Origin of the sequence: Streptomyces sp. NPDC053750 (genome assembly GCF_044544295.1) — a bacterium.
Lineage (GTDB): Bacteria > Actinomycetota > Actinomycetes > Streptomycetales > Streptomycetaceae > Streptomyces.
Map to the genome: position 1 here is coordinate 57,672 of NZ_JBITXB010000009.1, position 57,671 is coordinate 115,342.

A 57,671-nucleotide genomic window follows, 5' to 3' on the forward strand; every position below is an offset into this window, starting at 1 on the left:
GTCAGTTCCACCGTGTCGCCGCGCCGCCAGCGGCGCTCGATCGTGAGGTACCGGCCCGGGCGGGCCGGCGATCCGGTCGCGCGGCCGTTGACCCGGACCGTGGCCCGGTGTCCGCCGGCGGCGAGCCAGGCGGGGACGCGGATCTTCAGGGCGAAGCGTGCGTCGCCGGCGGTGACGGTGAGTCGGGTGCGGTCGGTCTCCGGATGGCCGGTCTCCTGGCGCAGGGACACGCCCGTCTGCTGCCACGTCACCTCGGAGGGGATGAACAGGTTCACGTACAGCGCCTTCGCCCCCTGACCGGCGGAGCGGAAGTAGATGCTGTCGGCGAACTTGGTGTGCGTCTCCATGCCGGTGCCGTGGTCGCAGGAGAAGTTGTCGTAGTCGCTGCTGTAACTGCCGGGCGCGGCACCGAGTCCGCCCTTGGGTTGGCGCCGCGAACCGGCCCACAGGCCGGTGTAATAGGTGACGAAGCCGTGGTCGGAGTCGGGGTCCTGCTCGCCGAGCATCTGGTTGTAGAGGGTCCACTCGTAGTGGTCCATGTACGCGGCGGTCGCGGGGTCGAGCAGGAAGAGCTGCCGGCCGAGCTTGAGCATGTTGTAGCTGTTGCAGTTCTCGCAGGTGTCCTCGGAGAGCCTGCTGACGATTTCCCCGGGTGGCCCGAAGAACTCCTGGTTGGAGTTGCCGCCGATGGCGTACGTGTGGTCCCGGACGACGGTCTTCCAGAAGTGGGTGGCGATGTCCAGGTAGCGCCGCTCCCCCGTCGCCCGGTAACTGCGCGCCGCGCCCACGATCTTGGGGATCTCGGTGTTGGCGTGCCGTCCCGCGAGCTCGTCGCGGCCGGCGGCCAGCGGCTCGTAGAGCTCCTCGTGGTCGAAGCGCCGGGCGGTACGCAGATGCGCGGGGTCGCCGGTTTCGAGGTACAGGTTCGTCAGCACCTCGTTCATGCCGCCGAACTCGACGCGGAGCAGGGCCTGCATGCGGTCGTGGGTGAGGGGCGCCGTACGGGAGTCCACCCAGGCCGCCATGGCGGTCAGTACGTTCAGGGCCTGCTCGTTGCCGCTGAGCCTGTGCTGGTCGAGGAGGCCGGCCATGATCTTGTGGAGCGTGTAGTAGGGCGCCCAGGGCTTGCCGCCCGCTTCGAGCTGGTCGAAGACGTCCTCCGGGAAGGCGGAGAGGTAGCCCTGCCGGTAGCCGGCGGCCGGTGCGTGCGCCTGGCATTCGGCGAGGGCCGCGACCAGGAGGCGGGCCTTGTCGGCGTAGGCGTCGTCGCCCGTGTTGGCATGGGCCTGGGCGAGGGCGGACAGCAGGTGGCCGGTGCTGTGGCCGCGCAGCAGGACGTCCGGGGCCTCCCAGCCGCCGCACGGCTCCGCGGCCGAGGGCAGCCCCACGTTGAGCCGGAAGGTGTGCAGCAGCCGGTCCGGGTCGACGTACAGCAAGTAGGCGCAGGTGCGGCGCATGTTGGCGAGGAAGGGGCTCTCCAGGAGCCGGACCGCGGACAGCGGGAACGGGCGCAGCGCCGGTCTGACGGCCTCCGTGGCCGGTCCGGCATCGGCCGACGGGTCGGTGCCTGCGGGATCGTCTGCCCGGGCGGCCGCCACGGGTATCGCCGCCGCCGCGGTGGTGGCGGCCGAGACGGTCAGGACGCGGCGTCGGCTGGGGCTGGGCGTTGGGGGTCGCACGGACAAGAGCCAGGCTCCTTCGGGGAGGGAGAACCACTCGGAGTGCGTTGAATCGTTTTTGTCAGCCGTCCGGCAAAGTAGGCGGGGCCTCGAGGGGAGTCAAGGCTTCCGACATCGCGACCCTGGTCCGGACGTTGACACCACCCGACCGAGTTTCCCAGGCACTTGCTGGTGGACGGCGCTACCGACGGCAGAAGAGCCCGGCTGGAAGATCCGTCTCCGCCCAACCCTTGCGGCCGCCCAGTCGGCTGCGTAAGTTCCGGCCAGGTCATTAAAACGTTCAAACGGAGCCGCTATGAGACACACACCTGGGCAGGAAGTCGACGGAGAACACAGCAGCCTGCGGCGGCGGGCGGTGCTCAAGATGGCGGCGGCGGCCGGGGCCGTGACGGCCCTCTCGGCGGGTACCGCCACCGCGGCAACGGCGACTTCGCCGACGACGGCAGACGGGACGTCGGCGAGGCCGGGCGGAGCGTTCGCCCGGTCGTTCGCCTCCCCCGCCGCGTCGGTACGTCCCAAGTTCCGGTGGTGGTGGCCGGACGCGTTGGTGGACCCGGACGAGATCCGACGGGAGATCGACCAGATCGCGGACGCCGGATTCGGCGGCGTGGAGATCGCGGCGGTCACGCACAGCGTCTCCGAGCCGATCGACCCGGCCCGTCACGGATGGGGCACGCCCGCATGGGTCGGCGCCGTCGAGGCGGCCCTCGGCCAGGCGAAGAAGCGCGACGTCGTGGTCGACCTCACGATCGGACCGGCCTGGCCCGCCGCGGTCCCCGGCATCACGCCCGACAGCGGCGCCGCGATCAAGGAGCTGGCGCACGGCGTCGCCGTCGTCCCGGGCGGCACCGACGTCGCGGGCCCGCTCCCCGACCCCGTGACCGCCCCCGATTCCGATGCGAAAGCCCGCACGCTGCGATCCGTGCAGGCCGCCCGCGTCGCCGCCGGCACCTCGCCCACCGCCTTCCCCGTCCGGCTGGAGAAGGAATCGGTCGTCGACCTCACCTCGCACGTACAGGACGAACGGCTGGAGTGGACCGCGCCGGACGACGGCGACTGGCTCGTCATCGCCTGTTATGAACGCGGCTCCGGCCAGCGCCCCGAGGGCCCCGCGCACACCGCCCCGCTCAGCTACGTCGTCGACCACTTCAGCGAGGCCGGGACGCGGGCCGTCATCGACTTCTGGGAGCGGCGCATCCTCACCCCGCGCATCCGCGCGCTGCTGCGGGACACCGGGGGCGCACTGTTCGAGGACTCCCTCGAGATCGAGACGGACGCGACGCTGTGGACGCCCGGCATCATGGCCGAGTTCGAACGCCGCATCGGCTACTCGCTCGCGCCGTACCTGCCCGCGCTCCTCCAGACGAAGGAGAAGTACGCCTTCGCCTTCGACGACGCCACCAACAAGGCCGTCCGCCGCGACTACATGGAAGTGGTCACCGAGCTGTACGTCGAGAACCACCTGCTCCCGGTGCAGAAGTGGGCGCACGGTCTCGGTCTGCAACTCCGCGTCCAGCCGTACGGCCTGCAGACCGACGCGATGTACAAGGCGGCGCTGCTGGACCAGCCGGAGGGCGAGTCCCTCGGGTTCAAGAACCTCGACGACTTCCGCTGCCTGGCCGGGGGCCGGGACATGGGCGGCAAGCTGGTGCTGTCCAACGAGGCGGGCGGCACCGCGGGCGGCGCCTATGCGACGACGTGGGACGCCACCCTCAGGAAGCTCGTGACCCAGTACGCGGCCGGCGTGAACCAGGCCGTGTTCCACGGTTTCGCGTACGCCGAGGCGCCGGGCGCGGTCTGGCCCGGCTTCGCCGCCTTCTCGCCGTACCACGGCGGGGCCGGCTACGGCGAGGCCTGGGGCCCCCGCCAGCCCACCTGGGGTCATGTGCCGGACATCGCCGGGTACTTGAGCCGCGTCCAACTGGTCCTGCAGACCGGCGTCAACAAGGCCGACATCGGCGTGCTGTGGCAGAAGGGCTACGCCGGTTCGGGGCTCGGCGCGTCCTGGTTCAGCGGCGACGGCGTACCGGTCGGCTGGACGCACCTCTTCCTCAGCCCGCGCCTGCTCTCGCTGCCCGGTGCGGTGGTGCGCGACGGCCGTTTCGCCCCCGACGGCCCGGCGTTCAAGGCACTCCTCGTCGACGGGGACGTCATGATCGGCCGTGAGCACACGCTCCAACTGGACGTCGCCGAAAAGCTCGTCGGCCACGCCAGGAAGGGCCTGCCGATCATCGTCATCGGCGACTGGAAGGACGGGCACGTACCCGGACTGCCTGCGTCCGGCGAGAACGAGCGCCTCCTGGCACTGATCTCCGAACTCCTGGCGCAGCCCGGCGTGTTCAACGTCCCCGACCGCCCCGACGTCCCGCAGGCCATCGCCGCGCTCGGCCTCGGGCGCGACGTCGAGTACGCACAGTCCTCGATGCTCCTGCACGCCCACCGGGCCGACACGGAGGCCGACTACTACTTCTTCGCCAACGACTCGGTCAGCAAGAAGGGTTCGACCGGCACGCGCATCAGCCACGACGTCACACTCACCACCCGCAGACCCGACGTCGTCCCCTACGTGCTGGACGCCTGGACCGGCACCATCGAACCGCTCGCCGCCTACGCACGGCTCGACGACGGACGTATCCGGCTCCGCATCACGCTGGATCCGGGAGCCACGACGATCATCGCGACGGCCCGCCCCGGAAGGTGGCTGCCCGGCCCCGCGCCCCGCTGGACCGCCACGTCCAGCCAGGCGTCCGAGGTCCGACGGGCGAAGGACGGCCGGCTGGAGATCCGCGACACACGGCCCGGCACCTACACCACCACGCTCCAGAGCGGGGCCACCGTCAGCGCCACCATCGAGGAGGTCGCCGAGCCGGTCGCGCTCACCCGTTGGACCCTGACCGCCGAGGACTGGACACCGGGCGCCACCGCCTCGACCACCACCAGGACCCGGCGCACCGTCGAACTCGACGGGCTCAGGCCCTGGCCCGACATCCCGGAACTGGCCGACGCGTCGGGCGTGGGCCGCTATCGCACGACGGTGAAGCTGGGTGCCGCCTGGACCGGCGGGCACGGCGCCCGGCTGGAGCTGGGCGAGGTGTTCGACACCTACCGGGTCACGGTCAACGGACGGGCCCTGCCACCCGCGGACCAGCTGACGCCGGTCGTGGACGTCGGTCCCTACCTGCGCCGCGGCACCAACACCATCGAGGTCGAGGTCGCCACCTCGCTGCTCAACCGGTTGCGGGTCTCCAACGCGCCGGTGTTCGGGATCGCCAAGCGGCAGAGCTACGGGCTCGTCGGTCCGGTGCGACTCGTGCCGTACGGACGGGCCGTGGTGAAGGCCTGACTTCGCGCCCGATATGTACAAGGTGTGAATTCGCCTGGGCGTCATGGGGAACGCGGTTCGTCTCCCTAAACGCTTTGGGCGCACGTGAGTTGACACGCGTGGGAATCCAGGGATCAGCCGTTCGGGTGGGGGTAGTGTGTTCAAGGGTCGAACGACCTCCTTGTGACCTCCGGTGGCGGCTGCGACGGCAGGTCGTCCGTCCAGCCGCCTGCACGCGACCGCTGAAAGTGGAGTTGATGGACGTGTCGACCAGCGGCAGACGGCTGCGGAGCGGAGCCACCACAGCAGCCCTCGTCTGCGCGATCGCCCTGATATCCGGCCCGAGTTATGCCGACCCTGGCGAACCCGGTCCGCAGAACGACAAGTCGATCGAGGACATCCGTGCCGAGCTGGACGGCCTCTACCGCGAGGCGGAGGTGGCCACCGAGGCGTACAACGCCGCGCAGGTGAAGGCCACCGAGCAGGAGAAGCGGCTGAAGACGCTCCGCGAGGAGCTGGCCCGCACGCAGGGCCGGGTCGACGATCTCCAGGACCTCGCCGGCGCGGCCGCGCGGACCCAGTACCGGGGAGGCCACCTCGCCGCCACGGGAATCCAGTTACTGCTCGGCGACCACCCCGACCAGGCCCTGGACGAAGCGTCCCAGGCCCGCCAGGCCATGCGGAACCTGGTGAACGTCTCCGAGGCCCAGAAGACCGCCCGCACGAAGCTGAGCGGGCAGACCGAGGCCGCCGAGAAGGAGTTGCAGAAGCTCCGCAGCAGCCGCGCGGAAAAGGCCGAGGCGAAACAGAAGATCGAGAAGAGGATAACCCAGGCCGAGCGCATCGAGGACGGCCTCGAGGAGGAACAGGCCCGTAGACTCGCCGCGTTGGAACGGCAACGGACGGAGGAGGCCGAGGCCAGGTGGACGGGTTCCGATTCCGGTGGCGGCGGCACCTCGACCGGGGCCGGCTCGGGCGGCGGCCAGAAGGCGAGCGGAGCGGCCGGCAGGGCCGTCGACTTCGCGATGGCGCAGAGAGGCAAACCGTACGTGTGGGGCGCCGTGGGCCCCTCGTCGTACGACTGCTCGGGACTCACCTCGGCGGCATGGGCGGCGGCCGGACGCCCGATCCCCCGTACCTCGCAGGCACAGTGGCAGGGGTTGACCCGGGTCGGTCTGGCCTCCGCGCAGCCCGGGGACCTGATCATCTACTACAACGACGCCACGCACGTGGGCATGTACATCGGGGGCGGGCAGATCGTCCACGCCCCGCGGCCCGGGCGCAACATCACGACCGCACCGGCAGCCTCCATGCCCATCCTCGGTGTCGTCCGACCCGGAGTCTGAGCGAATGACCCACTCACTGACGCCCCGTGACGCGGGGAACCTGCCCGCGCTCAGCGCACCACCGCTGATCCGTCTCGACGCCTACGTGGCCGAGGACGGGTCGACGGTGGTCAACGGGCACCTGCTGGAGATGGGCGGCACGCGGCCGCCCAACGAGGCCATCCTCGACGCCATCGCCATGTTCGCCCGCACGCTGGGGGCCCCGGTGGCGGCCACCGTCATCGACCGCACCGTGCAGCAGGTGGCCCGCCTGCGCGTGCACCCCGACGGTTCGAGCCGGACCATCGCCGACGAGGACGACCTGCCGCCGGGGCGCGAGCGGACCGCCGCGGAGGAGGAGGCGTTTCCTCCGCTCGCCCGCGTCGAGCGCATCATCCAGCACGCGCAGCGCGAGGAACTGCACGCCGCCTTCGTCCTCGCCGGCGCGCTGCGGGAGCACCTCTCGCTGCGCAGGGGCGCGGAGGACGAACTCGCGCTGGAGGCGAGGGCGATCGAGGCGTACCTCGCGTATCTGCGCGGCGACTACATGCACTCCACCGTCCTCGCGCTGACCGTCGCACGCATCCGCTGCCGCACCGATCTGAACCGGGCTGCGCCCGAGGTGGCCCGCGCCACCGCGGCGTGGCAGCGCTTGTGGGACGAGGGACAGGTGGCCGCCCGGGGACAGGAGCTGTTGCACATGTGGGAGCGGCTGTCCGCGGAGGGCCTGCTGCTGGAGCCGTCCCACCAGGCCATGGCCCAGGCGGTCCGCGCCCGGCTCGAACGGGGCAGCCTTACCGGCAGCCATCCCGTATCGGCCCCGACCCCGGCGGCGGCCCCGGCAGCGGCACTGACCGCGGGCCAGGGCCCGGTCGCCCCCGAGGACAAGCCCCTCAAGCCCACCCGACGGGGGCTGCGGCGCTTCACCCGGCGGCCGGGCCGGTCCGCCGAGTCGTAGCCCTGACTCCGTCGGTGGTCAGCCGGTCGTCCCTGTCTCCGGCGCCGACGGCGGTGCTTCGACGACGAAGAACAGGAAGCAGGGCTTGGTCGACAGGTCGCGGAAGCCGTCGGGGAACAGGTCACGGGCGGCAGGGTCGGGCCCCGGCTCGCTGACGACGGACAGGCGGAAGCCGGCGGTGGTGAAGGCAGTGATCATCGCGTGCAACGGCTTGCGCCAGAACCGCATCGGGACGCGCTGCCCGTCGAACACCCAGTCGAAGGTGTAGCTGGTGGTGGCGAAGTAGTCGGGCCGAGGGTCCTGCAAGGTGTAGGCCACGACGGGGTGGTCCACCGACGCGATGAGCCGCCCGCCGGGCCTGAGCACGCGCCGCATCTCGGCCAGCGTCGGCCCCCAGTCCTCCAGGTAGTGCAGGACCAGCGACGCGACCACGTCGTCGAACGCGCCGTCGGCGAACGGCAGTGGTTCGCCCAGGTCGAGCCTGTGCAGGGGCACCTCGTCACCGAGCCGCTGCCTGGCCAGTGCCAGCATCCCGGCGCTCGCGTCGACACCGGTGACGAGGGCGCCCCGGTCACGCAGCGCAGCGGACAGGGGCCCGGCACCGCATCCGGCGTCCAGGATCCGGCGACCGGACACGTCACCGGCCAGCTCCAGCATCGCGGGCCGCGCGTAGTACGCGTTCACCAGGTTGCTCTCGGTCTCCGCCGCGTACGCCTCGGCGAACCTGTCGTAGTCGTTCGCCCGGGCCGCATCGGCCGGCGGGGCGAGGCTCGCGGGCACGTCGGTCACACGTTCCATCGGCGCAGCCTATCCCCCACGACTCGGCCTGTTCGGCGATCTGTTGGCGCCAGGTCGTAGTCGGCCCGGTTCCCGCCGGCCGTCGGCGCAAGCCGGTGCGCATCACCGAGGAGGTCAGGGCTCCGGCCGGAGGCTGCGGTGTGCGCCCGGCTCGGCGGGGGCCGGACGGACGGACGTGAGGAGTTCCCGGCAGTGGGCCAGGAAGCCCGCCAGCGTGAGGTCGAAGGCCCGGTCGGCCCGGGAGGGACCGGTGGCCGCCTGCGCCAGTGCCAGTCGCGGGGCCTGCGCCTCCTCCCCCACCACCCACATCACCTCGGGGGCCGACATGTCCAGCGCCGAACCGAGAACGAGGTTGTCCAGGCCGGTGACGATCGGCATGACCGCCTCCGGAGCGAACCCCGCGTCCAGCAGGAGGCCGGCCACCCGCTCGTACTGCTCGATCACCCGGGAGGCGCGCACCGGCGAGGTCATCAGCATGGGGATCGCCCGGGGGTGGGCCGCGAACGCGGCGCGGTAGGAGCGGGCCCATGCGTCGAGGGCGATGTCCCAGGGGCGCCCGTCGAGGGTCCCGGCGTCGAGGTCGTCGACCACCTGCTCCCTCAGCAGTTCGATCACCCCGGCCCGGCCGTCCACATGGTGATACACCGACGCCGTCTGCACCCCGAGCCTGCGCGCCACCTCGGGAACGGTGAAGTCGCCGGTCTCGTCGACGAGTTCCAGCGCGGTCCGGCCGATGCGCGCCCGATCGAGCAGCGCCTTCCGCGGACGCCCCATGGTTCGTTCTCCTGACGTGAGGTCTTCCCGAATCCTACGTCGGCCGTCTAGATTACCTAAACCGAAATGGTTTAGGTTTCGCTGCGGCCTTGCCGACCTCCCCCACCCCTCGGAAGTCCCGGGCCGCCGCCCACCCCTTTTCCTCCGTAGAAGAAGGGCCGAGCGTCATGGCCGTTGAGTCCGCATCCCGCGAGGGAGCACCCGAAGGCGCCGAGTCGCCACGCGAGCGCACCGCCGAGCACGACCCGTCCCCCGGGCTGCGCCGGGCCGGCCTCGGCGTGGCCGACATCGCGTTCTTCGTCGTCTCCGCCGCGGCACCGCTGACGGTGATGGCCGGTGTGGCGCCCCTCGCCATCGGGGTGGGCGGCGTCGGCGCTCCCGTCGGCTATCTGCTCGCCGGTGCCGCGCTCGCCCTGTTCGCCGTCGGCTTCACCGCGATGACCAGGCATGTCCGCAGCAGCGGCGGCTTCTACGCCTTCATCACCCGCGGGCTCGGCCGACCCGCCGGATTCGGCGCCGCCACGGTCGCCCTCCTCGCGTACAACGGCATGCAGATCGGCGTGTACGGGCTGCTCGCCACCGGCACCCAGGACGCACTCGAGGCCCTGTGGGGCGTCCATGTGCCCTGGCCCGCCATCGCGTTCGCGGGTGTCGTCGTGATCTGGTTCCTCGGCTACCGCAGCATCGAGTTCGGCGCGAAGGTCCTCGGCGTCCTCCTGGTCGCCGAGACCGGCATCCTCGTGCTGCTCGCCGGTGGTGTACTGCTCGACGGCGGAGCCGAAGGTCTCGCCCTGGACTCCTTCGCGCCGGACAACGTGCTGGTGCCCGGTACCGGCGCGGTACTCACCTTCGCGTTCGCCGCCTTCACCGGCTTCGAATCCACCGCCATCTACCGCCGCGAGGCCCGCGACCCCGCCCGCACCATCCCGCGGGCCACCTACATCGCCGTCGGCTTCCTCGGCCTCTTCTACGCCTTCAGCGTCTGGATCGTCATCCAGGCCTTCGGCAGCGCGCACATCATGCAGGCCGTCACCACCGACCCCATGGGCCTGTTCTTCACCGCGACCACCCAGTACGTCGGCGGCTGGGCGGCCGACCTCATGCACATCTTCATCGTCACCAGCATCATCGCCTCGCAGCTGGCCTTCCACAACGCGATCAACCGCTACGGACTCTCGCTCGCCCAGGAGGGCGTCCTGCCCAAGGCGCTCGGCAAGGTCCACCCCAAGCACCGTTCGCCCTACGTGGCGGGCATCGCGCAGAGCGTCCTCGCCTCCCTGGTGGTCGCGGGCTTCGCCCTGGCCGGTGCCGACCCGTACCAGCAACTCCTGCTGTGGGTGAACACGCCCGGCGCCCTCGGCCTCCTGGGCCTCCAGGCCGTCACCGCCGTGGCCGTGCTCTGCTACTTCCGGCGCATCCGGCACGCGGCGGAGGGCCGCTGGCGTTCCCTGATCGCGCCGCTGGCCGCCGCCGTGCTGATGTCCGGCGCGATGTGGCTGGTCGTCAGCAAGATCGGCCTGATGACCGGGGCGTCGTCCACCACGAATGCCGTCCTCGTCCTGTTGGTCCCCACCGCCTTCGTGCTCGGCGTGCTCGTCTCACTGCGCATCCGCCGCAGCAGGCCCGAGGTCTACGCCCACTTCGCGGACGAGCAGGACGACGACGACTAGACCCGGCCGGCCTTCCGTACAACGCCACCCGTACGACGCCACCGTACGACGGACTTTCCACCCCCTACCCGCACAAGGAAGAACACCCGTGTCACACCCCGCATCACCTCTCTCCGCCGTCGCCGACACCCTCCTGACCGGCGCTCAGGTCCGTACCCTCGACCCCGACCGGCCGTCGGCGAGCGTCGTCGCGGTCAAGGACGGTTTCATCACCGCGGTCGGTGACGAGACCGATGTCCGGGACTGGCGAGGCGCGCACACCGAGATCGTCGACCTGAGCGGCTCCACCCTCGTACCCGGCCTGGTCGACGGCCACAGCCATCCCCATCTGGGTGTCAAGATGGCCCAGGGAGTCGACCTCTCGGGCTGCCGGGATCTGGACGCCCTGCGCGCCGCGCTGTCCGCGGCGGCCCGCGACGCGGGCACCGGGGCATGGGTCCTCGCCCACGGACTGGACCACAACGTCTTCGGCGGCCGGCCCGTCCACCACGACCTGATCGACCCGGCGCTCGGCGGTGTGCCGGCCTTCATCCGGCTCTACGACGGCCATTCCGCCCTGGTCAGCGGTCCGGCCCTGTCGGCCGCCGGCATCGACGGACCGCGCCGCTTCGAGCAGCGGGCCCAGGTCGTCTGCGGCTCGGACGGACGGCCCACCGGACACCTCGTCGAGTTCGACGCCATGAGCCTGATGGACGCCGTCCTGCCTCGTGAGACCGCGGCCGTGCGCCGGGAACGGCTCCTCACCCTGCTGCGGGACATGGCCGCGACCGGGCTCACGGGCACCCATGTCATGGACCTCGAGGAACCCGAGTTCCTCGAGGTCCTGGCGGGTATCGAAGACGACGGCGAGCTGCCGGTACGTCTGCGGATCTTCCCCTGGTGCATGCCCGGTACGGACCGGGAGGGCCTCGACCACCTCATCTCACTGCAGGGCTCGCACGGGCGGCGCTGGCGCGTGGGCGGCGTGAAGTTCTTCATGGACGGCACCGTCGAGGGCGGCACCGCCTGGCTGGAGCACGCCGACTGCCACGGTCAGGGCACCGAGGCCTTCTGGCCGGACCCCGCTGCGTACACGCAGGCCGTCCACCGTCTCGCCCGCGCCGGAGTGCGCACCACCACCCACGCCATCGGCGACGCGGCCGTACGGCACGTCCTCGACACGGTGGAACTCCTCGACGACCCCGGACAGCGCTCCCTGCACCGGATCGAGCACATCGAGACCGTGCCGGACAGCCAGCTGCCCCGCTTCGCCCGCCTCGGCGTGGCCGCGTCGATGCAGCCCACCCACCTCGCGTACACCCGCGCCGACCACTCCGACGAGTGGTCGCAGCGCATCGGCAGGGAACGCGCCGACCGTGCCTGGCGTTGCCGTGATCTGCGGGACGCCGGCGCGATCCTGGTCCTCGGCTCCGACTGGCCGATCGCGCACTACGACCCGCGGGAGGTACTCGCCACCGCCCGCCTGCGCCGGCTGCCCGGGCAGCCCGAGGTCGCACCCGTCACGGCCGACCAGGCCCTGACCGGTCTGATGGCTCTGGAGGGCTACACCTCGCACTCCGCGCTGGCGGTCGGTGAGCAGGACGTGGCGGGACGCGTCGCGCCGGGCTTCCGAGCCGATCTCACGGCTCTGGCCGTCGACCCCGTCACCGCGCCCGCCGACGAACTGGGCACGGCACCCGTCACGCTCACCGTGACGGGCGGGACGGTCGTGCACAGGGCCTGACACGGCGCGAGCGGGTACGCCGTCGGGCGTCGCCGCACGGACCGGGCCGCGCGGCGGAGGTCAGCGGCCCGCGCGGCGTCCGGGACGGTCGAGGTCGAGGGCGAGGGTCACGATCCGCCGCCAGTCCAGCGGCGGGTCGACCGGCGCTGCGCCCGGCCGGTCCCGGGGAACCAGGACGCGCAGGGCACGCGGTCGGACGGTGCACACCACGGGCGTGGGCAGCGTCAGCGCCTCGCCGTCGACGGCCACCGGAATGCTGGCGGCGCCGGCGGTGACCTCGACCCTGCGGGACGTCAGAACGGTCAGTGCCGGAGAGAGGGAGCCCCGCAGCGCCAGGTCGGCCGCCTGTACGGCACCGTCCACGCGGACACCGAGCACCCCGAGTTCGCCGCCGTCCAGCCGGGGCCTGCGCCCGACGTCGAGCGGGTCGGCCGAGGAGTAGGGGTTGTTGCTGACGAGCAGCGCCTGCTGCCCCTCGACCGCCTGGTCGTCGACGAGGGCGTCGAGGCGCTCCCCGGCACCGCCCGCCAGCAGGTCCGGCATCGCGTCGAGCGCCGTACCGGCCTTGGCGTCGCGGTACTCGGGGCGCTGCACGATCGCCGCGTACACGCCGAACGACACCGTGTTGACGAAGGTCCGCCCCGCCACCTCGCCCAGGTCCACCCTGAGCTCCTCCCCGCCGGTGAGGGCGTCCAGGCACCGGGACGGGTCGGCGCGGTCCAGGCCGAGGTCCATGGCGAAGTGGTTGCGGGTGCCGGCGGAGATCACCAGGAACGGCAGGTCGTGCTCGGCGGCGACCGCGGCGACCAACGCCTGGGTGCCGTCCCCGCCCGCGACGCCGAGCAGGTCGGCACCCTCGGCGACGGCGTTCCGGGCGAGTTCCCCGACGTCCGTGCGGATGCCCGGCTTCAGGAGGAGCACCCGGGCGCCCAGGGCCTCGGCCCGCTGGACGAGGCCGAACCGTTCGACCTTGCCGCCGCCCGAAGCCGGGTTCATGATGAGGACCGGGTGCCGGGGCGGACGGTGCGGCCGGACGGTCGCCGGCGTCGGGTCCGGCCGGCGCTCCGCCCGCAGGGCGCCGCGGGCGCAGGCCAGGGCCACGGCCCACAGCAGGACGGCGGCCGACGCCGTGAACCACATGCCGCCGCTCACGAAGAGCACGAGTACGGCCACCGGAGCCGCCACGGCGAGTCCCGCCCCCAGCGCCCGCAGCGCCCCCCGGTGGGCCAGGAACCACCAGGCGCCGACCGCGCACACCGCCAGCCCCGCGAGTCCGCCGAGGATGATCAGGGCACCACCGCCGCCGAGCGACAGCAGGACGACGAGGACCGCCACCGCGGCCGCGAGCAGCGCGCAACGGGCCGACAATCGGGCCCTGTCCAACGGTTCGTCCTTGATCACCTGTGCGCTCCCCCACGTCACCGAGGCTCCGGGCGACGGGGAGCCGCCGGGCAGCCTACGGCCTCGGGGTGGTCCCCGGGCGGCAGTCGGCACGGAAGCCCGTCCTGCCGTAGAGTCCTGGCCCGTGCGTGGACGACGACTTGGTGACCGCTACGAACTGGTCGAACTCATGGGCTCCGGTGGCATGGGGGAGGTCTGGCGGGCCAGGGACGGACAGTTGGGCCGTGAGGTGGCGGTCAAGGTCCTGCTCGCGGAGCGGGACGGCAGCGCCGGCCGTGACGAGTCGCTCGCCCTCTTCCGGCGCGAGGCCCGGGTCAGCGCCGCCCTGGACAGTCCGCACATCGTCGCCGTGCACGACTACGGCACGGACGACGGGCGCCCGTACCTCGTGATGGCACTCGTCGAGGGACGGTCGCTGCAGGAGATCCTGCTGACGGACGTACGGGTGGCCGTCGCCGACGCGCTGCGGTGGACGGCGGAGGTGTGCCGAGGCCTGGACGCCGCGCACACGGCCGGGGTCGTCCACCGCGACATCAAACCCGCCAACATCATGGTCGGCCACGACGGCGTCGCCAAGATCGTCGACTTCGGCATCGCCAGGTTCACCGAGGCCCGCGCCGCCGACCCCCGGTTGACGCAGACCGGACAGCTGCCCTTCGGGAGCGTGCAGTACATGGCGCCCGAGCGCTTCCGCCGGCGCCGGGGGGATGCCCGTACCGACCTCTATGCCGTGGGCTGCGTCCTGTACGAACTCGTCGTGGGCAGGCCGCCGTTCGCCGGTGACCCGGCCGGTGTGATGTACAACCACCTGCACGACGAGCCGGTGCGGCCCAGTCGGGCGCGGCCCGGAGTCACCCCCGCCGTCGACCGGCTGATCCTCGACCTCATGGCCAAGGATCCGGACGACCGGCCCGGTGACGCGAAGGCCGCGCTCGCCCGCATCGAGGCGGCGGCACAGACGCTCGCTCCGGACCCCGCGCCCACGGCGGAGCCGGCCCCGCCACCGACGCCGGAAGCCGTACGGCTGCCGGAACACGAGGATGCCCGGCCGCCCGCGCCGGGGCCCACCCCGCAGGAGGTCTCCAAACACTCCTCGCAGTCATCCCGGTCCTCACAGCCCTCGGCACGATCCGGCCGGGGCCGCCGTCCCCGCCGCACGTCCGTGGTCGCCGCCGTCGCCGCCCTGCTCGCCCTCGGCATACCCGCCGGTATGGCCCTGAGCATGTCGTCCTCGGACAGCGGCGCCGACGAGGACCGGAGTGCGGCACCGGCCCCCGACCGGACCTCCGCGAGCCCGGCATCGTACTCCCTCGGTGTGGCGAACCACTGGGGAGTGGAGGAGGACGGGCAGGATCCCCGCATCCGCACCCGGATCGTCGAGGCCGCCCTGGAGGAGGCCGAGCGCAGGGCGAAGCGGGAGATCCCCGTGAACGTCGTGTCGGTGCAGGACTACGGGCAGACGCCTGCGGAGAAGTTGCTCGAGCAGAACCCGGGGATGATCGCGCTCGTCGGTGCCGTCGACGACTTCGCGGACGTGGAGACCGACTGGTCCGACACCATGGCCGTGGTCGACACCTGCAACGGAGGTCGCCTACCGGATCGTCAGTACGCTGTGGCGGCAACGGAGTTCGACGTGGGGCGGCAGGCCGGTCGCTACCTGGCGGGGGCCTACGGCGTCGGCAGGGTCGTGGAGACGTCGAGCAGCTACTGGGACAGGGACTCCGACGAGGACACCTTCGGGCACGGCCTGCGCGCGGCCGCCCTCGACGCTCTGCCGCTGCCCTCGCACAGGGGCAACGTGGATCTGTCCCCGGCCACGATCACGGCGGACCTGGACAGCTCACGGCCGGACGCCGTGGTGGTTGCCGATCTCCGGGCCGGCGGTGGCGAGGAGACCCTCGTCCCGACCCTGCGCGAGCGCGGCACGCTGATCGCGGTCCACGCGGCCTACGCCTCCGCCTGCGACACCGGCGAGGACTTCGAGATGTTCGCCCGGCAGGACAAGCAGCTTCCCGACGGCAGTCTGCGCTTCCGCTCCTTCAACGACGAGCGGTTCGAGCCCGACTGCGCGCAGTTCCCCCGGCTGTGCGCGGCCCCGGCGGATCTGAAGAAGCTGCTCGCACACCGTGGCGCGGCGGAGCTGTACGACGCCACGCTCGCGCTCGCCGCGGGCATCGACCGCGTACTGGGTGACGGGGAGCGGCCGGACGCCGACCGTGTCCGGCCGCTGCTGCGGGCCACCCTCGAGACCGTCGTGAGCGACGGTCTCCTCGGGCGCCACTCCTTCGAGCGGCACCATGCGCAGGGCCGTCCCGTGTGGGTCGACCGCCTGGTGAACGGCGAGTGGAAGCAGCTGGGGACGGTCCAGCGACTCACCTCTTGACCTCGGTGGGCCCAGCCACTACTTTGCGACAGAAGCAGACCCACATCCATCCAGAAGGAGGCGACCAGCGGATGTACACCTGCTCTGATCTCGGTCGCCTCGCCCGCCTTACGGTCTGGGTTCCTGGTCGGGTCGCGCACGGCTGCTGAGTACGCCGTTCTGATGTGCCCGTTCGTGGCACATTTCGCGTTTCCCATCATTGTTTCGCGGCATTCCGCCGTTGCGTGCCGACGTGCGCCCGCTCTTCTTACGCGGCGCGCCTGAGCTGCGGCGCGTCTGAACAGAGAAAGCTGCCTGAAAATTGGCGATCACGATGAATCGACCTGTCCCGCACCGAAATGAGGGCCCGTCATGGTAGCGGCACGGATCACGGTCAATGGGAAAGAAACACCGATCGCGCCGGCCGCGCCCCACACCACGGTCCTGGATTTCCTGCGCGAGCGCGGCCTCACCGGAACCAAGGAGGGCTGTGCCGAGGGTGAATGCGGCGCCTGTTCGGTCCTGGTGGCCCGTCCCGGGGTGAACAAGCCCACCGACTGGGTGGCGGTCAACGCCTGCCTGGTGCCGGCGGCGGCGCTCGACGGTCAGGAGATCATCACCTCCGAGGGGCTCGCCATCGCCGGCGAGCCCGGTACGCCGCCCGCCCTGCACCCGGTGCAGGAGGAGATGGCGGTCCGCGGCGGCTCCCAGTGCGGTTACTGCACACCGGGATTCGTCTGCAGCATGGCCGCCGAGTACTACCGGCCCGACCGGTGCGCGCATGCGGACACGAACACGGCGGCGGACCCGGCCGACGGCGCCGGCATCGACGCCGAGCACGGTCCGAACGGTTTCGATCTGCACGCGCTGAGCGGAAACCTGTGCCGCTGCACCGGTTACCGCCCGATCCGCGATGCCGCCTACGCCGTAGGTGAGCCGACGGACGAGGACCCGCTGGCGCAGCGGCGCGAGCAGGCCCCGCCCGCACCGGTCGCCACGGAGTACGCCCGGGACGACAGTGCATTCCTGCGCAGGAACACACTGGCCGAGACGCTGGAGCTGCTGCGCGAGCGGCCTGACGCCGTGGTGGTCGCCGGTTCGACCGACTGGGGTGTGGAGGTCAACATCCGTTCCCGCCGGGCGGATTGTGTGGTCGCGATCGACCGGCTGCCCGAACTGCGGGAGCTGCGCGTCGCATCGGACCACATCGAGATCGGGGCGGCGCTGACGCTCACCGAGATCGAACGCCGCCTCGACGGCGAAGTCCCGCTGCTGGCCGAGCTGTTCCCGCAGTTCGCCTCCCGGCTCATCCGCAACGGCGCCACCCTGGGCGGCAATCTGGGTACCGGCTCCCCCATCGGTGACAGTCCGCCGGTGCTGCTCGCGCTGGAGGCGTCGGTGGTGCTCGCCGGCACCGACGGGGAGCGCGAGGTCCCCCTGGCCGACTACTTCACCGGCTACCGGCAGAGCGTGCGCCGCCCCGGTGAGCTGATCCGCGCCGTGCGCGTCCCGCTGCCGCTGTCGCCGGTCACGGCCTTCCACAAGATCGCCAAGCGGCGTTTCGACGACATCTCCAGTGTGGCGGTCGCCTTCGCGCTGGACGTCGAGGACGGGATCGTCCGCAAGGCCCGGATCGGTCTGGGCGGCGTGGCCGCCACCCCGATCCGCGCGCTGGCCACCGAGGCGGCCCTTCAGGGCCTGCCGTGGTCGGCGGAGACGGTCGAGGCCGCGGCCCGGGTGCTGCGGGGCGAGGGCACGCCGATGGACGACCATCGCGCCAGCTCCCTGTACCGTTCCGCGATGCTCGGCCAGAGCCTGCTGAAGCTGTACGCGCAGACCACCGAGGCGGTGTCGTCATGAGTCATCTGTCCGAGCGTCCCGAGAAGCCCGTGGTCGGTGTCTCGATGCCGCACGAGAGTGCCTTCCTGCATGTCACCGGCACGGCGCTCTACACCGACGACCTGGTCCATCGCACCAAGGACGTGCTGCACGCCCACCCGGTCCAGGTCATGAAGGCCCACGGCCGGATCACCGCGCTGCGCACCGAGCCCGCGCTCGCCGTGCCCGGTGTGGTCCGGGTGCTCACCGGTGCCGACGTGCCCGGCGTCAACGACGCCGGGATGAAGCACGACGAGCCACTGTTCCCCGACGAGGTCATGTTCCACGGCCACGCGGTCGCCTGGGTCCTCGGCGAGACGCTGGAGGCGGCCCGGCTCGGTGCGGCGGCCGTCGAGGTGGAACTCGAGGAACTGCCGTCCCTGATCACGCTGCAGGACGCGATGGAGGCGGGCAGCTATCACGGCGCCCAGCCCCTGATGGTGCACGGCGACGTCGACGCCGGCTTCACCGACTCCGCGCACGTGTTCACCGGCGAGTTCCAGTTCGCGGGCCAGGAGCACTTCTACCTCGAGACGCACGCGGCGCTCGCCCAGATCGACGAGAACGGGCAGGTGTTCATCCAGAGCAGCACCCAGCACCCCTCGGAGACCCAGGAGATCGTCTCCCACGTGCTCGGTGTGCCCGCCCACGAGGTGACGGTGCAGTGCCTGCGCATGGGCGGCGGCTTCGGCGGCAAGGAGATGCAGCCGCACGGGTTCGCGGCCGTCGCCGCGCTCGGCGCCAAGCTGACCGGCCGGCCGGTCCGGTTCCGGCTCAACCGGACCCAGGACATGACCATGTCCGGCAAGCGGCACGGGTTCCACGCCAAGTGGAAGATCGGGTTCGACGCCGAGGGCCGTATCCAGGCCCTCGACGCCGCCCTGGTCGCGGACGGCGGCTGGAGCCTGGACCTGTCCGAGCCGGTCCTCGCCCGCGCGCTGTGCCACATCGACAACACGTACTGGATCCCCAACGCGCGTGTCGCGGGCCGCATCGCGAAGACCAACACGGTGTCCAACACGGCCTTCCGGGGCTTCGGCGGACCGCAGGGCATGCTGGTGATCGAGGACATCCTGGGCCGCTGCGCGCCGCAGCTCGGCCTGGACGCCATGGAGCTGCGCGAGCGCAACTTCTACCGGCCGGGCCAGGGGCAGACGACGCCGTACGGGCAGCCGGTCACGCAGGCCGAGCGGATCTCCACCGTCTGGCAGCAGGTGCTGGAGAGCGGTGGAGTCGCCGACCGCAGGCGTGAGATCGCGGCCTTCAACGCCGCGCACCCGCACACCAAGCGGGCGCTTGCGGTCACCGGCATCAAGTTCGGCATCTCGTTCAACCTCACCGCCTTCAACCAGGGCGGCGCGCTGGTGCTGATCTACAAGGACGGCTCCGTCCTGATCAACCACGGTGGCACCGAGATGGGCCAGGGCCTGCACACCAAGATGATGCAGGTGGCCGCGACCACGCTGGGCATTCCGCTGCACAAGGTGCGCCTCGCCCCGACGCGTACCGACAAGGTGCCCAACACCTCGGCCACCGCCGCCAGTTCCGGTGCGGACCTCAACGGTGGGGCGATCAAGAACGCCTGTGAGCAGCTGCGCGAGCGGCTGCTGCAGGTGGCCGCCTCCCAGCTGGGCGCCAACGCCTCGGACGTGGGCATCGTCGAGGGCGTCGCCCGCGCCCTGGGCAGCGACAAGGAGCTGGCCTGGGACGACCTGGTGCACACCGCGTACTTCCAGCGCGTGCAGCTCTCGGCGGCCGGTTTCTACCGGACCGAGGGACTGCACTGGGACGCGAAGAGGTTCCAGGGCACGCCGTTCAAGTACTTCGCCTACGGCGCCGCGGCGAGCGAGGTGGAGGTGGACGGCTTCACCGGCGCGTACCGCATCCGGCGGGTGGACATCGTCCACGACGTCGGCGAGAGCCTCTCCCCGATGATCGACATCGGTCAGGTCGAGGGCGGTTTCGTGCAGGGCGCGGGCTGGCTGACGCTGGAGGACCTGCGCTGGGACGCCGGCGACGGCCCGCACCGCGGCCGGTTCCTGACCCAGGCGGCGAGCACGTACAAGCTGCCGAGCTTCTCGGAGATGCCCGAGGAGTTCCATGTCACGCTGCTGGAGAACGCCACCGAAGAGGGCGCGGTGTACGGGTCCAAGGCGGTGGGTGAGCCGCCGCTGATGCTGGCGTTCTCGGTGCGCGAGGCGTTGCGGCAGGCCGCGGCCGCGTTCGGGCCGGGCGGGGTCGGGGTCGAGTTGGCCTCGCCCGCGACGCCCGAGGCGGTGTACTGGGCGATCCAGGCGGCGCGCCGGGCCGATGGCTCCGGGAACGACGGCGACGCCCGCGACGGCAGGCTCCACGCAGAAGCGCTGAGCGGTGCTTGACATGACATGGGTCGCCGCGGTCGCGCGGTTGCGGGCACGCCGGGAGTCCGGGGTGCTCGTGACCGTCGCGACCGTGCGCGGCCACGCCCCGCGCGACGCCGGCGCGAAGCTCGTGGTGGGGCGGAGCGAGACATGGGGCTCGATCGGAGGCGGCAATGTCGAGGCCGTGGCGATCGACCGGGCCCGGGAGATGATGGCCACGGCCAAGGCGGAGCCGGAACTGATCGATTTCGCCCTGAACGACAAGGTGACCAACCAGCACGGCGTGCAGTGCTGCGGCGGCACGGTCCAGGTGCTGCTCGAACCGCTGCCGGTGGTAAGGGCGGTGGCGGTCTTCGGCGTCGGGCACGTGGGGTTGGAACTGGCGCGCATCCTGGCACGTCAGGACCTCGATCTCCATCTGATCGACAGCCGCGCCGACATGCTCACGAAGGAGCGGCTCGGTGTGGTGGCGGACGCGGTGGCGCAGGTGCATGTGCATCACACGCCGCTGCTGCCGGAGGAGGTGCTGGAGGAACTGCCGCCCGGCACCCACGTCCTGATCATGACCCACGATCACGCCGAGGACGCCGCGCTGTGCGACGCCGCCCTGCGCACGCCACGGCTCGGCTCCGTCGGACTGATCGGGTCGGCGGCCAAGTGGGCACGGTTCCGCAAGCGCCTCGCCACCGAGGGCGGCCACGACGAAGCCACCATCGACCGGATCAAGACGCCGATCGGGCTGGCCGACATCACCGGCAAGGAGCCGGCGACCATCGCCGTGAGCGTGGCGGCCGATCTGCTGCGCACCTTTGCATCCGAGGAGAACCGACTCCCGGATCCCGAGGAGAACTGACTCCCGAATCCGAGGAGAACCACCCCTCCCACCGGACGCCGAAGTGCCCCGCGCTCGTGCGAAGTCGCACACGCGGGGCACTCCGGGGGCTACCGCCGTCAGTAGGCGATGCGGTCGGTCTTGGCGATCCAGGCGTCGAACGGCTGGGTGCGGTGGGACAGGTCGAGGTGCTCGACGGTCATGGGCCACATTTCCTGGGGCCGCTTCTCGAACAGGTCGTAGAACTTGCGGTCGTCGAAGCCGGCCACGGCGGCGTCGTGACGGTCGGCGGAGAAGACGAGCCGGTCGACGCGCGCCCACAGGGCGGAGGACAGGCACATCGGGCACGGCTCGCAGGACGTGACGAGGGTGCAGCCTTCCAGGCTGAAGGTGTCGAGCTTCTTGCAGGCGGCGCGGATGGCGCTGACCTCGGCGTGGGCGGTGGGGTCGAGGCTGGAGGTGACCTGGTTGTTGCCGAGAGCGACGATGTCGCCGTCCTTGGCGATGAGGGCGCCGAAGGGGCCGCCCCCGTTCGCGACGCTGGTGGTGGCGAGCCGGATGGCCTCTTCCATCCAGGCACGCTCGAACTCGCGGATGCCCGTCTCGGTGATGTCGGTGGTCATGCGTGTTCCTTTTCGGTGTAGGGAGGCCCGCGGGTGCGGGGCCGGGTGCCGATGGGCGGCGGGCGCCACGGGCGCCGGGTCGCTGCCGGGCGGCATGAGCGGCCACGCGGCCTCAGTGGTGCGACGGGGCGCCGATGAGCACAGGTCCCGTTGCGACCCTGCGCCCTGTACGAGAAGTAGACAGCCTGCTGATCACCACCGACCAGGGTCCGAAGCCATGAACTACGGGCAGGCTGAGACGGGCGCTTTGTAGACTCCTACAAGAGGTGAGGATCGCCCTCCCGGGCCGGGCCCTGGCTCTTCGTCCGGCCCGGAAGCCAAGATCGATTGTCAGTGGTGGGTGGAAGGATGGAGGCATCGAGTCGGAAAGAGGGGGAGCCTTTCATGTCCGGAAGCCAGAACTACATCAATCACGTCGCCCTTGTGCTGGATGCCAGTTCGTCCATGACGCGCCTGAGCGGCAAGGTCGTGGAAGTCGCCGACCAGCAGATCGCCTATCTGGCCCGCCGATCGAGGGAGCTGGACCAGGAGACCCGCGTCACGGTGTACGTCTTCGCCGACCAGGTGGAGTGCGTCATCTATGACAAGGACGTGCTGCGGATGCCGTCGCTTCGGCAGCTGTACCGGGTCGGTGGCATGACGGCTCTGCTGGCGGCTGCGCTGAAGTCACAGCACGAGCTGGCGCAGACGGCTCAACTGTACGGCGACCACAGCTTCCTGACGTTCATACTCACCGACGGGCAGGAGAACGCCAGTCACCGCTGCCCCGATGCCCCTGCCAGGGACCCGCGCGCACTGGTCGATGCCGTGGCCGAGATGATCACGGCACAGGAGGACAACTGGACCCTGGCCGTCCTTGTGCCGGACCAGATGGGCAAGCGCGAGGCCGTGCAGTGCGGTTTCCCGAAGGACAACGTCGCCATCTGGGATGCCACGAGCACCCAGGGCCTCGAGGAGGCCGGGCAGGTCATCCAGCAGGCCACCGAGAAGTTCATGGTGGGTCGCGCTCAGGGCATCCGGGGATCGCGCGCGGTGTTCTCCACGGGCGCGGATGCGGTCAACGCGGACACCATCAAGGCGGTCGGCCTCACCCCGGTGGACCCGTCCGCGTACCGGCTGATCCCGGTGGCTCGTGACGTGGCGATCCGCGACTGGGTCGTCGAGTCCGGGCACACCTACCGCACCGGCGGTGCGTTCTACCAGTTGAGCAAGTCGGAGAAGATTCAGGCGCGGAAGCAGATCGCGGTGCTGGAGAAGAAGACGGACCGGGTCTACGCGGGGCCCGAGGCCCGAGCCCTGCTCGGCCTGCCGGACGTGGAGGTGCGCGTCAAGCCGGACCACAACGCCGACTTCACCATCTTCGTGCAGAGCACCAGCGTGAACCGCAAGCTGGTGGCCAACACGCGGCTGCTGTTCATGCTCTGAGCCGGGTGTGTTCACGGCGACCACCCCGTCGGCCATTGCGGACCGATCCTGACCGCAAGGGATGTCAGGGTGGGTCCATGGACGCGGACGTACCCGCCCCATACCTTCCCGCCACGAACGGAGCAACCCGATGAGCCGCCACCTTCAGATCACCTTCGACGCCCACGACCCACGGGCGCTGTCGTCCTTCTGGTGCGAGGTGCTGGGCTACCGGCACCCCGGCCCGCCCGGGGTCGATCTGCCCGAGGGCGCCGACCCGCTGGCCGCCTGGGACGACTTCCTCGCACGGATCGGCGTACCGGAGGAGCAGCGCAACTCGAGATCGGCCGTCGAAGACCCCGACGGGGACGGTCCGCGACTGTTCTTCCAGCAGGTGCCGGAGGACAAGACGGCCAAGAATCGGGTCCACCTCGATGTCCGCGCAGCTCCCGGACTGGAGGGAGAGGAACGGATGGCGGCCCTGGAGGCCGAGTGCGACCGGCTCGTCGCGCTGGGAGCGACGCGGGTACGCCGCTTCGAGCCCGCTCCCCCGATGAGTTCCGGCTTCATCGTGATGACCGACCCGGAGGGCAACGAGTTCTGCCTGGACTGACGCGGCGGCCGCCTCGGCATGTGCCAGGATGCGGTGAACGGGCGTTCGGGCACGGGTCCAGCGGGGGACGGCATGGGGCACGGGGAACGGAGGGGGCACCGGGCGGTGCCCGGGACGGTGGTCGCCGCCGGGGTCGTGGGGGCGCTGGCCGTCGTCGCGCTCGTGCTGCGCCCCGCCGAAGAGCTGCTGCACTCCGGCAAGGGGCCGCTCGGCCATTGGGGATTCGTCACCATCGGGTTGTCGATCGCCTGGGCCGTGGGCGTCATGCTCACCACCGAGCGCCTGCGCCCGCGGATCGGCGCCGACCGCACCGCGTTGTCACCGGGCGAGGAGCGGCTGCGGCAGGCCGCCGTGCCGCTGCTGCTCGCCGGTCCGGGCGTCATCGGCGTCCTGGCCCTGGTCCTGCACCGGTTCGACCCCCGCAGCGCACGGCCCACCCCGGAGGTGGGCCTCCCACCGCCGCCCTCCACGCCGCCGGACCTGGACAGGCCGGGGTCCGGAGGGGGTTCGGGACACGATTCGTCCCTGCCGTTGTACCTCCTGCTCGGTCTGCTGGCCGCGGTCGTCCTCGTGTGCGTCGCGGTGGCCCTCGTACGGCGGCTGCGACGGCACGGGCTGAGGGTGCCGCAGCGCCCCCGCCCCGCGGGCACCCCGTCGGAGGACGACGATGCGCGGCTGCTCCTGTCCGCCGTGCGCTCGGGTCGTCGCGCGCTGGCCGACACCGGTGACGCGCGGGCGGCCGTCATCGCCTGTTACGCCGCGATGGAGGACGCCCTCGTCGCCTCCGGTGTGCAGCGGCGCGCCTCCGACAGCCCCGCCGACCTGCTCACCCGTGCCGCCGGCGCGGGACTCGCACCGAGCCCGGCCGCGCCGCGTCTCACCGCGCTGTTCCGCGAGGCCCGTTACTCCTCGCACCCGATGGGCACCCCGCATCGTGATGCCGCGGCCGACGCCCTGGAGGAGATCGCCTCCCTGCTCCAGGACCGGGAGGCCGGGCGGTGAGCCGGGCCGTGGACGGGACACCGGAACGGGACCTGCTCACGCTGCGCCGACTCGGTCTGCTCGGCGGTGCGGTCGCCGGCTCCGGTGTGCTGCTCGTCCTGCTCGTCGACGGTCCCGAGGCGGCCGGTGCCGTCGTGACGGTACTCGTCGTCGCGGCGCTGATCGTCACCCGGTACGTCGCCGGGGCGGGCGCCCTCGACTCCGGGCGGCGGGACGAGGTACGGCTGTTGCGGACGCGGGCGCCGGGCATGGGCGAGTGGCGACGGAACATCCGGACCGCCACGGGACCCGACGGCGCCCTCTACTACCGCGCGGTGCTCCGGCCCGAACTGCGCCGGCTGTACGCCGCCGTGCTCGCCGAGCACCACCATGTCTCGCTCGACCAACAGCCGGAGCGTGTGGCCGAGTTGATCGGGTCCGAGCTGTGGCCGTGGCTGGGGTTCGAGCCGCCCGGCACCGGGCCCGACGGCGACGTTCCCGTCGACGTACTGCGCCGCCTCGTCGACCGGCTCGAAGAACTGGGCACGCCCCACGCTCGTGTCCCCCGCACTCGTACTCCCCGTACTCACAAGGAAGAAGCGACGTGACGAGTCCCTCCACGCCTCAGCCCCGCACCGCCGAGCAGGTCGGCGAACAGGCCGGTGCCGTACTGCGCGAGATCGGCCGTGCCGTCGTCGGCAAGTCGGACGCCCTCGAGCAGGTGATGCTGGCCGTGCTGGCCGGCGGGCACGTCCTGGTCGAGGACCTGCCGGGGCTCGGCAAGACGCTTCTCGCGCGGTCCTTCGCCACCACGCTCGGCCTGGACTTCCGCCGGATCCAGTTCACGCCCGACCTGCTGCCGTCGGACGTCACCGGGGCGCCGCTGTACGACCAGCGGACCGGCGAGATGGTGTTCCGCCCCGGCCCGGTCTTCACTCATCTCCTCCTCGCCGACGAAATCAACCGGACGCCGCCCAAGACACAGGCCGCGCTGCTCGAGGCGATGGCCGAGTCGCAGGTGACCGTGGACGGCGAGACGCGCTGCCTCGCCGATCCGTTCCTGGTCATCGCGACCGCCAACCCGGTGGAGTACGAGGGGACTTACTCTCTGCCGGAGGCCCAGCTGGACCGGTTCCAGTTGCGCGTGCGGATGGGATACCTGGACGCCCGCGAGGAGCTGGCGATGCTGCGGGCCCGGATCGACCGGGCCGCGCCCGAGGCGGTGCTCGACACGCTCGCGGGGCCGGCCGACGTCGTGGCCTGGCGGGCCGTCGTGGAGCGCGTGGAGATCGACGACGACCTGCTCGAGTACGCCGTCGCGCTCGTCGGCGCGACCCGCGAGCACCCTCAGATCAGCATCGGTGCCTCGCCGCGCGGCGGACTCGCCCTGGTCCAACTCGCGCGTGCACGCGCCGTCCTGGACGGCCGGGACTATGTCGTCCCGGAGGACGTCAAGAGCCTCGCGGTTCCCGCGCTGGCCCACCGGGTGTCACTGCGGCCGGAGTTGTGGGTGCGCGAGGTGTCCACGGACGACGTGCTGCGCGAGATCGTCGACCGTGTCGGTACGCCGTCCACGCGGCGTACGGCCGCCGTGCCGTCGTGACCGTGCCCGCCCCCGTGCCCGACCCCCGGCCGAGCGCCGCCGTGGTGCGGGCCCTGGAGGGACGCACCTCCCCGGCGCAGCCGCCGCCCCCGCCGCCCGGCCGGCCACGCCCCAGCGTGCGGACGCTGCGCCTGCTGACCGTCGCCGTCGTCGCGTCGTCGGCCGCCCTGCTCACCGGCCGGGCGTGGCTGCTCGCGCTCGCGGCGGCGCCGCTCGTGCTGCTCGCGCTGGCGCTGCCGCGCTCGTACGCCCGTCGGATCGAGACGTCGGCAACCGTCGAACCGAGCCGCTGCTTCGAGGGCGACACCGTCACCGTCCGCATCACGGTGGCCCACGACGGTGGCGCCGTCCGCCTCGACCCCGGTGTCACGCTCGGCCCGGGCCTGCGGCTCGACGAGGTCGTCGTCGGCCCGTCCACGGTGACGCTGCGCCACACCGCGCTGCGCTGGGGGCGCTGGTCGCTCGGCCCGGTGGACCTCGACGTGTACGACGCCGGGGGCACCGTGCGCCGCACGGTACGGGTGGAGGCCACCGAGCTGTCCGTGTTCCCGAAGGCCACGCAGGCCCGGTTCACGCCGATCCCGGTGCGGCTGCCGCAACGGCTGGGTGAGCACGCCTCGCCGCAGGCCGGAGAAGGCGTCGAGGTCATCGGAGTGGCGCCGTGGGTGCCCGGGGAACGGCAGCGGCGCATCCACTGGCCGTCGACGACCCGGCGCGGGGCCGTACAGCTGCACCGGTTCGCGGCCGAGCGGGCCGCCGACACGGTGATGCTGATCGATGCGTTCGGGGACGTGGTCGACCCGGCGACCGGGGTGTCGTCCCTGGACGAGACGGTGCGGGCCGCAGCCGGGCTCGCCCGGGCGTACTTGCGCACCCACGACCGGGTGGGGGTCGTCTCGACCGGGGGCACCACGCGATGGCTGGCGCCGGGCACGGGGGATGCGGCGTTCTACCGCATCGTCGAAAGCGTCCTCGACGTCCGCAAGGACCAGCGGTTCGACGGGGCCGGGCTCGATCGGCTGCCGCCGCCCGCGCTGCCGGAGGGGGCGCTCGTCTACGTGTTCACTCCGTTGAGCGACGCACGGATGCTGAAGGTGCTGCGGGATCTTCAGGGGCGGGGTCGCCGGCCGGTCGTCGTGGAGATCCCGAGCGGGGACCCGCAGGTCGAACCCGGAGATGTGGCGGGCGAGTTGGGGTTGCGCCTGTGGCATGCGGACCGGGACGCGATGCGGTTCGCCCTGCGGGACAGCGGGGTGCCGGTGCTGCGGCACGTCGTGGGTGAGTCGCTGGACCTGGCGTTGGCGCCGTTGCTGTCGGGGCGGATCGGGGGGCGGGGGCGCGTGCGATGACGACGCTCGAGGTGCGGGTGGATTTCCGGGAGCACGTGCGGTACCTCGTCGGGACCGTGCCGGTGCGGGTGCTCGGTACGGCGGCCGTCGTGATGGCGTGGCGGCCTTGGGTGACGGTGGCCGGGGTGCGGGAGGCGCTGCTGTTCGGTTGCGCGGTCGTCTTCGCCGTATGGGCGGCGCCGGCGGTGGACCGGCGGCCGTCGCTGGAGTCGGCGCACCGGTCCCACCTGCTGCTGCGGCACCGGACGACGGTGCTGGCCGGGGGCGTGGTGGTGATCGCGGCGACCGGTGATCCGGCGTGGTGGGAGGGGGCCGGGGTGGTGGTGCTGTTGGTGGCGTATCTCGTGACGAGTGAGACGTGGCCGTGGAGAGAGGGACGTGGGGCCGCACGGGTGTGGGGCGAGGCGGTCGGGGCCTGTGTGGGGGCCGGGTTGGTGGCGGCTGCCGCGGCGGTTCCGGTGGCCGGGGCGGAGTTCGGGCTGGGGCGGGTGGTTGCGGCCGGGCTGGTGGTGGGGCTCGTGGTGATCGGAGGGCTCGTGGTGATCGGTCGTGGAGTGCCGGGTGCTCGGTGGTGGGGTGGGAGATAGGTGGGCCGGGGGTCCACGGGGCGTTGCGTGAGGGATGCGCGGTCCCGTGTGGCGGGTTTGCCGGTACTCGGTCCCGAGCGCGTGTGTCTCTCACGGTGCGGTGAGATCGGCTGCGTTGTCGAACCGGCGTGGGCTGCCGGCCGCGGGGCTGCGCGTAGGCAAGGGCACGCCTCGCCAACTCGGGCGCAAATACCGGTCTTTCGGGCGCAGCCGACGTCCGGTGGGAGCTCCTCGGCAGGAAGGAAAGGCTTGGTATACCGTTTGCCGATGCTGGATGGACAGACCAACGATGTGCGAGGCCGCCAAGCCGCTTCCGGGTCGGTCTGGCGGGCACCTGGAATGCCTGCCCTGCTCGGCTCCACCGCGCTCGGTTTCGCCGGAGCAGCCCTGCTGATGCCGGTCGCTCCCCTCTGGGTGCTCGACGGCGGGGGCGACGAACTGGGCGCGGGCACGGTCAACGCGGTGATGATGCTCTGCACCGTGGTCGCCCAACTGCTGGTGGGACGGGCGCTCGGACGCCTGGGCTGGCGTTGGACGCTCACGCTCGGGGCGTGCCTGCTCGGAGCTCCCTCGCCGGCGCATCTCCTCACCGACGACGTGTGGGCGGTGACGGCGCTCGCGGCGGTGCGCGGTCTCGGTTTCGGGATCATCACCGTCTGCGGTGCCATGGGCGTCGCCGCGCTCGTCGAGCCCGCGCGACGCGGCCGCGCGGTCGGAGCCTACGGACTGGCCGTCGCGGCCCCGCAGTTCCTGCTCATCCCCGTCGCGCCCTGGCTCGTCGAAGGGGTCGGGTACTGGCTGGTGTTCACCCTCGCCGTCGTTCCGCTGCTCGCGATCCCGCTCGCCCTGCCCTGGACCCGCGCCCTGCGCACCGTGGACCGCCCGTCCGCCGGGCCGGCCGCCCGGGCCGCCGGGCGGCGCGACGCCGCCGGGCTCCGCCGCGCCCTGACGGGGCCGATCGCCGCGCTGCTCGTGATCACCTCGGCCGGCGGCGCCGTGCTCACCTTCACCCCGAGCCTGTCCCCCGACCCGACCACGGTGTACCTGGCGCTCCTGGTGTTCACCGGAACCTCGGCCCTGTGCCGCTGGGCCTTCGGTGGCTTCGCGGACCGGAGGGGCGCCGCCCCGGCGATCGCACCGCTCCTCTTCGCCGGCGCCGCCGGACTCGCCGCCATCGGCTTGGGGACCGCGAGCGGTACCGACACGACCAGGATGGTCCTTCTGATCGTCGGCATGCTCGTCCTGGGCGTCTCCTACGGCGGTCTGCAGAACCTGACCCTGGTCCACGCCTTCACCGCCGCGGGCGAGGAGGCGCGGTCGTCCGCCGGCACGGCGTGGAACGTCGGCTTCGACGCGGGCACGGGGCTCGGCGCCCTGGCGGCCGGAGCTCTCGCCTCCGCTGCCTCGTACACCGTCTCGTACGCCGTTCTCGCAGTCGTCACCGCGCTCGTGGGTGTGGGGTGGCTGGGCTCCCGGTGGCGCGGGGAGCGGGCGCCGGCCTGATCACAGGCCCTGCCCGGTCCACCGCTTGCTAGGCGGGCGGTACGACCATGTCCGAGGCGTGGAGCAGCAGCTGGGCCACGGCGATGCCGGCCACTGCGATCGCCGCCCGAAACGGCCATCGGCTGCCGGCCTCCGCCCGCACGGCCGTACCCGCGACCGCGACGAGTACGGCCGCCGCTGCCACGGCCCATCCCGTGACTCCGACCGTCCCGGGCGGTCCCGCGACGAGTACGCCCACGGCCGTGAGCATGACGGCGGGCGCCAGCCATCGGCAGGCCGGGCGGCCCAGCCGCTGGGGCAGCCCGCGCACACCGGTCGCGAGATCGTCCTCGATGTCCGGCAGCACGTTCGACAGGTGGGCTCCCACACCCAGCAGGGCCCCGGCGGTCACCGCCCACCAGGGAGGCCAGGCCGGCGAGGGTGAACCGAGCGTGACGAAGGCCGGCAGCGAGCCGAAACCCGCGGCATAAGGAAGCGGTGACAGGACCGTGTGCTTCAGCCGCAGGTTGTACGTCCAGCCGGCGGTCACGCCCACCAGGTGGGCCGCCCCCGCGGCGGCCCCGCTCAGCAGCGACAGCGGTACGCACACCACCAGGGCCGTGCCGGCCGCGGCGGCCGCCACCCGGCACGGGAGTTCGCCGGTGCCCACCGGCTTGTCGCCGCGCCCACAGGTCATGTCGCGCTGCGCGTCGGCCGCGTCGTTGCACCAGCCGATCGAGAGCTGACCGGCCAGCACGGCCATGGCCACGGCCACCGACCCGGCCGCCCCGCGACCCGCCACCACGGCCAGGACCGTCACGAACGTGGTCACGGCGACCGTCGGCTCCGGATGACAGGAACGCAGCAGCGCAGGGACACGGTGGTGCGTGCGGGGGACAACCCCAGACGGGTGGAGAGACACGTGCGCACGGTAATCGGATTCCCTGCCGAGGAAGGGATGGACGACATGCGTGTCCCCGTGATCGTCGATCAGGCTCCCGCCCCGCCCGAGGTGCTGCCCGGCACAGCCGTGCCCGCCACGTCGACCGCCGTCGCCGCCGTCCGCACCGCGCTGCCACCGCACCGTTACACCCAGAAGGAACTAACCGAGCGGATCGGCGACCTGTGCCTGCTCCCGGGGGCTGACCGCTCCCTGCTGCGCCGCCTGCACGCGTCCGCCGGGGTGGGTACGCGTCATCTCGCCCTGCCGATCGAGAAGTACGCCGCTCTCGGCGACTTCGGGCACAGCAACGACGCATGGATCGCGGCGGGTCTCGAACTGGGCGAGGAGGCGCTCACCGGCGCCCTGCACGAGGCGGGGCTCGGAGCGGCCGATGTCGACCTGCTGGTGTGCGCCTCCGTCACCGGCGTCGCCGCTCCGTCGCTCGACGCCCGGCTGGCCGGGCGCCTGGGGCTGCGGCCCGACGTCAAGAGACTGCCCGTGTTCGGCCTCGGCTGTGTCGCGGGCGCCGCCGGACTCGCCCGGGTCCACGACTACCTGCGCGGACACCCCCACGACACCGCCGTGCTGCTCACCGTCGAACTGTGCTCGCTGACGCTTCAGCAGGGCGACGACTCCCGCGCCAACCTGGTGGCCGGCGCCCTGTTCGGTGACGGCGCGGCGGCTCTCGTCGCCCGTGGCGGTGGCACCGCCCGGCCGGACGCGTCCGCCGGGCCCTTCGTGGTGGCCACGCGCAGCCGCCTGTATCCGGACACCGAGCAGCTCCTGGGCTGGGACATCGGCGCCGATGGATTCCGCGTCGTGATCGATGCCGGTGTGCCCGGTGTCGTCAGGGACCACTTCGGCCGGCACGTGCGTGCCTTCCTGACTGAACACGGCCTGACCGTCGACGACATCGGGACCTGGGTGTGCCACCCGGGAGGCCCCAGGATCCTCGACGCGGTGAGCGAAAGCCTCGGGCTGCCCGGCGAGGCCCTGGACTCCGCACGGCGCTCGCTCGCGACGGTGGGCAACATGTCGTCCGTATCCGTGCTGCACATCCTGCAGAGCATCCGGGAGTCCCGTCGACCCGCGCAGGGCACGTGGGGTCTGCTGCTGGCGATGGGCCCGGGGTTCTGTTCCGAACTCGTCCTGTTGCGCTGGTGAGGCTGTCATGACGTGGTACGCGCTTCTCGTCCTCGCCGTCGCCGCCGAGCGCGTCGCGGAACTCGTCGTCGCCCGGCGCAACGCCGCATGGACCCTCGCCCGCGCCGGTGTGGAGCACGGCCGCGGCCACTACCCCGTCATGGTCGCTCTGCACACGGGGCTGCTCGTGTGCTGTCTGCTCGAACCCCTGCTCGCCGACCGGCCGTTCCTGCCTGCTCCGGGGTGGTCCATGCTGGCGCTGGTGCTGCTGGCGCAGGCCCTGCGCTGGTGGTGCATCGGCACGCTCGGGCCGTACTGGAACACCCGCGTCATCGTTGTTCCCGGAGCGCGCCTGGTCGGCGCCGGTCCCTATCGCTTCCTGCGCCACCCCAATTACCTCGCGGTCGTCGTGGAGGTCGCCGCCCTGCCGCTGGTGCACTCCGCATGGGTGACCGCCACGGTCTTCACCGTGGCCAACGTGGTGCTGCTCGCGGTCCGTGTCCGCTGCGAGAACGCGGCCCTCACCCGAGCGGTGCCCGCATGAGCGCCGCGCACGATCTGCTGATCGTCGGAGGGGGACCCGCCGGCCTCGCCACCGCCCTGCACGCCGCGCGCGCCGGTCTCGACACCGTCGTCGCCGAGCCGCGCCGGGCGCCGGTCGACAAGGCGTGCGGTGAGGGACTGATGCCGGGCGCCGTGCGCGCCCTCGCCGCCCTCGGTCTGGAGGTTCCCGGCCACCCGATCACCGGCATCCGCTACGTCCAGGGCCCGCGCCAGGTCCAGGCGGCGTTCCGCCGGGGCCCCGGCACGGGTGCGCGCCGCACCGACCTGCACGGCGTGCTGCACCGGGCCGTGCTGGCCGCCGGGGTTCCCGTACTGCCCCTGCGGGTGGCGGACGTACGGCAGGACACCACGGGGGTGACCGTCCCCGGGACGGGGCTGCGCGCCCGGTGGCTGGTCGCCGCGGACGGCCTGCACTCATCCGTGCGCCGCTCCCTCGGCCTGGAAGCGAGGCCCCGGGGCGCTCCCCGCTACGGACTGCGCCGGCACTACGCGGTGCCCCCCTGGTCACCGTATGTCGAGGTGCACTGGGGCCCGCACACGGAGGCGTACGTGACCCCGCTCGGACCCCGGCTCGTCGGCATCGCCCTGCTGACGACCCGGCGAGCGCCCTTCACCACCCACCTCGAGGACTTTCCCGAGCTGGCCGCTCGCCTCCCGTCCGGCGCGGCCGTCACCGCGGTGCGCGGCGCCGGACCGCTGCGCCAGCGGGTCCGCACCCGGGCCCACGGAAGGGTACTGCTCGTGGGTGACGCCGCCGGCTACATCGACGCGCTGACCGGTGAGGGCATCGCCCTCGCCCTCGCCGGCGCCGAGGCCCTGGTCACCAACCTGCGGCGCGGCACACTCGGCCGCTACGAACCCGACTGGAGGCGGGCGACCCGCCGCCACCGGCTCCTGACCGAGTTCCTGGTGCGGGCCCGGCAGCAGCCCGTACTCGCCCCCCACATCATGCCCGCCGCCGCACGCCTGCCCCGCCTGTTCACGGCTGCTGTGAACGCACTGGCCTGAACCAGTGCGTGTGCGGCCGGCCGTCTCGGACCCAGGTGCGAAGTGGTCACCGCGCCGCCGGATCCACGTGGGGCCAGTCGGCGAGCTCTTCCGCGCCGGGAGGCCGGGTGGTGGCCTGCTCGGCGGAGTCGTGGAACGAGTAGACGGGGCGCAGGCCACCGAGGGAGAAGACGCGCAGGAGCCTCTTGTCGGCGCAGGCGATCCGCAGCGACCCGTGGTGGGTCTGGATGCGCTTGGTGACCGCGACGATCATGCCGAGCCCGGTGGAGTCCAGGAAGGGGGCACCGCACAGATCCAGGACGAAATGCCGGTGACCTGCGGCGAGGAGCCGGATCACCGCGGCTCGCACGACGGGCGCGTACGCGATGTCGATCTCGCCGTTGGCCTCGACGACCGTCCAGCCGTTCGTCACGCGGTAACCGACCGTTTCGTGCGGCCTTTCGATGCCCTGGTCACTCACGTCGCTGCTCCCTCATCATTGCGTCCGTTTTGCCCGCCTCATCCAGGAAACGGGCTAGGGCACCGAGGTCACAAGGGGTCGGTTTTCAGATGGTGAGCGAGAGCCTCCGGGACACGCGCTCCGCGGTGGCGACCAGCCTCGACACCGCGTCGTCGAGACAGGCGGTGCGGTTGGCGCGCAGGGAGATACCGAGCGCGCCGATGGTGTCGCCCTGCCGGACAGGCACGGCGACGCACGAGGTGCCGAGGGAGTACTCCTCGATATCGGTGACGGCAGGGCCGTGGGAGCCGGCATCGAGGCGGCGTAGCAGCTCGTCACGGTAGGTGATGGTGCGCGGGGTGAGGTCGTTCAGCACGTGGCGGGAGAGGTATTCGGCGCGGGCATCGCCGTCCAGCTCGCGCAGGATGCACTTGCCGAGCGCCGTGGCGTGCCCCGCGTCCTCGAAACCGACCCACAGATCGACACGGGGGGCCTTCGGTCCGTCCACGATCTCCGCGACCCGGATTTCCCCGTCCTCGTAGAAGGTCAGATAGGCCGCGGCCGACAGGCCGTCCCGCAGCTCCGTGAGCGTCGGACGGACCCTGCTGAGCGCGGCCTGGTCGCGGCTTCCGCCGTGCAGGGCGTCCAGCTTCTCGCCGAGGACGAACGTGCCGTCGTCGAGCTTGCGCACGTAGCCGTCGTGCACCATCGTGCGCAACAGGTGGTAGGTCGTGGCAAGGGCCAGCCCGGTCTCGCGGGCCAGCTGCTTGGCCGGGACGCCACCCTCGTGCGCACCCACCGCCTCCATCAGGCGGAAGGCTCGCTGCACCGACGAGATGAGTGTGGGGCCGTCCTTACCACCCATGCCTCCACCATGCTTCGCCCGACGGGTCCGGGCAAGTCCGCCGGGGCGGTGGCCAGCGCCCTGGGCGTCCGATCAGTCCTTGCGGACGAGAAACAGCTGGTCGGCCGTGCCGGTGCAACGCTCCTCGATCGCTTCGGCCCCCTCGGTGGTGTCGTCGCCGACGATGCCGATGCACCGGCTGGTGTGCGCCGGGCGGAGCCGAAACCCTCCGCCGCTGTCGGTCTCGGCGGGCTCCAGGCGGAACAGGGTGCCCTGGGCACAGTCGTTCCGGGGCTCGAGCATGTCCTTGACCGGGCCGGTGGTCATGACGGTGAGGCACCCTCTCCCCTCCTGGGGGTGGTGCCACTGGACGCGGTACAGGTTCTCCCCGGCGGGTTCCAGGTAGGTGCGCGGCACCGTGGCCCGGGCGCAGGGGAGTTGAACGGCGATGGCATTGTCGTAGGCGCCGCGACGGTCGCGTCCGTCGGTCAAGCAGAGGTCGGGTGTGCGGGCCGGACGGATGGTGACCCAGCCGTGGGCGGGGGTGCCGGAGTCGGCGGCAGGAGCGCCGGAGTCGTCGGGGAGCAACCCCCAGGCGGCCAGGGCGAGCACCGGGACGGTGAGCGAGGCGGTGAGCGCGAACGTGCGGCCCTTGGCACGGCGCGGCCACGCGAACGCGGGCTCTTCGGCGTCCGTCACCGGATCCGTGATGGGTGTGGCTGCTGTGGCTGAGTGAGCTGCTGTGGCTGACGTGGCTCGGGTGGCCGCGGTTTCTGCGGCGATCCGATTCCTGGCGTCCAGCCAGGCGCCGACCCGCTGCCCGTCCCCGCAGGCGCGGACGAAGGCGGCCAGTATCTCGGGCCGGGGCAGGCTCGTCCGTCGCAGTATGTCGGCCAGCGTGCTGCGTGCCAGCACGTCACCATTACGGGCGGCCCGGTCCTCCAACTCGCGATAGGTGAGCCCCGAACGCTCCTTGAGTTGCTTCATCGACTCGACGAAGCCGCCAGGGTCCCTGGCTTCATGCGGTGACGGTCCCTCCGGTTTCCCCATGACCATCATCGTGACGCGGCCACGACAGATACGACAACGTTGTATTCCGTCATGCTCCGCTCCCGCGCGCACGCGGTCCACGGGTGGGGCTCACACGGTGCCGAACCACGCCTCGGCGAGCGAACGCAGTGTTCCTTCGGCAGGTACGCGCAACTCTCGCATGTACCAGGGCAGGTTGCTGTACACGTGCAGCAGCGTGTACGCGAGCAGTTCGGACGGCTCGAAGACGCGGCCGTACGCCCTGGCCAGCCGGGCCAGCAGTTCCGGATCACCTCGCGTGACGAAGAGGCCGACGCCGACGAAGTCGTACGCGGGGTCACCGATCATGGCCGGCTCGAAGTCGAAGAGCCCGGTGAGGCGCCACCCGTCCGGGGCGACCAGGAAGTGCTGCCGCATGACCTCGGTGTGCAGCAGGCAGCGCTGCGGAGCACGAGGCAGCGGAACCGAGGCGAGGAACTCGGGGATCTGCTCCAGCCAGGCGGCCGAGAGTCCGTGGGCGTGCTGCTGTGCCACGGCACCGGCGCTCTGGCGGTCCAGGAAGGCGCCCCAGTCCCCGGGTCCGAGGACGTCCCCGAGGGGTTCGGGGTCCAGGGCGTGCAACGCTGCCAGGGCCTCGCCGATCTCGGTGACGAGCCGTTCACGGTGGTTTTGGGGCACGCGGTCCCAGGCGTGGGCCAGGTTCTCGCCCCGCAGCCTCGACATCAGGACGTACTGCCAGCCGTTCTCGTACTGGCCGAAGTCGTGCACCAGGGGTGTCGGTACGGGCAACCGTCCCTGCACGTGGGTGAGAACACGGCCTTCGGCGACGCCGTCCTGGGCGGCGGCTCCGGGGAACAGTTTGAGCACGTGTGCGCCGTCCACCGCGTAGACCGGCTGTGACCCGTCCGGGAAGCGGGTCAGCTGTGCGCCGGCGAGGCCCAGGCGCGCGCAGAGATCCTCCGCTCCGGGGCGCATCACCGTCTCGTCGGGGACGACCACGTCCCACTCTTCGTCCGTTTCCACCGGAGGCAGCATGATCGGACCGTAGATCGCCGGTGCCCGGCGGGCAACGGGATTTCACCATGGAGGCGGGTGCGGTGCTGGTGAGCAGGGACCCCACTCGGCCGCGGCTCGTCAGCGCACCGCGGCGCGGCGGCCTGCCTCCCGGACGACGCGGTCCGCGGTCTCCTCCGGCGTGAGGGCCGCGGTGTCGAACCACCAGCCCCTGTCGCCGAGTTCACGCTTCATGGCGGCTTCGAGATCTTCGTATCCGTCGAAGTCGAAGCGCTCCCGTGGAGCACGGATGGTGTTGCGGTACCGGCACACCTCGATGCCCGGCGCGAGCACGACGAACAACACCTGCCGAGCCGGGAGGAGAGAGGTGAAGAAGTCCAACTGCGCGCGGTCCGGTATCACCCAGTCGATCACCGGCGTGAAGCCGGCGTCGGAGATGTTGTCGGCCAGCGTGCACAGGTTGCGGTTGCACAGCTCCACCTGCCGCGCCGCCTCATCGGCGGGCTCCCCGAGCGCCCCGACGCGTCCACTGACGATCAGCCTGCTGACGAAGTCGCCGTCGAGCCGTGCGGAGCGGGGCAGGCGCTCGGCGACGAGCCTGGTCACCGTCGACTTCCCGGCTCCCGGCATCCCGGTCACGATCAGGCAGTACGGTGTCCCGGCATCGATCACACCCGCAATCGTGGCAGCGCGCTCGAGCGTCGGCAAACGTAATTCGGCGCGGAGCCGCGTCCCTAGGCGTTCATCGGGTGCCGGACGCAGGAGGCGACGACCAGGAAGGGCCACAGGGACTGACAGGTGGTCACGAACCGTTCGGCGACACCGATGGAACCGTGCAGGTGCGTGCCGAGCAGAAACCATGCCGCGCCGAGGCCCATCACCGCGGTCGCCGCGATCGAGGGTGCGGGCCGCAGCCCCCATGGCGCTGCTCCGCCGCGAACGGCGGCCAGGAGCGGCCATACCGCCAGGAGAACGAATCCCACCGCGGCAATCGAACCGTGCCGCAGAGAACCCCCACTGCTCGGTGCCGGGACCATGGCCACCACCAATGCCGCCACCCCGCCGCCCCCCAGTGCCACACGGCCGGCGAACGCGGCCATGCGCAGTCCCCAGGCGGTGAGCAGGTGGCAGATCCCCAGGGCCACCAGCGCTCCGGTCATCACCGCAGCCCCCGAAGCGCCGTCAGCCGCCAGTACGCTGATCGTCTGAGCAGCAGGATCGTAGGTGGGTCCCTCGACCAGCCCCGCGATCGTCCAGCCTCCGGCCAGCAGGACAGGCGCGCACCCCGACGAGACCAAGGCCCATTTCGGCACATGTCGCATCAGGCCACCGTAAAACAGCCACACCCTCCTCCCCCGCGCACACGCAGGCGCTGCCGCCGGCAGGGCGTGGGGTGGCTGCGTCCGCTCCGCGAGACGAGGGTCGGACCCTCGACGAGGTGGCGACTCAGCGCCACCTCGGGAACTCCCACCCGGGCGCCCACCGACCGGTCGTTGCGGATCAACAGGCGCGACGCAATCGGGACGCCGCCGCGTCCCCCGTGGCCATCCTTGCCCGGACGCAGCCCGGCCCACGACCTGCCGTCGGAGGTGCTCGCCCCAGTGCAACCGCCGTGTGGTTGTGACACATGGACGGACGTGTCCTGCGCCCGCCCGAGGGTTCACCGACGGTGGGACCGGACGGTGCTCGTCGCCTCGGGCCGGGCCACTCACAGGATGATGAGCGTGGACAGTCCGCTGACGTGTGTGAGACCGGTGGAGGTCAGACACGGGACCGGGTTGGTGAGATCGGGGATGATCTCCGTGGTCACGTTCACCAACGATCCGGCATAGCGGCCCGACACCACCGTGCCCAGTGAGACGTAGACCTGGGTGGCTCCGGCGACATCGATCTCGGTGCCCGTGACCTGTACGGTGGAATGCTGCCCGTTGCTCCAGGTCAAGGTCGCCGTCGCCGTGCTCGGGAAGGCGAGACAGGTGGCACCCGTCACCGCCCCGCCCTCGGCATAGGTCACCCCGCTCACCCCGTCGTTGAGGGGACACGAGGCGTACGTGCCGTTGGCCTGGTAGACGACGTTCCGGGGCTGGGTGAGGTGCAGCCCCGGGCTGTAGTCGGTCACCTGCTGCCCGACGCAGGTCACCAGGGCGGCGGCAGAGGCGTCCGACGCCGCGGCCGACGTCGCGCCGAGCGGTTCAACCGAGCACAGGAGCGCGGCGGGCAGTGCCATTCCGGCCACCGCGACCAACTTCCGGAAGAGTTGTCTCGGACGGTCACGCATTCCTGCTCCGTTTCGTGGGCTCCTGGGCACACGGGGTCCGGTATGGCCGCCGGCAGCCCCGCTGACAGACCTGCGTCGTCAAAGCACGGTGACGGCGAAGGGACCGGACGTGGTGGTGAGCCCGCCTGGCGTCGCGCATGCCAGGAGGTCGAGGCTGGTGATGACGACCGTGTTCACGATCGTGTGTCCTGTGTAGTCGCCTTGGGTGATCGGCCCGGTGGCGACGAGAACCGTCGTGCCGTTGGGTCGGAGCGCCAGGGAGCTGGTGAAGGTGAAGTGGGAAGGCTGTGTGGCGGGATCGGCCCACACGATCTTGCCGGTTCCGGCACTGCCGCCTCCCAGGCAGTTGAGGTTGCCGCTGCCGTCGAAGGTGTAGGTCCCCGCCGTGTGCTGAAGATCGGTGGAGACACAGGGCCCCAGGGTGCCGCTGGAGTGCACGTCGACGTGCGGGGCGGGCGTAGCGAGAGTGAGGCCGGGCGAGTAGGAGGTGCTCTGCACGCCCAAGGGACAGGTGACGACACCGTCGTCGTCCGCGGCCGCCGTCGCGGGCGCCGCGGGGAGGACGACAGAGGCGCCGAGAGCCGAGGCAGTCAGAAGGGAGGCGAAAACCTTGCGCATGGCATGGACCGTCCTTCGATGAGGGGGCATCCACGGACCCGGGTCGACGCCAGTCGGCTCACTGTACGGCTCGGCGTACTGCGATTCGGCACATGACCGGTCAAATCCCGCGCGAGCCTGGCATCCGCCACGACCTGCGAGCCCTCAGCTCGACATCGCAGGAGCTCGCACCATGGCCGTCAACCTGCGGACCGGATGCAGGACATGGAAGCGCACGTCTGGGGGTCCCACAAGAGTCACGACCTACATGGTCGAACCTGTGCGTTCGCACGGCCATTACGACGGTCTCTGAACCTTCCTGCCATCAATCGGTCAATTATGACTGAGACGGGAACGCTCTGCTTCAGCTGTCGGAGATCGGTTGTGGCCAGGCGAGGAGCGCGCTCTCCGTACGCTCGAAACGGCGTGAGCCGGCAGGAGTTGACGCTGCCGAGGCCGGCAGGTCGGCCGGCGCGGGGATCCCGTCGTGGGTGTCGGCGGGAGCCGGGCCCAAAACAAAGGAGGTGGTTCGCCCTGCTTTCCGCCTTGCTCCCGTAGCGCTCCTCGAACTCGCCATCCGCTGCACACACGAGGTGCGACGGATGGAAACCCCGTGTGTTGTCGGCGGGGGAGCATTCACACTGACCTGCTCGTGCCATTGGCAAGGTCCGACGCCCATGCACAATGAAGTTCTCCCCTTGGGGTGAATCGACCCAAGGGCTTCCCATTTCGGCGTTCCAGAGGATACGTAGACGTTCCCGGAGAGGGAGTCACCGCCGTGCCACGTCGTCGCGAACGCAACACCCGCCTCGCGGGTCTGCTGGCCGAAGCGGAAATGACCGCCGCAGAACTGGCGAGGATCGTCAATCGCCTGGCAGCTGCGGAAGGTCTGTCCCTGCGATACGACCGCACCACAGTGGCGCACTGGCTCAGTGGGTCCCGTCCCAGAGGACTGGTTCCTCAGCTGGTGGCCGAAGCCCTGAGCCGCCGAACCGGCCGCCTGGTCAGCGTGAGCGACACCGGACTGAGCGATGCACCCCCCGAGCACGGGATCACCGAGGCCGAGAACGGTGAGCGGGCGGACCCCCTTCGCGGTCTCATCACCCTGGCCAGGTCGGACGCCAGTCCGACACTTCGCCCCCAGGTGACCGGCGTCATCTTTCGAGAACGGCGCTTACCACCTGCCGACAGCAGGTCCGTGCAGACGGTTGCCAGGCAGAGCAGGCAGTCCACCGGGGTCGGCCAGTCCGACGTCGACAGGTCCCGATTCATGGTGTGCCAGTTCACCTCGAACTGGCACCGATTCGGTGGCGGGCACGCCCGCGCGGCGCTTGCCTCCTACATCGGAGACGACATGGGGCAACACCTTTCCCGGCCCGCGCCCCCCGCCGTGCGCAGGGATCTCCTGACGACCACGGCACAACTGGCTCATGTCCTGGGGAACATGTCGGCGGACGACGGCCACCAAGGCCTCGCGCAACGCTACTACGCCTTCGCTCTGGGGATCGCGGCCGAAGCCGGGGACCTGAGGATGCGCGCGATGACACTGCGGGCGATGAGTGTTCAAGCGGTCCGGATGGAAGCGCTCCGGTACGCGGCGGCCCTCGCCGACGCCGCCGTCGCCACCGCCACCGCCAGGGGACCGGGAAACGGCGACTTACACGCATTCGTGCTCGTGCAACGCGCCTACGTACGCGCGCTGTCAGGGCAGCGCCGCGACGCCTACGTCGACGTCGAGGCGGCGGAGGGATGCCTTGAGGAAGCGGGTTCCGACCAAGGACCCTTCACCTCCTACCCGAGAGCCGGCTTCGACTACAGGAAGGGGATGACGCTGTATCGTCTCGGTGACGGCGACGCAGCGCTTTCCGCTCTGCGTTACGCGGCGGAGGAGCGCCCCCCTCCCGAATACCGTATGCGAGCACTGAGCCAGGTGCGGCTGGCCCTGGTGCTCCTGGACCGAGGTCGGGTGGACGAAGCGTGCGTCCATGGCCGGCTGTTCGCCGATGAGTACCGGATGGCGCACTCACGCCGTTGCGAGCAGCTGCTCCATGAGTTGCAGGCAAGGCTCATGCCATTCCGACGTGTCCCTGAGGTGGCTTCCCTGTTGGGCAGGACCGTGGCTCTGGGATCCGCGACGGCTTCACCGCAGGGACTGCGGACCACGTGAAGACCCTCGGTGGCTGCTCGCCGCAGGCTCCAGCATCCCGGCAGTCCCAGGTCGTGCCCTGTGCGCCCGGAACACCCGCGACGGGCCCGTCTGATCATGTGTTCCGGTCGGTCGGCCGTGGTCCCCCCTGAGTCGTCCCGTCCGTGGCGAGGCGTAGGGCGGCTGCCATGGCACCGAGATGTATCCCGTAGGGTGTTCCGGTCCGTTCGGTGTCGTCCGTGTCGACCCTCAGGGCACGGCGGGCGAAGGCTGCAGCGGCCGGATGTCCAAGATCCCCGAGTACGTGGGCGTGGACGGCGGCGCTGAGGGTGGACCCGTGGGTGGTTCGGGGCAGATAGTGGGCGACGGTGCGCTGCCAGAGGTCGATGTCCCCTGAGTACCCCATGTGCTGGAGCATCGCCAACAGTTCCTTCGGCGAGAACACGTAGCCGAGCATGAGGGCGTCGGCCTGCTTGCTCAGCCTGTAGCGGTTGGGGTGGTCTCCCTCCCGCTCCAGGATTCGGTCGAGCCTTCTCAGATCTCGGTACCGCGAGCGGTAGCCGTTCCAGTCGAATTCGGCCAGCTCGCCGTATCCGTCGAATTGACTGATGACGCCGTCGTGGAACGGAACGTACAGCCGGTGTGAGATCTCCGGCCAGGACTGTGGTTCGTCCGGTGTCATGGACAGAAGGCCCGTCAGCCGTTCCCGCTGGGGTGCGGGCAGCCGGTGCCACAGTCGGTGGGCCAGCTGAAGCGTCCAGGCAGCCGTGACGTTGGTGTAGGCGTTGTCCCGCAGGCCGGGTACGGCGTTGCCGGGGTACGCGTCGTGGTACTCGTCCGGTCCCATGACTCCCACGATGTGATAGCGGCGACCGTCGAAGTGGCGGGCGGCGGTGCTTGCCCACATGCGGGCTGTCTCGATGATCACCTCCGCTCCGCGCGCGTGCAGATAGGGAAGATCGCCACTGAGGCGGACGTACTGGTGGACGCTGTAGGCGATGGCAGAGTTGATGTGGCGTTGCAGCGCACTGTGGTCGGCGGTCCATCGGCCGCTGAGCGGGTTGAGGACGAGCGGCACGGTCGCCTCGCTCCCGCTCGCGGCGCTCTGCCAGGGATACAGGGCGCCTTTGAGGCCGGTCGCCGCGGCTGCGGCGCGGGCGGCGGGGAGCCTGCGGTACCGGTAGTCGAGCAGCGCTCGGGCCGTGCGGGGCCAGTGCAGAGACAACCAGGGCACGGCGAACAACTCGTCCCAGAAGATGCGCCCTTGATACTCCTCGCCGTGCAGACCGCGGGCAGGGAATCCGGCGTCCAGGCCCGTGATGTGAGGTGACAGCGTCTGCAGGAGATGGAACTGGTGCAACCGGTAGCCCTGCTTCGGTACGGTGGAGGACGGTTGCGGTGACCGACTCCAAAGCTTCCGCCAGGCCGCTTCATGACGAGCCGTCAGCTCGGACGGGTGCGGGGCTGACGCCACTCTCACCGCGGCGCGCTCCGCCAGTCGTTTCGGGGAGAGTGTCCGGGAGGTCAGGAGCGTGACGGTCTTGACCACCTCGACATCGCGTCCGGGCACAACCGAGAGGTGCAGTACCGTACCCGGGCGCCGGGGGCACGTGTTCTTCGCGTCGTGGGACCTGCCCGGTGTTGGGACGCTGTTGCGCACATCGAGGGCGTGGGTCGCGGCCGCCAGGGCGACGGAGACACCGGTCCCCAGGGTCCGGCAGCCCATGAGCACAATGCCCCGGTCGGCCTGGCCGGCGCTGTGGAAATCGGTGAGGTACTGCTCGCCGAAGGCGCTGTAACGGTCCACCTGGCTGTTGGTGACGGAGCCGTCCAGCGACGATTCCACCTGCAGGATGCCGTGCCAGTTCTCCGCGGTGACGGTCGTCTTCACCAGAGCCAGAGTCGGGTCGTCCATGCTCAGCAGGACGCGCTGCACCACACGGGTTTGCCTTCCCCTGCGGTCCCGGTACCGGATGAGGCGGGTGAGCCCGCCTCTGCGCAGGTCGAGCTCGAGACGGTAGCGCAGCAGCTCGGTGCGGTCGACGGACAACCATGGCTCATCGGCTTCGTCCTGGCTGCAGGGCCGCAGGCGCGTCCACAGCCAGTCGGGCAGGTTGGCCATGGCTTCACAGTGCACGGTGTGTCCTTCTATCCGCACGGAACTGCGGCTGTAGCAGCCGGCGGCATAGGAGCCCCGGTAGTGCGGAGCTCCGGAGCCCTCTCCGGGGACGGCTGCCCGGACGCCGAAGACTCCGTTGCCCAGGACGCACAGCGTCTCGCGTACACCTTCTTCGTCGGGCCGGTAACCCTCGTACTCCCACACCCATTCGCTGTCCCTGCTCAACCGTCACCTGCCGCATTCCGAGTCTCGCCCTGCCGACTCCACGAGTTCGCCGAGCACCTCGTCGAGCAGCGCGGCATCCTGGGCGGCTCGGCCCAGTGCCACTCCGTCCCAGGGAGCGAGTCGGCGCAGGGAGGAGTAGGTGCCCGCCGTGACAGCGCCGCCGTAGATCACGGCAAGGGTGAGGTGACTGGGCGCCGCCTGGTGCAGGGCGTCCAGTACCGCGGCTGCCTGGTGAGGCTCGGCGCCTTGATCGGACCCTATGGCCCACGCGGGTTCGTAGAGAACGACGGCTGCCGCACCGGCGGGAAGGGCCTGCCAAGCCGCCGACGCCTGTCGGCGGACCTGGGTCACGGTCTCGGCACGACCGAGGCGCTCGTTCTCACCGACACATATCACCGGAGTCAGGCCGGCGAGCGAGGTCGCCCGGGCCTTGCGGCCGATGAGCCGGCCGTCCTCGGCGAACAGGCGGCGCCGCTCGGCGTGTCCGACCATGACGTGCGTGCAGCCGATCTCGGCCAGCAGGCCGGCGGACACCTCTCCGGTGACCGCTCCGGCCTCACACCACACGTTCTGGGCCCCGATGCTCATGCCGGTGCCCTCGATGCGGCGTATGCCGAGGGGAAGAAGCGGGTGGGGCAGACAGACGCAGAAGCGCAGCCGTCCCAGGGCCTCGGCCCTGGGCAGGAGCACGTCGTTGATCCATTCCTCGGTCTGGCGCAGACCGAGATTCATCTTGGTACTGGTCAGTGAAACTGGTGTCGTCATACGCGTTCCTGTGCCTACTCGAGGTTGGTGTGGGCGGCGAGCATGTCGCGCGGGTCGACCTCATGCATCTGCTGGTAGGCAAGGACCAGGGAGTCGAAGTACACGAGGGCGCCCTGTTCGAAGAGGGTGCCGACGAACTGGATCGATCGGTCGGGTTCGTGGTCCTGGCTGTACTCGGCCAGGTGCACCACCAGGTCGGCCCGCCGGGCCAGCCTCGAGTCCGCGTTCGCCGTCACCGCCGCGGTCCGGGCGCCTGCGCCGGCGGCGTTCTCCGCCATCACCACTGATGTGGGGGTCTCGCCCGACCCGCTGCACACCACCAGCAGGTCGCCTGTGCCGATGGCAGGAGTGGTGGCGTCACCGGCGACGTGGGCACGCAGCCCCAGATGCGTCAAACGCATCGCGAACCCCTCCGCGGAGAGCTTGGAGCGGCCGGCTCCCGCCACGAAGATCCTCGCTGCGCTGCGGAGCGCGGTGACGAGGGCGGCGGAGCTCCGGTCGTCGACATGGGAGAGCATGGCATCCAGTTCCCGGACGATGACGCGCCGGGCCGAGGCGTAGGGACCGTCGACGCCCACGGTCGCCTCATCCGGGGGCACTTGCGTTTTCACGGGCTTTTGCTGGTCGACCATGTGGTGTCAATCCTGTTCAGATCGGTGAGAAGTGTTCGACGAGCTCTCTCGGGCAGGCGAGCGGCGGGGTCACCAGACGTCCAGGTGCAGCACTTCATCCACGGCCCTGCGGGGCGCCGGACGAAAGGATGTGCCCCTGGGGTGCGCCACGGCCAGGAGACCGGCCTGGGTGACGTGATCCGGCAGCCGGAGAATCTCCGCCGCCTCCTGAGCACGGGCCAGGTGCAAGGCCGTCACCGCGCAGGCCAGGCCGCGCAACCGTAGAGCGAGCATCAGACTCCACATGGCGGGCCAGATCGAGCCGTAGTACACGGAGTGCGCGACATGGTCCACCGGAAACGGGAATCCCAAGCTCGTGAACCTTTCCTCGAAGTCGCCGGGTGACACGCTCAGGCAGGGCACCGCGAGGACGGGGACGCGGTGCAGGTGCTCCGACAGATGAACGGACGCCTTCCACACACCGGTACGCTCCGGCTCCTCCGCCGCCTGCTCCGCCATCGCCTCCAGATACGGACGGGCAGCCCGCCGGTAGCACTCGGCCAGTCGCCCCCTGCGCTCTGCGTCCGTCACCACGATCCACTGCCATGGCTGGTCATTGGAGCCATTGGGCGCCTGCAACGCCGTCGACAGGGCCTCATGCACGAGACGGATGTCGACCGGCCGGTCGAGGTCCAGTCGCCTGCGCACGGACCGGGTCGTCGTCAGCAGCTCCTCGCCGCTCAGCTGGCCGGTCACCGGGGCGGCGCGTCCCTCGTCTCCTGCGTTCTTGTCGTCCGGCACAGGAACCACCCTCCTCTTTTCGTGCAGTGGATCGTTCACGGTCGTGCTCTCTGCTTGGCCGCGTCGGCCGCACCCTGCCCGCGGATGGTTCGTCCTCAGGAACCCCTGCGCATCCGGGTGCAGTGACGGAGCACTCGGTAATCGAAGGGGAGGCTGGGCGGCTGAATCGACGGGACCGCCGGACCATCCACTGGCCCTGTACTGCGGCTCTCCTCAAGCAGGTCCCTCATACATCCACCCCGCTGGAGGATGCGTGAACGTGTTGCACGAAGGCGCTCTGACGTCGCGACGGAAGAGACTTCGGCATGCGGAACATCTGCACGGACGGTGGTCAGTCGACACCTGGGGATGGCCGGCGCTCTAACCCATTCCGGAGCCGTGGGCGACGCCGCGTCGGACGATCCCGGGTGCGCTACCGCGTCTCCACGCAGGCGGCGCTACCTGTCCGAGCCGTGGCCGCGGTCGGCGTACGGTCGCCGGGGCCTGTCGCCTGGCACAGAACCCAGCCCCATGCGCTCTGACGGGCCATTGATACGCCCCCCCTGCCGAGCTATGGACGAATGTGACGCTCGGAGACAGAGTAATAGGCCGGGCCACGGCGGGCTTCGCCGTCGAGCCCTGCCGACACCGCTGTCGCTCCCAGCCGCCCCTCCCCCGTAGGAGACCTGGTCACGCGTACCATCCGACGCCAGTTGGAAAGGCCGGAACATGTCCCGTAAACACAGACCCCTCACGCTCTCCCTGACCGTTCTCGCTGCCATGGTTCTTCTTCCTGCCGGGACAGCACAGGCCGCGCAGGAAGAGGCAGCCGCCACCGTGGTCTGTACCGGAGCGGCAAAGCAGACGTACTCTCCCCCGTTGGGCCCCCTGCCCCGTACGACGGACGTCGGCGTCGACGAGGAACTGACGTGTGTCGGCGGCCCCTTCCTCACCGGTACCACATCGGCTGCCTTCACCGAGCAGGCCAGCTGTCTCGTACCACCGCTCACGGACACCGTCCTGCCCACCAGCGTCATGGTCTATCACTGGGCCGATGGCCAGACCAGCACTGTCGCCCTCACCGTGCCGACCGTCGTCCGGGCAGCCAACCAGACCGTCGTGACCGGGGTCGGCACCGTGACCTCCGGCTACGCGCAAGGTTCCGCAGTCGTACGCGAGGTGACGACCATCGATCTCGACGTCCTTGGCTGCCTCACGTCGAGCATCGACGAGCGGACCGGCACGGAAGTCCTCACCATCCTCCTCTGAACGGGGCTGACAGCTCGGTACGAGTCGTCCGCAACCGGCTACGGCCTTCAGGGGGGCGGGTGCGACCCGGCGGCTGAACGGGCATCGGCCTCCACGTAACGTGAGCATGCCGACAACGTCTTCACCATCGCGCGCACCAGCTCGGGACTCGCCGCGGCGAGGTCGTCCCCTCCTGGACGGAAGACATGCTCCGGCCTCTGCAGGGGGACCACGTCGGCCCCTCGCCCGTCGGTCCGGGGCTTGCGGGGACGCCGCCGGCCACAGACCCCGGTACTCGTCATGGTCGTGGCCGCGGACGGCCAGGAGCGCGTACGGTCGGCTGCTCGGGATGTCCGTCGTCGCCGTCCCATGCAGGACCTTGTCGAGCAGGCGCACGGGCCAGGAGCGTGGGAGCGGTCGGGGTGACCGCTCTCACTGAGAAGCAGACCGTCCTGCGCTCTCACCCAGCCGGCCTCCTGCGGCTGGCACGGATTCCGCAGTTCCGTCGGCATCCTCGGGCAGCGGTCCCGCCGACCCGGATCGCGGCACCGGTTCCGACGACCGAGCCGGCTCAGGGACTGCCTGGACGGCATTCACTTGTTCCGTCGCCCCGGAGGCGTGACGGGCCAGGGCGGCAACATGGTCGAAGAACGGATCGTTCATGGGTCCATCGTTCAACCGGCGGTGGTCGCAGTCGTTTCCTGCACCACCGTCCGGGGGAACGGCTCACCCCGACGTCTGCCTCGACCGACGTTCAACGCGTTCACACATCGTCCGTGCGTCCGCAGGTGTGCGGTGTGCCCCTGGGGAGAGACACTGTTCGACGGAAGTCAACAGCCCTCCTCCCGCGCACCTCGAAGCTGCCGGCTCGGGCCAGCGGACACGCCCCGGAAGGGCTGCTCGGACTCCACATGCGCAGCCACCTTCCTCATATGCCTCACTCCCCCTGCCGGTACAAGCCGGAGCCGAGCAGGAGCCGAGACCGGGTCATGCCCCCGGCGCCCCAGCCGGCGCGGTCGTGCGGTGTGTGGCCGCGGCCGGCCTCCCGCGTGCCGGCAGTGAGTCGGCGGACTCCTCGGCCTGCCGGAGGTTGTTGGCGCTCGGTCTTCCGCAGCAGCCCAGGCGGGCGAAGTCACCGCGCAGTGTGCCGGCGGCTGACCTCGACCCGCCCCGGACGGTGTCCAGGTGTTCTCCCCCGCGAAGGCCCTGGCCACCCCCTCCGGCGGCCACGACGCCCCACACACAGGCGCCGCCGTATGGCCTGTTATGCGGTGGTCCGTCGTGCGTACACCTCGATCTCGATCTTCATACGGGGGTCGGCGAGACCACACATGAGCATCGTGGCGGCCGGCCGGACCTCGCCGAAGGTGCGGCGCAGCACCGGCCAGCAGGGCTCGAAGTCGGCGCGGTCCGGGAGCAGATAGCGCACCCGGACCACGTCGGCGAACGTGCACTTCACCTCGTCCAGCGCCGCCTCGATGTTGCGCAGGCACTGCTCGGCCTGCTCCACCACGTCGTCGGAAATCGTCATGGTGGTGTAGTCGAACCCGGTCGTCCCGGACACGTGGACCCAGTCCCCGTCGACCACCGCGCGGGCGTAGCCGATCTGCTCTTCGAACGTCGAGCCGCTGAGAATGGAACGTCGCTCTGTCATGCCGGGGACGCTAAGTGCCCGGCACCGATACGTCCATAGCCGAAGGCGCAGCCGGCGATGTCGTAGGCGGGCTCAGGCGCGGCACTGATCGACACGTGACTGCCGACTTGATAGGCAAGTAAATGCTTGCCTATCCTGGAGTGGTGGCCGACGACGTCTTCAAAGCCCTTGCCGACCCCACGCGCCGCATCATCATCGACGAGCTCACGGAGAAGTCCGGACAGACACTGTTCGAGATCTGCTCGCGACTGAGCATGAAGCACCGGCTCGGCATCTCCCGCCAGGGAGTCTCCCAGCACCTCGCCGTCCTGGAGGCCGCCGGACTCGTCGAGACCAGGCGTGAGGGCCGCTACAAGTTCCACGACCTGAACACGGCTCCGCTGCGGCAGATAGTCGAGCGATGGCTCGTGCACGGCACATCCGGACCGAAGGAGAACACCTCATGAAGATCCACCTGACCAGCGTCTTCGTCGACGACCAGGCCAAGGCTCTGCACTTCTACACCGAGATCCTCGGCTTCGTGAAGAAGCACGACGTCCCGGTGGGCGAGAAGGACCGCTGGCTGACCGTCGTCTCGCCCGACGAGCCCGAAGGCACCGAACTCCTCCTGGAGCCCGCCGGCCACCCGGCCGTCAAGCCCTACCGCGACGCACTGGTCGCGGACGGCATCCCGCTCGCCCAGTTCGCCGTCGACGACGTGAAGGCCGAGTACGAGCGCCTGCGCGGCCTCGGCGTGCGCTTCACCCAGGAGCCCTTGGAGATGGGGCCCGTCACCACCGCCGTCCTCGACGACACCTGCGGCAACCTGATCCAGATCGCGACGCAGGCGGAGTAGACCCCCGGCAAGCGGCGCGGGCGCGGGTGCCCTCCCGCTCCGCGCGGCCGGGTGCGGCAGCGGCCACGAGCCGGCCGCACTCCCCGGTTACTCGGGGGTAGGCGGAAGACTCCTCTTGCTATAAGGTTCGTCAACAAGCAGACTGTGTTACCGACGGTAATAGCAGTGATGGACGAGGAACTTCCCGGACTCGACTCGAGGAGCCCCCGCATGGCCATCAACATCCCGCGGCCCAAGACCCGGAGCCACGCCCCCGAGGACGACATCGCGCGGCGGCTGCTGGACTCGTCCGCGCAGCTCTCGTACGACCCGCTCACCGAGGTCGACTGGGAGACCCCCCTCGACGAGGGCTTCCACGGCGCGAGCCCGGAGTGGAGCACCCTCTACGGGACGGCGTACTGGGACGAGATGACCGACGCGCAGCGCAAGGAGTTGACGCGCCAGGAAGCCGCCTCGGTGGCCAGCACCGGCATCTGGTTCGAGATGATCCTGCAGCAGATGGTGCTGCGGGACATCTACGCCAAGGACCCGACGGACGACACCTTCCAGTGGGCGCTCACCGAGATCGCCGACGAGTGCCGCCACTCGATCATGTTCGCCCGCGGCGCGAAGAAGCTCCGGGCCCCGGCCTACCGACCGCACCGGGTGGCGGTCGAACTCGGCCGGGTCTTCAAGACCGTCGCGTTCGGCGAGGCGGCCTACGCGGCGATCCTGGTCGCCGAAGAGGTCCTCGACGTCATGCAGCGCGACTGGATGCGCGACGAGCGGGTCGTCCCGTTCGTCCGCACCATCAACAACATCCATGTCGTGGAGGAGTCACGGCACATGAAGTTCGCCCGCGAGGAGACACGCAGGCACCTCGCACGCGCCGGACGGACGCGCCGCCACATCCACTCCTTCCTGATCGCCGTGGCGTCCTACGTCATCGTCACCAGCATGGTGAACCGGAAGGTCTACGCGAACGCCGGACTGGACGAGGAACGCGCCCTGCGCGAGGCCAGGGCCAACGAGCACCACAAGTCGATGATGCGCTCGAGCTGCGCGGGCCTGATGGAGTTCCTGACCTCGGTGGGGCTGCTCACCAAACCCGCGCTGTACTTCTACAAGCGCGCCAACCTGATCTGACGACCTTCCGGCGAGCGGACGACATGGCCTTCGCGATCACCCAGACCTGCTGCGCCGACGCCACCTGCGTGGCCGTCTGCCCGGTCAACTGCATCCATCCCACGCCCGAGGAGCGGGCCTTCGGCAGCACGGAAATGCTGTACGTCGACCCCAAGGCCTGCATCGACTGCGGCGCGTGCGCCGACGCCTGTCCGGTGGACGCCGTCTTCCCGGTCGACAGCCTGCCCCCGGCACAGCGGGAGTACGCCGACATCAACGCGGCCTACTTCGACCGGCCCGAGACCGAGTCGCCGGCGACGGCGGGTTCCGGAACGGCCGATCACGGTCCCAATTTCCATGCCTGGGGCGAGCCGTCCTTCGACCGTGTCCTGCCCTCGGACTTCCGGCCGCTGCGGGTCGCGATCGTCGGCACCGGACCGGCCGGCATGTACGCCGCCGAGGACCTGCTGCTGCACACCCGGTCCGAGGTGACGCTGATCGACCGGCTCCCGGTGGCCGGCGGACTCGTCCGGTACGGCGTGGCGCCGGACCACCCGGCCACCAGGAAGATCGGCGACACCTTCGCCCGCTTCCACAGCCATCCCCGCGTACGCCTGCACCTCGGCCTCGACGTGGGCGGTCACATCACGGCCGAGGAACTCGCCGCACACCACGATGCGGTGATCTACGCCGTGGGCGCCGCCGGCGACCGTCGGCTCGGCATACCCGGCGAGGACCGGGCCGGCTGCGTCTCCGCGACCACCTTCGTCGCCTGGTACAACGCACACCCCGAGGTCGCCCCGGACGCCGTCGATCTCTCGGCCGAACGTGTCGTCGTGGTCGGCAACGGCAACGTCGCCCTCGACGTCGCCCGGATCCTGGTCTCCGACCCGGAGACGCTGGCCGGCACGGCGATCGCCGGCCACGCGCTGGCGGAGCTGCGCCGCAGCAAGGTGCGCGAGGTGGTCCTGCTCGGGCGCCGGGGTCCGGAACACGCCGCCTACACCCGGCCCGAACTCCTCGCGCTGAAGCACCGTGCCGAGCTGGACCTGCTCGTCGACGACCACGACCCCCGCATCGGGGCGGCGATCGACGCGGCCGGGCCGCAGGACAAGGCGGGGGTACTGCGAGACCTACCGCGGGAGGCCGTCGACTGGTCGGCGCCGCCGGAGGGGACCGGACGGCGGCGCCGCATCGTGCTCCGCTTCCTCTCCACGCCCGTGGAAGTGTGCGGGGACGAGGACATCCGCGCGGTGCGCGTCACCGGTGGCGCCGGTGAGCGCGAGATCCCGGCCGGCCTGGCGCTGCGGGCGATCGGCTACCGCGGAGTGCCGCAGGCGGGACTGCCGTTCGACGAGGCCACGGGTACCGTGCCGCACGAGCGCGGACGGGTGACCGGCGCTCCGGGGACGTACGTCGTGGGCTGGATCAAACGCGGCCCCTCGGGAGGCATCGGCGCCAACCGCGCGTGCGCGGCCGAGACGGTCGGCACACTGCTCGCCGACGCGGTCGCCGGCGCGCTGCCCGCGCCCACCGGCGGACCGAAGGCCTTCCGCCGCCTCGCGCGCCGACGCCGCTGACTGCACGTCCGGGCGGGACGGGCCGCTCACACCGGCGCGGTGCCGCGCCGGGCGGGTGGTGTGCCAGGTGGTGATGACGCAGCCCGCACGACCCGGCCTCCGTGAGGCCGGGTCGTCAACCGCGGGGCGGTGACGGTGCCGCTGCCGGTGCCCCCAGGTCCTCGGACCGCATCAGCCGCAGGAACGCCTTCACCCCGCTGATGATCTCCTCGTTCGTGGTCAGCCGGTTCACCGTGACCTCGAACTCCCGCCCGAGCGCCACGATCTTCCGGTCGACGTCGTCGGCGCGGGCGTACAGCGAGGCGGTCAGCGCGTCCAGCGTCCTGCGCAGCTCGGCCAGCGCGCGGTACTGCTCCTCCGCCTTGCCCTGCAGCACCTCCGCGCCCCGTACCACCCGGTCCACTTCGCCCTTGAGCTCCACCACGTCGTCCCGCGGATACGTCACGTCACGCAACAACCTGCGCAACCGGCCCCGCACTTGCCCGAACCACGCTCCCGCGGGCCGGAAGGCCGTGCTGAGCAGGAAGAAGCCGGCGCACCAGTAGCCCACGCGCTCCCCCGTCACCGCCGCGAGGGCCAGCACCGTCCCGGCGGTCACCACGTGCCCCGCCACGGCCGTCCGCAGCATGATCCGGGCGATGCGGGAAGCCTCCGTGTCCCGTACGGACGACACGGCGAGCCCCTTCTCCCGGCTGAGCCCGATCTCCGCCAGCACCGACTGCGCCCGGAAGTACAAGTTCCACGGCACGGTGAGCAGCACCAGGAGCCACAGCAGCGCCAGCACACCGGCCGCCGCACCCAGCACCGCACCCAGCGGCGCACCCACGGCGTAGGCGAGCGCCAGCGCCCCGACGATCACCCCGACCGCCACCGTTCCGGCCACGAACTTCCCCACGCCGACCCCCGATCCGAGACGTCCGGAGCCACCATGCTCCGGCTCGGGGGCCGTCCGTACATGAGTATGCGTACTCAGGCCGGGGCGCCGGTGCGGCCCGCCCTGCGCGCCGAACGAGCCCTGTCGGCGGAGGCGTTGATACCGGTTGCCCGATGATCTTTCGCTGCGTAGGGTCCCATTGACCCAGCGGACCGCCGAGAGTGAGCAGACACATGCAGCCGACGTTCGTACTGGTGCACGGAGCTTTCGCGAACTCCTTCTCCTTCGCACCGCTCCAGGCCGAACTCGGCCTTCTCGGGCACCGTTCGGTCGCCGTCGACCTCCCCGGTCACGGCTTCGCGGCAACCTATTCGCGCGCCTATCAGGCGCCTCAGGACCTCGACGGTCTCGCCACCGTGCCGGGCTCCATCAAGGGTGTGACGCTCGCCGACAATGCCGCGCACCTGATCGGCGTTCTCGAACGGGCCAAGCAGAACGGGCCGGTGATCCTCGTCTCGCACAGTCGTGGCGGTGCCACGGCCACCGCAGCGGCCAACGCCCGCCCGGACCTCATCGACCGGATCGTCTACGTCGCCGCCTGGTGCCCGGTCGCCCTGGACGTCGGCGACTACTACGCCGAGCCGGAGATGGCCACGGTCGACTCGGCTTCGCTGGGCCGGGCAATGGTCGGGAACCCGGCCGAACTCGGCCTGCTGCGCTTCAACTTCCGCACCGCGGACCGTGAGGCCCTCGCGGCGTTCAAGGCCGCCTTCCTCGCCGACGGCACGGACGAGGAGTTCCTGACCTTCCTCAACACCTTCCAGCCCGACGAGAACCTGGACGTCGGCACCGCCGCCGACCGGGCGCAGGCGGCGACCTGGGGCCGCCTCCCGAAGACCTTCGTGCGCCTGACCGACGACGCGAGCATGCCGCTCGCCCTGCAGGACCGGCTGATCCGCGAGGGCGACGCGCTCACGCCGGACAACCCGTACGACGTCCGCACCCTGGAGGGCAGCCACCTGAAGTGGCTGATCGACCCCGTACCGGCCGCCCGGGTCCTCGGGGAGCTCGCCACGCTCACGGCCCCGTCCGCCTGATCACGAGCCGAGGCCATCGGCACCGGGTGGTCCGAGCGTCCTGTCCCCGCACCCGGTGCGCCCCTGCGGGCGCCCGGTCGGGGAAGATGGAGGGGACCGCCCTTTCCCGCCAGCGAGGAGTGTCCGCGCGGATGCCTGGTTCCGCCCCCGGCCCGAGACAGCCCACGATCGCCGACGTCGCACGCGTCGCCGGGGTCTCGCGAACGACCGTGTCCCACGCCCTCAACGGACTCGGCAAGGTCGACCCCCGGACCCGGGAGCGGGTCCGGCAGGCGGCGACCGAACTCGGCTACCGCCCCAACCTCCGCGCGCAGCGGCTGCGCCGCGGACAGGCGAAGGCGATCGCGCTCGCGTCCTCGATGCCGTTCGCCGTGGCGGGTGGGCCGTCCCGGCTCGGGTTCTACATGGAGGTCGCGGCCGCCGCCGCGGAGAGTGCCCTGCTGCACGGCTTCGCCCTCGTGCTCGTGCCGCCCGTGCAGTCGGGTTCGGCGCTGTACTCCGTCGACATCGACGGGGCCATCGTGGTCGAGCCGGACGTGGAGGACGCCGCGGCGGCGCAGTTGCGCGAGCGCGGCCTGCCGTACGTGGCGCTCGGCAGGCCCATGGCACCGGACGAGGACGCCCCGTACGTCGACCTGCGCGGTGGCCGGGTGGCGGAACTGCTGCTGCGGCACCTGCACGAGCAGGGCGCCGTGCGGCCCGCGCTGCTCATCGGCTCCGGTGCGCGACACTCGTCCGTCGACGCGCTGGCCGCCTACGAGCGCATGGCCGAGGAGCACGGCTGGACGCCCGTCGTGGCACGGGTCGCCGAGTCGGGTGGTGAGCAGGCGGGCTACGAGCGGTGCGCCGCGCTGCTCGCGGAGCATCCGGACATCGACGCGGTGTGCGCGCTGGTCGACGCCTTCGCCGTGGGCGCGGTCCGGGCGATCCGGGACAGCGGGCGCGCCGTACCGGACGACGTCATGGTCGTCACCCGCTACGACGGCCTGCGCGCCCGCACCTGCGAACCGCCGCTGACCGCGGTCGACCTGCACCTGGACCGGGCCGCTTCCGACGCGGTGGAGTTGCTGCTGGGGCGGCTGCGCGGGGACACCGCCACACCGTCGGTGGCGGTGCCCCCGGAACCACAAGTGATCGCCCGGGCCTCGTCGCTACGAACCCCGCGGGCCTGAAGCCGACCCGGGACCGTGACGAGTCTCGCGGGCCTGAGGCCGACCCGGACTCGTTACGAACCCCGCAGACCTGAAGCCGGCCCGGACTCGTTACGAACCCCGCCGCCCTGAGACCGACCCCGACCCGTCACGAACCCCGCCGCCCTGAGACCGACCCCGACCCGTCACGAACCCCGCCGCCCTGAGGACGACCCCGACCCGTCACGAACCCCGCCGGCCTCAGACTGACCCCGACTCGTTCAGACCCCCAGGATCAGGACGACCCCGGAGACCAGGGCGAAGACCAGCACGAACAGCCGCATCCTGCGGGCGTCCAGCCGGTGGTGCACCAGGCGGCTGAGCCAGGCACCGGCGGCGATCGCCGGCAGCAGCGCGAGAGCCCAGCCGAGCTCCGAGGCCTGTGCCTTCCCCGTCGCGAACAGCAGCGCGAGGGAGGCGACCTCCCCCACGAGGAAGCAGGCGGCGACGGTGGAGCGCAGTTCGGCGGGTGTCCGGTGCTGGTAGACCAGGGCGAGCGGCGGCCCGCCGACACCGGTCGCCGTCTCCGTCAGCCCGGTCACCGCGCCCGCACCGACGTAGGCGACCCGGCCCGGCGTGAACACGGGCGCGGCCAGGCTCACGACGGCGGCGAGGACCGTGGCGACGCCCACGAACAGACCGAGACCGCGTTCCGGGATCAACCAGAGCAGGGCCAGCCCGGCCGGGGTGGCGGCGAGCCGCGCCCCGGTGATCCAGCCCGCGCCGCGCAGGTCGAGCGAGTCCCGTTCACGCCAGGCGACGTACAGGTTGAGCGGGATCATCGACGCCAGGACGAAGACCGGCACGAGGCCCGGGGCGACGATCGAGGCCACGGGGGCGACGATCAGCGCGAAGCCGAGCCCGCTGCTGCCCTGGACGAAGGCGGCGACGGCCACGGTCAGGGCGAGGACCGCCAGCATCAGCGGGCTCACTGGGCCGTGCTCCGTTCCTGCGACCGGCTCAGCGCCCGTGCCGCCGTGGAGGTGGGGTGCACCCGGGTGACGCGCGCCCCGGCGACGGTGGTGCGGGCCAGTTCGGCCGCGCGTCGTACCAGCGCGGGCCCGTCCCAGTCGGTGGGCCTGCCCTGCCACATGCGCATCCGGCCGGCCACGAAGACGGCGGTGATCTGGTCCCGGTTGCCACGCCGGACCAGTTCCCACGGCAGGTCCCAGGAGAGTGCGAGCTCCGGCGTGTCGACGTCGACGAGGAGGAAGTCGGCGTCCCTGCCAGGCGCGACGGTGCCGGTGCGGGCGCCGAGCCCGACGGCGTCCGCTCCCCCACGGGTGGCATGCTCCAGCCAGGTCCAGCCGGCGCCGCACGACGAGTCACCGGTGGTCAGCCCGTACGCCAGTCGCTGGGCGAACTCGGCGGCCTCCGCGAGCCGGAAGCCGTCGCCCCGGGTGCCGTCGGTGCCGAGCCCGATGCGGACACCCCGCTCGGTCAGGGCGGTCGCGGGTGCGACCGCGTTGCCCTTCCACGCGCTGGCCACCGGGTTGTAGCTGACGGCGGTTCCCGTGTCGGCGAGCAGGGTCACCTCGCGGGGGGTGAGGAGGGTGGCGTGTGCGGCGAGCAGCTGGGGTCCGAGCGCGCCGACGCTGTGCAGGTGTTCGAGGGGCCGCAGCCCATGGCTCACCAGGGAACGTTCGACGCCGGCGAGGTGCTCGTTGACATGGATCTGCACGACGGCCCCGGCCTCGGCGGCCAGGCGGGCGGTGGCGTGCAGGGTCCGTTCGGTGGCCGCCTCGGGGATGGAGACAGCCAGGGAGGGATGGACGAGCGGGTCGCCGGAGTAGCGGGCGAGGTGTTTCTCGGCGTGCTCGAGAACGTCCGGGTGGTCCGTGTCGTCCCCGCGGTCGGCGT

The 57,671-nt window shown here is 71.2% G+C and carries 50 protein-coding genes (2 of these 50 cut by a window edge); 28 read left to right on the top strand and 22 right to left on the bottom strand.

Annotated elements, in window-relative coordinates; all coding sequences use genetic code 11:
• On the bottom strand, positions 1-1,679 hold the 5' portion of the coding sequence (locus tag ACIGO6_RS24755; RefSeq protein ID WP_399880072.1) for a beta-L-arabinofuranosidase domain-containing protein. Its footprint begins 901 nt before the window's first position; 1,679 of the gene's 2,580 nt are visible here — the first part of the coding sequence; the start codon lies at positions 1,677-1,679; its stop codon lies beyond the left edge, outside the window.
• A gap of 295 nt (positions 1,680-1,974) precedes the next feature.
• Here ACIGO6_RS24755 and ACIGO6_RS24760 point away from each other — a divergent pair, with 295 nt between their 5' ends.
• The 3 genes from ACIGO6_RS24760 (at position 1,975) to ACIGO6_RS24770 (ending at position 7,284) form a co-directional block, all read left to right on the top strand.
• On the top strand, positions 1,975-5,022 hold the full coding sequence (locus tag ACIGO6_RS24760) for a glycosyl hydrolase (protein WP_399879593.1): 3,048 nt from the start codon (positions 1,975-1,977) through the stop codon (positions 5,020-5,022).
• 236 nt (positions 5,023-5,258) lie between these two features.
• Positions 5,259-6,347 (top strand): NlpC/P60 family protein, encoded by a 1,089-nt coding sequence (locus ACIGO6_RS24765; protein WP_399879595.1) that lies wholly within the window; start codon positions 5,259-5,261, stop codon positions 6,345-6,347.
• 4 nt (positions 6,348-6,351) lie between these two features.
• Complete coding sequence (locus tag ACIGO6_RS24770) at positions 6,352-7,284, top strand: hypothetical protein (RefSeq protein ID WP_399879597.1); 933 nt, start codon at positions 6,352-6,354, stop codon at positions 7,282-7,284.
• 18 nt (positions 7,285-7,302) lie between these two features.
• On the opposite strand, the gene ACIGO6_RS24775 is transcribed toward ACIGO6_RS24770, so the two are convergent.
• Entirely contained in the window at positions 7,303-8,082 is a 780-nt protein-coding gene (locus ACIGO6_RS24775) for a class I SAM-dependent methyltransferase (RefSeq protein ID WP_399879599.1), read from the bottom strand.
• Between the two features lie 114 nt (positions 8,083-8,196).
• Positions 8,197-8,856 carry a TetR/AcrR family transcriptional regulator gene (locus tag ACIGO6_RS24780; protein WP_399879601.1) on the bottom strand — a complete coding sequence of 220 codons (660 nt, stop codon included), beginning with the start codon at positions 8,854-8,856 and terminating at the stop codon, positions 8,197-8,199.
• Between the two features lie 167 nt (positions 8,857-9,023).
• On the opposite strand from ACIGO6_RS24780, the gene ACIGO6_RS24785 reads away from it, so the two are divergent.
• Both ACIGO6_RS24785 and ACIGO6_RS24790 read left to right on the top strand, forming a co-directional pair.
• Positions 9,024-10,526, top strand: a complete 1,503-nt coding sequence (locus ACIGO6_RS24785) for an APC family permease (RefSeq protein WP_399879603.1) — start codon at positions 9,024-9,026, stop codon at positions 10,524-10,526.
• Positions 10,527-10,614: 88 nt separating this feature from the next.
• Positions 10,615-12,249 carry an amidohydrolase gene (locus ACIGO6_RS24790; protein ID WP_399879605.1) on the top strand — a complete coding sequence of 545 codons (1,635 nt, stop codon included), beginning with the start codon at positions 10,615-10,617 and terminating at the stop codon, positions 12,247-12,249.
• Between the two features lie 60 nt (positions 12,250-12,309).
• On the opposite strand, the gene ACIGO6_RS24795 is transcribed toward ACIGO6_RS24790, so the two are convergent.
• A complete protein-coding gene (locus ACIGO6_RS24795; RefSeq protein ID WP_399879607.1) occupies positions 12,310-13,650 on the bottom strand; it encodes a diacylglycerol/lipid kinase family protein in 1,341 nt (446 codons plus the stop codon).
• Positions 13,651-13,774: 124 nt separating this feature from the next.
• On the opposite strand from ACIGO6_RS24795, the gene ACIGO6_RS24800 reads away from it, so the two are divergent.
• The 4 genes from ACIGO6_RS24800 to xdhC all read left to right on the top strand — a co-directional run bounded on the left by ACIGO6_RS24800 (position 13,775) and on the right by xdhC (position 21,103).
• Complete coding sequence (locus tag ACIGO6_RS24800) at positions 13,775-16,033, top strand: serine/threonine-protein kinase (protein ID WP_399879609.1); 2,259 nt, start codon at positions 13,775-13,777, stop codon at positions 16,031-16,033.
• A gap of 351 nt (positions 16,034-16,384) precedes the next feature.
• Complete coding sequence (locus ACIGO6_RS24805) at positions 16,385-17,872, top strand: xanthine dehydrogenase small subunit (RefSeq protein ID WP_399879611.1); 1,488 nt, start codon at positions 16,385-16,387, stop codon at positions 17,870-17,872.
• Positions 17,869-20,268, top strand: coding sequence for a xanthine dehydrogenase molybdopterin binding subunit (gene xdhB / locus ACIGO6_RS24810; RefSeq protein ID WP_399879613.1), 2,400 nt, complete (start codon positions 17,869-17,871; stop codon positions 20,266-20,268). The genes ACIGO6_RS24805 and xdhB overlap by 4 nt, the downstream gene beginning before the upstream one ends.
• Position 20,269: 1 nt before the next feature.
• Complete coding sequence (gene xdhC, locus ACIGO6_RS24815) at positions 20,270-21,103, top strand: xanthine dehydrogenase accessory protein XdhC (protein ID WP_399879615.1); 834 nt, start codon at positions 20,270-20,272, stop codon at positions 21,101-21,103.
• Between the two features lie 98 nt (positions 21,104-21,201).
• Here the strand turns inward: xdhC and ACIGO6_RS24820 are convergent, their stop codons facing one another.
• Entirely contained in the window at positions 21,202-21,705 is a 504-nt protein-coding gene (locus ACIGO6_RS24820) for a nucleoside deaminase (protein WP_399879617.1), read from the bottom strand.
• Between the two features lie 384 nt (positions 21,706-22,089).
• Here ACIGO6_RS24820 and ACIGO6_RS24825 point away from each other — a divergent pair, with 384 nt between their 5' ends.
• The 8 genes from ACIGO6_RS24825 to ACIGO6_RS24860 all read left to right on the top strand — a co-directional run bounded on the left by ACIGO6_RS24825 (position 22,090) and on the right by ACIGO6_RS24860 (position 29,745).
• Entirely contained in the window at positions 22,090-23,130 is a 1,041-nt protein-coding gene (locus ACIGO6_RS24825; protein WP_399879619.1) for a vWA domain-containing protein, read from the top strand.
• Positions 23,131-23,260: 130 nt separating this feature from the next.
• Complete coding sequence (locus ACIGO6_RS24830; protein ID WP_399879621.1) at positions 23,261-23,722, top strand: VOC family protein; 462 nt, start codon at positions 23,261-23,263, stop codon at positions 23,720-23,722.
• Positions 23,723-23,827: 105 nt separating this feature from the next.
• Positions 23,828-24,724, top strand: coding sequence for a DUF4129 domain-containing protein (locus ACIGO6_RS24835; protein ID WP_399879622.1), 897 nt, complete (start codon positions 23,828-23,830; stop codon positions 24,722-24,724).
• Entirely contained in the window at positions 24,721-25,311 is a 591-nt protein-coding gene (locus ACIGO6_RS24840; RefSeq protein ID WP_399879624.1) for a hypothetical protein, read from the top strand. Before ACIGO6_RS24835 ends, ACIGO6_RS24840 begins: the two co-directional genes overlap by 4 nt.
• Positions 25,308-26,306 (top strand): AAA family ATPase, encoded by a 999-nt coding sequence (locus ACIGO6_RS24845; protein WP_399879626.1) that lies wholly within the window; start codon positions 25,308-25,310, stop codon positions 26,304-26,306. Before ACIGO6_RS24840 ends, ACIGO6_RS24845 begins: the two co-directional genes overlap by 4 nt.
• 2 nt (positions 26,307-26,308) lie before the next feature.
• Positions 26,309-27,655, top strand: coding sequence for a DUF58 domain-containing protein (locus ACIGO6_RS24850; RefSeq protein ID WP_399880075.1), 1,347 nt, complete (start codon positions 26,309-26,311; stop codon positions 27,653-27,655).
• Positions 27,652-28,242: a hypothetical protein gene (locus ACIGO6_RS24855; protein ID WP_399879628.1), complete on the top strand. Its 591-nt coding sequence runs from the start codon at positions 27,652-27,654 to the stop codon at positions 28,240-28,242. The genes ACIGO6_RS24850 and ACIGO6_RS24855 overlap by 4 nt, the downstream gene beginning before the upstream one ends.
• A 267-nt stretch (positions 28,243-28,509) precedes the next feature.
• Positions 28,510-29,745: an MFS transporter gene (locus tag ACIGO6_RS24860; protein ID WP_399879630.1), complete on the top strand. Its 1,236-nt coding sequence runs from the start codon at positions 28,510-28,512 to the stop codon at positions 29,743-29,745.
• A gap of 28 nt (positions 29,746-29,773) precedes the next feature.
• Here the strand turns inward: ACIGO6_RS24860 and ACIGO6_RS24865 are convergent, their stop codons facing one another.
• Positions 29,774-30,646 (bottom strand): UbiA family prenyltransferase, encoded by an 873-nt coding sequence (locus tag ACIGO6_RS24865; protein WP_399879632.1) that lies wholly within the window; start codon positions 30,644-30,646, stop codon positions 29,774-29,776.
• Between the two features lie 45 nt (positions 30,647-30,691).
• Between ACIGO6_RS24865 and ACIGO6_RS24870 the strand changes: the two genes are divergently transcribed.
• Genes ACIGO6_RS24870 through ACIGO6_RS24880 form a run of 3 tightly spaced genes read left to right on the top strand, consistent with a single transcriptional unit; the run spans position 30,692 to position 33,382 of the window.
• A complete protein-coding gene (locus tag ACIGO6_RS24870) occupies positions 30,692-31,831 on the top strand; it encodes a type III polyketide synthase (protein ID WP_399880078.1) in 1,140 nt (379 codons plus the stop codon).
• 7 nt (positions 31,832-31,838) lie between these two features.
• Positions 31,839-32,354 carry an isoprenylcysteine carboxyl methyltransferase family protein gene (locus tag ACIGO6_RS24875; RefSeq protein WP_399879634.1) on the top strand — a complete coding sequence of 172 codons (516 nt, stop codon included), beginning with the start codon at positions 31,839-31,841 and terminating at the stop codon, positions 32,352-32,354.
• On the top strand, positions 32,351-33,382 hold the full coding sequence (locus tag ACIGO6_RS24880; protein ID WP_399879636.1) for an NAD(P)/FAD-dependent oxidoreductase: 1,032 nt from the start codon (positions 32,351-32,353) through the stop codon (positions 33,380-33,382). The genes ACIGO6_RS24875 and ACIGO6_RS24880 overlap by 4 nt, the downstream gene beginning before the upstream one ends.
• A 46-nt stretch (positions 33,383-33,428) precedes the next feature.
• Here ACIGO6_RS24880 and ACIGO6_RS24885 read toward each other — a convergent pair whose 3' ends face one another.
• The 8 genes from ACIGO6_RS24885 to ACIGO6_RS24920 all read right to left on the bottom strand — a co-directional run bounded on the left by ACIGO6_RS24885 (position 33,429) and on the right by ACIGO6_RS24920 (position 39,604).
• A complete protein-coding gene (locus tag ACIGO6_RS24885) occupies positions 33,429-33,842 on the bottom strand; it encodes an STAS domain-containing protein (RefSeq protein WP_399879638.1) in 414 nt (137 codons plus the stop codon).
• Between the two features lie 85 nt (positions 33,843-33,927).
• Positions 33,928-34,686 (bottom strand): IclR family transcriptional regulator, encoded by a 759-nt coding sequence (locus ACIGO6_RS24890; RefSeq protein ID WP_399879639.1) that lies wholly within the window; start codon positions 34,684-34,686, stop codon positions 33,928-33,930.
• Between the two features lie 72 nt (positions 34,687-34,758).
• Positions 34,759-35,652 (bottom strand): XRE family transcriptional regulator, encoded by an 894-nt coding sequence (locus ACIGO6_RS24895; RefSeq protein ID WP_399879640.1) that lies wholly within the window; start codon positions 35,650-35,652, stop codon positions 34,759-34,761.
• Positions 35,653-35,805: 153 nt separating this feature from the next.
• Positions 35,806-36,729 (bottom strand): aminoglycoside phosphotransferase family protein, encoded by a 924-nt coding sequence (locus ACIGO6_RS24900; RefSeq protein ID WP_399879642.1) that lies wholly within the window; start codon positions 36,727-36,729, stop codon positions 35,806-35,808.
• A gap of 99 nt (positions 36,730-36,828) precedes the next feature.
• The gene (locus ACIGO6_RS24905; RefSeq protein WP_399879644.1) at positions 36,829-37,380 is read right to left on the bottom strand and encodes an AAA family ATPase; all 552 of its coding nucleotides are present in this window, start codon (positions 37,378-37,380) and stop codon (positions 36,829-36,831) included.
• A 62-nt stretch (positions 37,381-37,442) separates the two neighbouring features.
• Positions 37,443-38,030 (bottom strand): DUF998 domain-containing protein, encoded by a 588-nt coding sequence (locus tag ACIGO6_RS24910; protein WP_399880081.1) that lies wholly within the window; start codon positions 38,028-38,030, stop codon positions 37,443-37,445.
• A gap of 386 nt (positions 38,031-38,416) precedes the next feature.
• Positions 38,417-38,986 (bottom strand): hypothetical protein, encoded by a 570-nt coding sequence (locus tag ACIGO6_RS24915; protein WP_399879646.1) that lies wholly within the window; start codon positions 38,984-38,986, stop codon positions 38,417-38,419.
• Positions 38,987-39,064: 78 nt separating this feature from the next.
• Positions 39,065-39,604, bottom strand: a complete 540-nt coding sequence (locus ACIGO6_RS24920; RefSeq protein WP_399879647.1) for a hypothetical protein — start codon at positions 39,602-39,604, stop codon at positions 39,065-39,067.
• Between the two features lie 757 nt (positions 39,605-40,361).
• Between ACIGO6_RS24920 and ACIGO6_RS24925 the strand changes: the two genes are divergently transcribed.
• Positions 40,362-41,750, top strand: a complete 1,389-nt coding sequence (locus ACIGO6_RS24925) for a tol-pal system YbgF family protein (RefSeq protein WP_399879649.1) — start codon at positions 40,362-40,364, stop codon at positions 41,748-41,750.
• A 94-nt stretch (positions 41,751-41,844) separates the two neighbouring features.
• On the opposite strand, the gene ACIGO6_RS24930 is transcribed toward ACIGO6_RS24925, so the two are convergent.
• From ACIGO6_RS24930 to ACIGO6_RS24945, 4 genes are all read right to left on the bottom strand, one after another.
• Positions 41,845-44,073 (bottom strand): glycoside hydrolase family 65 protein, encoded by a 2,229-nt coding sequence (locus ACIGO6_RS24930; protein WP_399879650.1) that lies wholly within the window; start codon positions 44,071-44,073, stop codon positions 41,845-41,847.
• Between the two features lie 3 nt (positions 44,074-44,076).
• Positions 44,077-44,838, bottom strand: a complete 762-nt coding sequence (locus tag ACIGO6_RS24935) for a triose-phosphate isomerase (RefSeq protein WP_399879651.1) — start codon at positions 44,836-44,838, stop codon at positions 44,077-44,079.
• Positions 44,839-44,852: 14 nt separating this feature from the next.
• A complete protein-coding gene (hxlB, locus tag ACIGO6_RS24940) occupies positions 44,853-45,416 on the bottom strand; it encodes a 6-phospho-3-hexuloisomerase (protein ID WP_399879653.1) in 564 nt (187 codons plus the stop codon).
• Positions 45,417-45,539: 123 nt separating this feature from the next.
• Entirely contained in the window at positions 45,540-46,250 is a 711-nt protein-coding gene (locus ACIGO6_RS24945) for a nitroreductase family protein (RefSeq protein ID WP_399879655.1), read from the bottom strand.
• Between the two features lie 858 nt (positions 46,251-47,108).
• Between ACIGO6_RS24945 and ACIGO6_RS24950 the strand changes: the two genes are divergently transcribed.
• Positions 47,109-47,498, top strand: coding sequence for a hypothetical protein (locus ACIGO6_RS24950; RefSeq protein ID WP_399879657.1), 390 nt, complete (start codon positions 47,109-47,111; stop codon positions 47,496-47,498).
• A 1,243-nt stretch (positions 47,499-48,741) separates the two neighbouring features.
• On the opposite strand, the gene ACIGO6_RS24955 is transcribed toward ACIGO6_RS24950, so the two are convergent.
• Positions 48,742-49,131, bottom strand: a complete 390-nt coding sequence (locus tag ACIGO6_RS24955; RefSeq protein ID WP_399879658.1) for a RidA family protein — start codon at positions 49,129-49,131, stop codon at positions 48,742-48,744.
• Positions 49,132-49,274: 143 nt separating this feature from the next.
• Between ACIGO6_RS24955 and ACIGO6_RS24960 the strand changes: the two genes are divergently transcribed.
• From ACIGO6_RS24960 to ACIGO6_RS24975, 4 genes are all read left to right on the top strand, one after another.
• Positions 49,275-49,577, top strand: coding sequence for an ArsR/SmtB family transcription factor (locus ACIGO6_RS24960; RefSeq protein ID WP_399879660.1), 303 nt, complete (start codon positions 49,275-49,277; stop codon positions 49,575-49,577).
• Positions 49,574-49,966 (top strand): VOC family protein, encoded by a 393-nt coding sequence (locus tag ACIGO6_RS24965; protein ID WP_399879662.1) that lies wholly within the window; start codon positions 49,574-49,576, stop codon positions 49,964-49,966. The genes ACIGO6_RS24960 and ACIGO6_RS24965 overlap by 4 nt, the downstream gene beginning before the upstream one ends.
• A gap of 210 nt (positions 49,967-50,176) precedes the next feature.
• On the top strand, positions 50,177-51,091 hold the full coding sequence (locus tag ACIGO6_RS24970; RefSeq protein WP_399879663.1) for a diiron oxygenase: 915 nt from the start codon (positions 50,177-50,179) through the stop codon (positions 51,089-51,091).
• Positions 51,092-51,114: 23 nt separating this feature from the next.
• Positions 51,115-52,650 carry an FAD-dependent oxidoreductase gene (locus ACIGO6_RS24975; protein ID WP_399879665.1) on the top strand — a complete coding sequence of 512 codons (1,536 nt, stop codon included), beginning with the start codon at positions 51,115-51,117 and terminating at the stop codon, positions 52,648-52,650.
• A gap of 115 nt (positions 52,651-52,765) precedes the next feature.
• Here ACIGO6_RS24975 and ACIGO6_RS24980 read toward each other — a convergent pair whose 3' ends face one another.
• The gene (locus tag ACIGO6_RS24980) at positions 52,766-53,545 is read right to left on the bottom strand and encodes a hypothetical protein (RefSeq protein ID WP_399879667.1); all 780 of its coding nucleotides are present in this window, start codon (positions 53,543-53,545) and stop codon (positions 52,766-52,768) included.
• A gap of 212 nt (positions 53,546-53,757) precedes the next feature.
• Here ACIGO6_RS24980 and ACIGO6_RS24985 point away from each other — a divergent pair, with 212 nt between their 5' ends.
• Both ACIGO6_RS24985 and ACIGO6_RS24990 read left to right on the top strand, forming a co-directional pair.
• Positions 53,758-54,621: an alpha/beta hydrolase gene (locus ACIGO6_RS24985; RefSeq protein ID WP_399879669.1), complete on the top strand. Its 864-nt coding sequence runs from the start codon at positions 53,758-53,760 to the stop codon at positions 54,619-54,621.
• 131 nt (positions 54,622-54,752) lie between these two features.
• Positions 54,753-55,793, top strand: coding sequence for a substrate-binding domain-containing protein (locus ACIGO6_RS24990; protein WP_399879671.1), 1,041 nt, complete (start codon positions 54,753-54,755; stop codon positions 55,791-55,793).
• Positions 55,794-56,032: 239 nt separating this feature from the next.
• Here ACIGO6_RS24990 and ACIGO6_RS24995 read toward each other — a convergent pair whose 3' ends face one another.
• Positions 56,033-56,743, bottom strand: coding sequence for a TSUP family transporter (locus ACIGO6_RS24995; protein ID WP_399879672.1), 711 nt, complete (start codon positions 56,741-56,743; stop codon positions 56,033-56,035).
• Positions 56,740-57,671, bottom strand: the 3' portion of a protein-coding gene (locus tag ACIGO6_RS25000; RefSeq protein ID WP_399879674.1) for an amidohydrolase family protein. The gene runs 487 nt beyond the window's last position; the window shows 932 of its 1,419 coding nt (coding positions 488-1,419); its start codon lies off the right edge, out of view; it ends in the stop codon at positions 56,740-56,742. Before ACIGO6_RS25000 ends, ACIGO6_RS24995 begins: the two co-directional genes overlap by 4 nt.

Bases quoted from the DNA above. Each gene is read 5' to 3' on its own strand.
- ACIGO6_RS24760 (WP_399879593.1), top strand. From the start codon at position 1,975: ATGAGACACACACCTGGGCAGGAAGTCGACGGAGAACACAGCAGCCTG.
- ACIGO6_RS24765 (WP_399879595.1), top strand. From the start codon at position 5,259: ATGGACGTGTCGACCAGCGGCAGACGGCTGCGGAGCGGAGCCACCACA.
- ACIGO6_RS24770 (WP_399879597.1), top strand. From the start codon at position 6,352: ATGACCCACTCACTGACGCCCCGTGACGCGGGGAACCTGCCCGCGCTC.
- ACIGO6_RS24775 (WP_399879599.1), bottom strand. From the start codon at position 8,082: ATGGAACGTGTGACCGACGTGCCCGCGAGCCTCGCCCCGCCGGCCGAT.
- ACIGO6_RS24780 (WP_399879601.1), bottom strand. From the start codon at position 8,856: ATGGGGCGTCCGCGGAAGGCGCTGCTCGATCGGGCGCGCATCGGCCGG.
- ACIGO6_RS24785 (WP_399879603.1), top strand. From the start codon at position 9,024: ATGGCCGTTGAGTCCGCATCCCGCGAGGGAGCACCCGAAGGCGCCGAG.
- ACIGO6_RS24805 (WP_399879611.1), top strand. From the start codon at position 16,385: ATGGTAGCGGCACGGATCACGGTCAATGGGAAAGAAACACCGATCGCG.
- xdhB (WP_399879613.1), top strand. From the start codon at position 17,869: ATGAGTCATCTGTCCGAGCGTCCCGAGAAGCCCGTGGTCGGTGTCTCG.
- xdhC (WP_399879615.1), top strand. From the start codon at position 20,270: ATGACATGGGTCGCCGCGGTCGCGCGGTTGCGGGCACGCCGGGAGTCC.
- ACIGO6_RS24820 (WP_399879617.1), bottom strand. From the start codon at position 21,705: ATGACCACCGACATCACCGAGACGGGCATCCGCGAGTTCGAGCGTGCC.
- ACIGO6_RS24825 (WP_399879619.1), top strand. From the start codon at position 22,090: ATGTCCGGAAGCCAGAACTACATCAATCACGTCGCCCTTGTGCTGGAT.
- ACIGO6_RS24830 (WP_399879621.1), top strand. From the start codon at position 23,261: ATGAGCCGCCACCTTCAGATCACCTTCGACGCCCACGACCCACGGGCG.
- ACIGO6_RS24855 (WP_399879628.1), top strand. From the start codon at position 27,652: ATGACGACGCTCGAGGTGCGGGTGGATTTCCGGGAGCACGTGCGGTAC.
- ACIGO6_RS24860 (WP_399879630.1), top strand. From the start codon at position 28,510: ATGCTGGATGGACAGACCAACGATGTGCGAGGCCGCCAAGCCGCTTCC.
- ACIGO6_RS24870 (WP_399880078.1), top strand. From the start codon at position 30,692: ATGCGTGTCCCCGTGATCGTCGATCAGGCTCCCGCCCCGCCCGAGGTG.
- ACIGO6_RS24875 (WP_399879634.1), top strand. From the start codon at position 31,839: ATGACGTGGTACGCGCTTCTCGTCCTCGCCGTCGCCGCCGAGCGCGTC.
- ACIGO6_RS24880 (WP_399879636.1), top strand. From the start codon at position 32,351: ATGAGCGCCGCGCACGATCTGCTGATCGTCGGAGGGGGACCCGCCGGC.
- ACIGO6_RS24890 (WP_399879639.1), bottom strand. From the start codon at position 34,686: ATGGGTGGTAAGGACGGCCCCACACTCATCTCGTCGGTGCAGCGAGCC.
- ACIGO6_RS24895 (WP_399879640.1), bottom strand. From the start codon at position 35,652: ATGAAGCAACTCAAGGAGCGTTCGGGGCTCACCTATCGCGAGTTGGAG.
- ACIGO6_RS24900 (WP_399879642.1), bottom strand. From the start codon at position 36,729: ATGCTGCCTCCGGTGGAAACGGACGAAGAGTGGGACGTGGTCGTCCCC.
- ACIGO6_RS24910 (WP_399880081.1), bottom strand. From the start codon at position 38,030: ATGCGACATGTGCCGAAATGGGCCTTGGTCTCGTCGGGGTGCGCGCCT.
- ACIGO6_RS24915 (WP_399879646.1), bottom strand. From the start codon at position 38,986: ATGCGTGACCGTCCGAGACAACTCTTCCGGAAGTTGGTCGCGGTGGCC.
- ACIGO6_RS24920 (WP_399879647.1), bottom strand. From the start codon at position 39,604: ATGCGCAAGGTTTTCGCCTCCCTTCTGACTGCCTCGGCTCTCGGCGCC.
- ACIGO6_RS24935 (WP_399879651.1), bottom strand. From the start codon at position 44,838: ATGACGACACCAGTTTCACTGACCAGTACCAAGATGAATCTCGGTCTG.
- ACIGO6_RS24955 (WP_399879658.1), bottom strand. From the start codon at position 49,131: ATGACAGAGCGACGTTCCATTCTCAGCGGCTCGACGTTCGAAGAGCAG.
- ACIGO6_RS24965 (WP_399879662.1), top strand. From the start codon at position 49,574: ATGAAGATCCACCTGACCAGCGTCTTCGTCGACGACCAGGCCAAGGCT.
- ACIGO6_RS24970 (WP_399879663.1), top strand. From the start codon at position 50,177: ATGGCCATCAACATCCCGCGGCCCAAGACCCGGAGCCACGCCCCCGAG.
- ACIGO6_RS24975 (WP_399879665.1), top strand. From the start codon at position 51,115: ATGGCCTTCGCGATCACCCAGACCTGCTGCGCCGACGCCACCTGCGTG.
- ACIGO6_RS24985 (WP_399879669.1), top strand. From the start codon at position 53,758: ATGCAGCCGACGTTCGTACTGGTGCACGGAGCTTTCGCGAACTCCTTC.
- ACIGO6_RS24990 (WP_399879671.1), top strand. From the start codon at position 54,753: ATGCCTGGTTCCGCCCCCGGCCCGAGACAGCCCACGATCGCCGACGTC.